This is a genomic window from Aquibacillus salsiterrae (genome assembly GCF_028416595.1).
Classification (GTDB): Bacteria; Bacillota; Bacilli; order Bacillales; family Amphibacillaceae; genus Aquibacillus_A; species Aquibacillus_A salsiterrae.
The window spans coordinates 1-57,671 of record NZ_JAMQKC010000001.1 but is presented as its reverse complement, the minus strand read 5'-3'; the positions used below and the strand labels follow the sequence as shown (position 1 = coordinate 57,671).

Annotated in this window: 56 protein-coding genes, 1 rRNA gene and 1 other RNA gene (1 of these 58 running past the window's edge); 47 read left to right on the top strand and 11 right to left on the bottom strand. The window is 38.1% G+C overall.

Annotated elements, in window-relative coordinates:
* The 10 genes from panC to nth all read left to right on the top strand — a co-directional run.
* Positions 1 to 833, top strand: partial view of a pantoate--beta-alanine ligase gene (gene panC / locus NC799_RS00290; protein ID WP_272444321.1) — the 3' portion only. It extends 40 nt beyond the left edge of the window; the window shows 833 of its 873 coding nt (coding positions 41-873); the start codon falls outside the window, past its left edge; it ends in the stop codon at positions 831 to 833.
* Positions 834 to 844: 11 nt separating this feature from the next.
* Entirely contained in the window at positions 845 to 1,228 is a 384-nt protein-coding gene (gene panD, locus NC799_RS00285) for an aspartate 1-decarboxylase (protein WP_272444320.1), read from the top strand.
* Between the two features lie 173 nt (positions 1,229 to 1,401).
* The gene (dinG, locus tag NC799_RS00280; protein WP_272444319.1) at positions 1,402 to 4,203 is read left to right on the top strand and encodes an ATP-dependent DNA helicase DinG; all 2,802 of its coding nucleotides are present in this window, start codon (positions 1,402 to 1,404) and stop codon (positions 4,201 to 4,203) included.
* 59 nt (positions 4,204 to 4,262) lie between these two features.
* Positions 4,263 to 5,072 (top strand): ComEC/Rec2 family competence protein, encoded by an 810-nt coding sequence (locus NC799_RS00275; protein WP_272444318.1) that lies wholly within the window; start codon positions 4,263 to 4,265, stop codon positions 5,070 to 5,072.
* Between the two features lie 263 nt (positions 5,073 to 5,335).
* Positions 5,336 to 5,506, top strand: a complete 171-nt coding sequence (locus NC799_RS00270) for a YpmA family protein (protein WP_272444317.1) — start codon at positions 5,336 to 5,338, stop codon at positions 5,504 to 5,506.
* Positions 5,472 to 6,008 (top strand): cell wall elongation regulator TseB-like domain-containing protein, encoded by a 537-nt coding sequence (locus NC799_RS00265; RefSeq protein ID WP_272444316.1) that lies wholly within the window; start codon positions 5,472 to 5,474, stop codon positions 6,006 to 6,008. The genes NC799_RS00270 and NC799_RS00265 overlap by 35 nt, the downstream gene beginning before the upstream one ends.
* 21 nt (positions 6,009 to 6,029) lie before the next feature.
* Positions 6,030 to 7,211 carry a pyridoxal phosphate-dependent aminotransferase gene (locus NC799_RS00260; protein ID WP_272444315.1) on the top strand — a complete coding sequence of 394 codons (1,182 nt, stop codon included), beginning with the start codon at positions 6,030 to 6,032 and terminating at the stop codon, positions 7,209 to 7,211.
* A 40-nt stretch (positions 7,212 to 7,251) separates the two neighbouring features.
* The gene (gene asnS / locus NC799_RS00255; protein WP_272444314.1) at positions 7,252 to 8,544 is read left to right on the top strand and encodes an asparagine--tRNA ligase; all 1,293 of its coding nucleotides are present in this window, start codon (positions 7,252 to 7,254) and stop codon (positions 8,542 to 8,544) included.
* A gap of 104 nt (positions 8,545 to 8,648) precedes the next feature.
* Positions 8,649 to 9,335: a DnaD domain-containing protein gene (locus tag NC799_RS00250; RefSeq protein WP_417006656.1), complete on the top strand. Its 687-nt coding sequence runs from the start codon at positions 8,649 to 8,651 to the stop codon at positions 9,333 to 9,335.
* A gap of 11 nt (positions 9,336 to 9,346) precedes the next feature.
* The gene (gene nth, locus NC799_RS00245) at positions 9,347 to 9,991 is read left to right on the top strand and encodes an endonuclease III (protein WP_272444311.1); all 645 of its coding nucleotides are present in this window, start codon (positions 9,347 to 9,349) and stop codon (positions 9,989 to 9,991) included.
* Between the two features lie 238 nt (positions 9,992 to 10,229).
* Here the strand turns inward: nth and NC799_RS00240 are convergent, their stop codons facing one another.
* On the bottom strand, positions 10,230 to 12,830 hold the full coding sequence (locus NC799_RS00240; RefSeq protein ID WP_272444310.1) for a PBP1A family penicillin-binding protein: 2,601 nt from the start codon (positions 12,828 to 12,830) through the stop codon (positions 10,230 to 10,232).
* An 18-nt stretch (positions 12,831 to 12,848) separates the two neighbouring features.
* The gene (gene recU / locus NC799_RS00235; RefSeq protein WP_272444309.1) at positions 12,849 to 13,439 is read right to left on the bottom strand and encodes a Holliday junction resolvase RecU; all 591 of its coding nucleotides are present in this window, start codon (positions 13,437 to 13,439) and stop codon (positions 12,849 to 12,851) included.
* Between the two features lie 127 nt (positions 13,440 to 13,566).
* Here recU and NC799_RS00230 point away from each other — a divergent pair, with 127 nt between their 5' ends.
* The 11 genes from NC799_RS00230 (at position 13,567) to NC799_RS00180 (ending at position 21,829) form a co-directional block, all read left to right on the top strand.
* The gene (locus NC799_RS00230; protein WP_272444308.1) at positions 13,567 to 14,523 is read left to right on the top strand and encodes a DUF2515 family protein; all 957 of its coding nucleotides are present in this window, start codon (positions 13,567 to 13,569) and stop codon (positions 14,521 to 14,523) included.
* Between the two features lie 586 nt (positions 14,524 to 15,109).
* Positions 15,110 to 15,433 carry a hypothetical protein gene (locus tag NC799_RS00225; protein WP_272444307.1) on the top strand — a complete coding sequence of 108 codons (324 nt, stop codon included), beginning with the start codon at positions 15,110 to 15,112 and terminating at the stop codon, positions 15,431 to 15,433.
* A gap of 32 nt (positions 15,434 to 15,465) precedes the next feature.
* The gene (locus NC799_RS00220) at positions 15,466 to 15,813 is read left to right on the top strand and encodes a DUF1798 family protein (protein WP_272444766.1); all 348 of its coding nucleotides are present in this window, start codon (positions 15,466 to 15,468) and stop codon (positions 15,811 to 15,813) included.
* 47 nt (positions 15,814 to 15,860) lie between these two features.
* Positions 15,861 to 16,262, top strand: a complete 402-nt coding sequence (gene cdd, locus NC799_RS00215; RefSeq protein WP_272444306.1) for a cytidine deaminase — start codon at positions 15,861 to 15,863, stop codon at positions 16,260 to 16,262.
* 89 nt (positions 16,263 to 16,351) lie between these two features.
* The gene (locus tag NC799_RS00210) at positions 16,352 to 16,720 is read left to right on the top strand and encodes a CotD family spore coat protein (protein WP_272444305.1); all 369 of its coding nucleotides are present in this window, start codon (positions 16,352 to 16,354) and stop codon (positions 16,718 to 16,720) included.
* A 185-nt stretch (positions 16,721 to 16,905) separates the two neighbouring features.
* Positions 16,906 to 17,472: an SLOG family protein gene (locus NC799_RS00205; RefSeq protein ID WP_272444304.1), complete on the top strand. Its 567-nt coding sequence runs from the start codon at positions 16,906 to 16,908 to the stop codon at positions 17,470 to 17,472.
* Between the two features lie 61 nt (positions 17,473 to 17,533).
* A complete protein-coding gene (gene gpsB / locus NC799_RS00200) occupies positions 17,534 to 17,833 on the top strand; it encodes a cell division regulator GpsB (protein ID WP_272444303.1) in 300 nt (99 codons plus the stop codon).
* A gap of 102 nt (positions 17,834 to 17,935) precedes the next feature.
* Positions 17,936 to 18,314, top strand: an RNA gene (rnpB, locus tag NC799_RS00195) — RNase P RNA component class B.
* A 146-nt stretch (positions 18,315 to 18,460) separates the two neighbouring features.
* Positions 18,461 to 19,585: a THUMP domain-containing class I SAM-dependent RNA methyltransferase gene (locus NC799_RS00190; protein WP_272444302.1), complete on the top strand. Its 1,125-nt coding sequence runs from the start codon at positions 18,461 to 18,463 to the stop codon at positions 19,583 to 19,585.
* A gap of 264 nt (positions 19,586 to 19,849) precedes the next feature.
* Positions 19,850 to 21,340, top strand: a complete 1,491-nt coding sequence (locus NC799_RS00185; RefSeq protein WP_272444300.1) for a carboxypeptidase M32 — start codon at positions 19,850 to 19,852, stop codon at positions 21,338 to 21,340.
* Between the two features lie 207 nt (positions 21,341 to 21,547).
* Positions 21,548 to 21,829, top strand: a complete 282-nt coding sequence (locus NC799_RS00180) for a DUF6123 family protein (protein ID WP_272444299.1) — start codon at positions 21,548 to 21,550, stop codon at positions 21,827 to 21,829.
* On the opposite strand, the gene NC799_RS00175 is transcribed toward NC799_RS00180, so the two are convergent.
* Both NC799_RS00175 and NC799_RS00170 read right to left on the bottom strand, forming a co-directional pair.
* Positions 21,826 to 22,206: a reverse transcriptase-like protein gene (locus tag NC799_RS00175; protein WP_272444298.1), complete on the bottom strand. Its 381-nt coding sequence runs from the start codon at positions 22,204 to 22,206 to the stop codon at positions 21,826 to 21,828. The two genes, NC799_RS00180 and NC799_RS00175, sit on opposite strands and share 4 nt — an antisense overlap.
* 209 nt (positions 22,207 to 22,415) lie before the next feature.
* Positions 22,416 to 22,616, bottom strand: coding sequence for a cold-shock protein (locus NC799_RS00170; protein ID WP_272444297.1), 201 nt, complete (start codon positions 22,614 to 22,616; stop codon positions 22,416 to 22,418).
* Between the two features lie 423 nt (positions 22,617 to 23,039).
* On the opposite strand from NC799_RS00170, the gene NC799_RS00165 reads away from it, so the two are divergent.
* Positions 23,040 to 23,639, top strand: a complete 600-nt coding sequence (locus tag NC799_RS00165; protein WP_272444296.1) for an HD domain-containing protein — start codon at positions 23,040 to 23,042, stop codon at positions 23,637 to 23,639.
* Between the two features lie 86 nt (positions 23,640 to 23,725).
* On the opposite strand, the gene NC799_RS00160 is transcribed toward NC799_RS00165, so the two are convergent.
* Entirely contained in the window at positions 23,726 to 24,757 is a 1,032-nt protein-coding gene (locus NC799_RS00160; RefSeq protein ID WP_272444295.1) for a C40 family peptidase, read from the bottom strand.
* A 166-nt stretch (positions 24,758 to 24,923) separates the two neighbouring features.
* Here NC799_RS00160 and NC799_RS00155 point away from each other — a divergent pair, with 166 nt between their 5' ends.
* The 7 genes from NC799_RS00155 to NC799_RS00125 all read left to right on the top strand — a co-directional run bounded on the left by NC799_RS00155 (position 24,924) and on the right by NC799_RS00125 (position 29,001).
* Positions 24,924 to 25,676, top strand: coding sequence for an anthrax toxin lethal factor-related metalloendopeptidase (locus NC799_RS00155; protein WP_272444294.1), 753 nt, complete (start codon positions 24,924 to 24,926; stop codon positions 25,674 to 25,676).
* A 19-nt stretch (positions 25,677 to 25,695) separates the two neighbouring features.
* A complete protein-coding gene (locus tag NC799_RS00150) occupies positions 25,696 to 26,655 on the top strand; it encodes a thymidylate synthase (protein ID WP_272444293.1) in 960 nt (319 codons plus the stop codon).
* Positions 26,656 to 26,687: 32 nt separating this feature from the next.
* Positions 26,688 to 27,179, top strand: coding sequence for a dihydrofolate reductase (locus tag NC799_RS00145; RefSeq protein ID WP_272444292.1), 492 nt, complete (start codon positions 26,688 to 26,690; stop codon positions 27,177 to 27,179).
* 154 nt (positions 27,180 to 27,333) lie between these two features.
* Positions 27,334 to 27,540 carry a twin-arginine translocase TatA/TatE family subunit gene (locus NC799_RS00140; protein WP_272444291.1) on the top strand — a complete coding sequence of 69 codons (207 nt, stop codon included), beginning with the start codon at positions 27,334 to 27,336 and terminating at the stop codon, positions 27,538 to 27,540.
* A 17-nt stretch (positions 27,541 to 27,557) separates the two neighbouring features.
* A complete protein-coding gene (locus tag NC799_RS00135; RefSeq protein WP_272444290.1) occupies positions 27,558 to 27,740 on the top strand; it encodes a twin-arginine translocase TatA/TatE family subunit in 183 nt (60 codons plus the stop codon).
* Between the two features lie 252 nt (positions 27,741 to 27,992).
* Positions 27,993 to 28,757, top strand: a complete 765-nt coding sequence (gene tatC, locus NC799_RS00130) for a twin-arginine translocase subunit TatC (protein WP_272444289.1) — start codon at positions 27,993 to 27,995, stop codon at positions 28,755 to 28,757.
* Between the two features lie 28 nt (positions 28,758 to 28,785).
* Positions 28,786 to 29,001 (top strand): YozE family protein, encoded by a 216-nt coding sequence (locus tag NC799_RS00125; RefSeq protein WP_272444288.1) that lies wholly within the window; start codon positions 28,786 to 28,788, stop codon positions 28,999 to 29,001.
* A 120-nt stretch (positions 29,002 to 29,121) separates the two neighbouring features.
* Here the strand turns inward: NC799_RS00125 and NC799_RS00120 are convergent, their stop codons facing one another.
* A complete protein-coding gene (locus NC799_RS00120) occupies positions 29,122 to 29,457 on the bottom strand; it encodes a YolD-like family protein (protein ID WP_272444287.1) in 336 nt (111 codons plus the stop codon).
* A gap of 185 nt (positions 29,458 to 29,642) precedes the next feature.
* On the opposite strand from NC799_RS00120, the gene NC799_RS00115 reads away from it, so the two are divergent.
* The 8 genes from NC799_RS00115 (at position 29,643) to NC799_RS00080 (ending at position 38,301) form a co-directional block, all read left to right on the top strand.
* A complete protein-coding gene (locus tag NC799_RS00115; RefSeq protein WP_272444286.1) occupies positions 29,643 to 30,797 on the top strand; it encodes an exonuclease SbcCD subunit D in 1,155 nt (384 codons plus the stop codon).
* A gap of 3 nt (positions 30,798 to 30,800) precedes the next feature.
* Positions 30,801 to 33,908: an AAA family ATPase gene (locus NC799_RS00110; RefSeq protein ID WP_272444285.1), complete on the top strand. Its 3,108-nt coding sequence runs from the start codon at positions 30,801 to 30,803 to the stop codon at positions 33,906 to 33,908.
* Between the two features lie 300 nt (positions 33,909 to 34,208).
* Positions 34,209 to 34,592: a DUF5365 family protein gene (locus tag NC799_RS00105; RefSeq protein WP_272444284.1), complete on the top strand. Its 384-nt coding sequence runs from the start codon at positions 34,209 to 34,211 to the stop codon at positions 34,590 to 34,592.
* 93 nt (positions 34,593 to 34,685) lie between these two features.
* Entirely contained in the window at positions 34,686 to 34,934 is a 249-nt protein-coding gene (locus NC799_RS00100) for a DUF2584 family protein (RefSeq protein WP_272444283.1), read from the top strand.
* Between the two features lie 349 nt (positions 34,935 to 35,283).
* Entirely contained in the window at positions 35,284 to 35,997 is a 714-nt protein-coding gene (gene vrrA, locus NC799_RS00095; protein WP_272444282.1) for a VrrA/YqfQ family protein, read from the top strand.
* A gap of 86 nt (positions 35,998 to 36,083) precedes the next feature.
* Complete coding sequence (msrB, locus tag NC799_RS00090) at positions 36,084 to 37,049, top strand: peptide-methionine (R)-S-oxide reductase MsrB (RefSeq protein ID WP_272444281.1); 966 nt, start codon at positions 36,084 to 36,086, stop codon at positions 37,047 to 37,049.
* 255 nt (positions 37,050 to 37,304) lie between these two features.
* Positions 37,305 to 37,508 (top strand): DUF6501 family protein, encoded by a 204-nt coding sequence (locus NC799_RS00085; RefSeq protein ID WP_272444280.1) that lies wholly within the window; start codon positions 37,305 to 37,307, stop codon positions 37,506 to 37,508.
* A gap of 226 nt (positions 37,509 to 37,734) precedes the next feature.
* Positions 37,735 to 38,301 (top strand): histidine phosphatase family protein, encoded by a 567-nt coding sequence (locus tag NC799_RS00080; protein ID WP_272444279.1) that lies wholly within the window; start codon positions 37,735 to 37,737, stop codon positions 38,299 to 38,301.
* Positions 38,302 to 38,355: 54 nt separating this feature from the next.
* On the opposite strand, the gene NC799_RS00075 is transcribed toward NC799_RS00080, so the two are convergent.
* Positions 38,356 to 39,546, bottom strand: coding sequence for a M14 family metallopeptidase (locus NC799_RS00075; protein WP_272444278.1), 1,191 nt, complete (start codon positions 39,544 to 39,546; stop codon positions 38,356 to 38,358).
* A gap of 220 nt (positions 39,547 to 39,766) precedes the next feature.
* Here NC799_RS00075 and NC799_RS00070 point away from each other — a divergent pair, with 220 nt between their 5' ends.
* The gene (locus tag NC799_RS00070) at positions 39,767 to 40,006 is read left to right on the top strand and encodes an indolepyruvate ferredoxin oxidoreductase subunit alpha (protein WP_272444276.1); all 240 of its coding nucleotides are present in this window, start codon (positions 39,767 to 39,769) and stop codon (positions 40,004 to 40,006) included.
* 180 nt (positions 40,007 to 40,186) lie between these two features.
* On the opposite strand, the gene NC799_RS00065 is transcribed toward NC799_RS00070, so the two are convergent.
* Positions 40,187 to 40,747: a GbsR/MarR family transcriptional regulator gene (locus tag NC799_RS00065; RefSeq protein WP_417006655.1), complete on the bottom strand. Its 561-nt coding sequence runs from the start codon at positions 40,745 to 40,747 to the stop codon at positions 40,187 to 40,189.
* A gap of 272 nt (positions 40,748 to 41,019) precedes the next feature.
* Between NC799_RS00065 and NC799_RS00060 the strand changes: the two genes are divergently transcribed.
* Complete coding sequence (locus tag NC799_RS00060) at positions 41,020 to 41,940, top strand: glycine betaine ABC transporter substrate-binding protein (protein ID WP_272444274.1); 921 nt, start codon at positions 41,020 to 41,022, stop codon at positions 41,938 to 41,940.
* Positions 41,941 to 42,044: 104 nt separating this feature from the next.
* Here the strand turns inward: NC799_RS00060 and NC799_RS00055 are convergent, their stop codons facing one another.
* Positions 42,045 to 42,218: a hypothetical protein gene (locus NC799_RS00055; RefSeq protein ID WP_272444273.1), complete on the bottom strand. Its 174-nt coding sequence runs from the start codon at positions 42,216 to 42,218 to the stop codon at positions 42,045 to 42,047.
* A gap of 185 nt (positions 42,219 to 42,403) precedes the next feature.
* On the opposite strand from NC799_RS00055, the gene NC799_RS00050 reads away from it, so the two are divergent.
* The 4 genes from NC799_RS00050 (at position 42,404) to NC799_RS00035 (ending at position 49,271) form a co-directional block, all read left to right on the top strand.
* Complete coding sequence (locus tag NC799_RS00050) at positions 42,404 to 43,945, top strand: FAD-dependent oxidoreductase (protein ID WP_272444272.1); 1,542 nt, start codon at positions 42,404 to 42,406, stop codon at positions 43,943 to 43,945.
* Positions 43,946 to 43,961: 16 nt separating this feature from the next.
* Positions 43,962 to 44,729 (top strand): alpha/beta fold hydrolase, encoded by a 768-nt coding sequence (locus tag NC799_RS00045; protein ID WP_272444271.1) that lies wholly within the window; start codon positions 43,962 to 43,964, stop codon positions 44,727 to 44,729.
* Positions 44,730 to 44,914: 185 nt separating this feature from the next.
* Positions 44,915 to 46,054 (top strand): glycosyltransferase family 4 protein, encoded by a 1,140-nt coding sequence (locus NC799_RS00040; protein ID WP_272444270.1) that lies wholly within the window; start codon positions 44,915 to 44,917, stop codon positions 46,052 to 46,054.
* A gap of 316 nt (positions 46,055 to 46,370) precedes the next feature.
* Positions 46,371 to 49,271, top strand: a complete 2,901-nt coding sequence (locus NC799_RS00035; RefSeq protein ID WP_272444269.1) for a glycosyl hydrolase 115 family protein — start codon at positions 46,371 to 46,373, stop codon at positions 49,269 to 49,271.
* 277 nt (positions 49,272 to 49,548) lie between these two features.
* On the opposite strand, the gene NC799_RS00030 is transcribed toward NC799_RS00035, so the two are convergent.
* Positions 49,549 to 51,543 carry a LysM peptidoglycan-binding domain-containing protein gene (locus tag NC799_RS00030; protein ID WP_272444268.1) on the bottom strand — a complete coding sequence of 665 codons (1,995 nt, stop codon included), beginning with the start codon at positions 51,541 to 51,543 and terminating at the stop codon, positions 49,549 to 49,551.
* A gap of 377 nt (positions 51,544 to 51,920) precedes the next feature.
* On the opposite strand from NC799_RS00030, the gene NC799_RS00025 reads away from it, so the two are divergent.
* From NC799_RS00025 to NC799_RS00015, 3 genes are all read left to right on the top strand, one after another.
* Positions 51,921 to 52,388, top strand: coding sequence for a hypothetical protein (locus NC799_RS00025; protein WP_272444267.1), 468 nt, complete (start codon positions 51,921 to 51,923; stop codon positions 52,386 to 52,388).
* An 816-nt stretch (positions 52,389 to 53,204) separates the two neighbouring features.
* Positions 53,205 to 55,388, top strand: a complete 2,184-nt coding sequence (katG, locus tag NC799_RS00020) for a catalase/peroxidase HPI (RefSeq protein ID WP_272444266.1) — start codon at positions 53,205 to 53,207, stop codon at positions 55,386 to 55,388.
* A 241-nt stretch (positions 55,389 to 55,629) separates the two neighbouring features.
* On the top strand, positions 55,630 to 56,337 hold the full coding sequence (locus tag NC799_RS00015) for a hypothetical protein (protein ID WP_272444265.1): 708 nt from the start codon (positions 55,630 to 55,632) through the stop codon (positions 56,335 to 56,337).
* A gap of 184 nt (positions 56,338 to 56,521) precedes the next feature.
* Here the strand turns inward: NC799_RS00015 and NC799_RS00010 are convergent, their stop codons facing one another.
* Entirely contained in the window at positions 56,522 to 56,668 is a 147-nt protein-coding gene (locus NC799_RS00010; RefSeq protein ID WP_272444264.1) for a DUF4021 domain-containing protein, read from the bottom strand.
* A 636-nt stretch (positions 56,669 to 57,304) separates the two neighbouring features.
* On the opposite strand from NC799_RS00010, the gene NC799_RS00005 reads away from it, so the two are divergent.
* Positions 57,305 to 57,671: ribosomal RNA gene (locus NC799_RS00005) — 16S ribosomal RNA — on the top strand; the annotation flags it as partial.

The window sequence follows — 57,671 nt, the reverse complement described above, 5'->3', positions numbered from 1 at the left end:
CAAAGCAATGCCAAAGGAGAGGACAATCGATTGGCTTTGTCCCGACAATGGGTTACTTACATGTTGGGCATGAACAGCTGATGAAACGTGCGAGAAGTGAAAACGATATTGTCGTAACTAGTATTTTTGTTAACCCACTTCAATTTGGACCGAATGAAGATTTTGATAGATATCCTAGAGATGAGCAGCGTGATATCGAGATTGCTAAGCGAAATAATGTTGATGTATTATTTCTTCCGCACCAAGCAGAAATGTATCCTGACGAACAAGGGATTACAATCGAAGTAAGAAATAGGACAGACGTACTCTGTGGCCAAAGACGTGAAGGCCATTTTAATGGAGTAGTCACAGTCTTAACAAAACTTTTTCATCTTACGTTACCAACCAATGCGTATTTTGGCTTGAAGGATGCACAACAACTTGCTGTCGTGGACTTGCTTGTTTCTACTTATAATTTTCCAATCAAGCTCGTACCAGTTCCGACTGTTAGAGAACCTGATGGACTTGCTATGAGTAGCCGGAATGTGTATTTGACGGAGAAGGAACGAATGGAAGCCCCTTTTCTTTACCAGGCGTTAAAGCATGGTCAAAAATTAATAATTGACGGAGAAAAAAATCCTGTTAATATTGTAAAGGAAGTCATCGACTTTATCGATTCAAACACACATGGTAAAATAGACTATGTAGAACTATTAAGCTATCCAGATTTATTACCCATAGACAAGCTAGAAGGTCAAATCATTCTAGCACTAGCAGTCCATTTTCAAGGTGCGCGATTGATTGATAATTTGATCCTTGACCAAGAAGGGAATATTTCTGAACAGTTAAAGTAGGGGGAAAGACTATGTTTCGTACCATGATGAAAGCTAAGATTCACCGTGCTCGTGTCACGGAAGCAAATCTAAATTACGTTGGTAGCATTACAATAGATGAAGATATAATAGATGAGGTAGGTATTTTACCTCATGAGAAAGTTCAAATTGTCAATAATAACAATGGTGCACGGTTGGAGACATATGTCATTCCAGGTGAAAGAGGGAGCAAAGTCATTTGTTTAAATGGTGCGGCGGCAAGGCTCGTGCAAAAAGGAGACGTAGTGATTATTGTCTCCTATGCAATCGTTTCTGAAGAAGAGTTGCAAACCTTTAAACCGAAAGTAGCATTAATGAACGAAGACAATGAGATAGTAGAGCTGATCAACGAGGAGCCACCGTTAACTGTAATGTAAACTTACTTTGTTTTCCATTTGTGTAGTGAAACTCTTATCAATAGTGGTTTGGTAAGAGTTTCATTTTTATTAGCTAATATTTATACTAGATAAGTGTAACTGCTAAAGTTAACCAAAAGTACTTATCTTTACATACTTATTTTTTTGATCTTGTTAATGGAGTGGGTAATAATTTGAGGAAATTTGTGATTGTTGACTTAGAGACAACCGGGCACACACCTTTTAAAGGGGAAAGAATTATTGAAATTGGCATTGTTGTCGTCAAGGACCGGCAAATTGTTAAAGAATTTTCTTCATTAGTTAATCCCGGAAAAGAGTTGTCTCCATTTATTTCTAACTTAACAGGTATTACTAATGAAGATCTAATAGATGCACCTACTTTTCCAGCAATTGCAGAGGAAATCTTTTCGATGATGACAGAGGGATATATAGTTGCGCATAACATTCCTTTTGATTTAGGTTTTCTAAATTATGAATTACAAAATTGCGGTTACAAAGCATTAAACCAGCCTGTTCTAGATACGGTTGAGTTAGCAAGAATATTTATGCCTTTGGCGCCAGGTTATAAGCTTGGTCAACTTGCCGAATGGTTAGCATTTGACCATGGCAATCCACATCGAGCGTTGTCTGATGCCTATGTTACGGCAAAACTGTTATTAACGTTGATGGATAAAATCGACAGCCTCCCGTATGAAACAATTTATACATTAAATGACTTACAAGGTCGATTAAAAAGTGATTTGCACCAGATTTTAGACAAGCGGATGGAATTATTAAGCTTCGAACCGTTACAAAGAAATGATTTAGAAATACACCGTGGTATAGCATTGAAGAAAAAGGAATGGAATGAGGCAGAAGACGATACCGTATTGACCTCTTTTGGGGAAATGATAGACAATATTTTTGAAGAAGGTGGAATGCTGCATCACTGTATGCCAAATTATGAAAAACGAGATGGCCAAAAAGAGATGTCAGAATTCATCTTTGACGCCTTTCAACAAAAGCGTCATGCATTAATCGAAGCCGAAACAGGTACGGGGAAATCATTGGCATATCTTATTCCAGCTATATACGATGCAGTAAGGAACAAGAGTCGTGTCGTAATAAGTACACATTTGACTCAATTACAGACACAGTTATACGAAAAGGAAATTCCACTATTGAAGCAAGTTCTATCTTTTCCATTCAAATCAATAGTAATGAAAGGCAAGTCCCATTACTTAAGTCTTAAACGATTTGAAAAGGAACTTCAAATGGATACGCAAGATAATTATGATATTACGCTTACAAAGGCAATTTTATTAATTTGGTTAACCGAGACAATGACTGGTGATGTCGATGAGATTCAATTACCATCTAGCGGGAAACATTTTTTTTATCGAATTTCGACCGATACAGAAGGGCCAACAGACCCGATGTCACCTTGGTTCTCACGTTCTTTTTATCAAAGGATTCGCTCAAGAGCTCAAAAAGCGCATATCATTATTACTAACCACTCACTACTATGTGCAGACATCGTTGCCGATTATCAATTGTTGCCAAGTTACCAGCGAGTAATTATCGACGAGGCACACCATCTAGAAAGTACAGCATCTAAACATTTTGGATTAAAATTAGACTATGTTAACATTCAATTTCTTTTAAACAATATTGGTACAAACCAAGAAGGGGAATGGTTATATAGAATTAGTGAAACTTATTTTGCTGATAAGCAATTGTTGTATCGAGAAAAATGGGCCAAGCTTTGGCAAGAGACAAAAGCTGATACAGATGAATTATTTCGCTATTTGTTTAGCTATGTTAGTGAACAACAAAAAAAAGACATAAATGTCAATGATATCGGTAGGTACCAATACCGATTTGATCCACCAAAAGAAGACGAACGTAAATGGTCTGTCATACAAGAGATGGTCACTAGGTTAACGTTTAATCTAAGAGATCTGATCCATTTATTATTTTTGCTAAAAGAGTCCGTAGCAAATGGGGATGATAAGCAAAGAGAAGACAAACTAGAAGAAATACAGGCTAACATTGACCAACTGCAACGGGTGATTGATGACCTTGAAATATTTTTCTTAGTAGAGAATCAAAATCAAGTAAAGTGGATTGAAATTGAAGCATTTGGAGCGAAAAACGCTGTTTATCTTTACTGTGAACCAATTGAAATTTCTTCTATTTTACGGGAACATCTGTTTTCGGTGAAGGATAGTGTTGTGTTGACAAGTGCAACGTTAACAATGAACCAATCGTTTGCCTTTATTAAACAACGCTTAGGGCTGACTGAGGATACCGCTTTGGAATCCAAGTTTCCATCACCCTACCTCTATGACCAACAGGTACAGTTAATGGTTCCGAATGATTTTCCAAAGCTAAGTTTCGGGAACCAACAGGATTACATTGACGCTACATGCGAGGCAATTATCTCCTTAGCAGAAGTGACAGAGGGGCGAATGTTGGTTTTATTTACCTCCTATGAGATGCTAAAGAAGTCGTATGAATTATTGCGCGAAATGATTACTCAAGATGAATTTATTGTAATTGGGCAAGGGGTTTCTAGTGGAAGCAGATCACGGTTAAAGAAAAATTTTCAAAGCTATGATCGTGCAATTTTATTAGGGACAAGTTCTTTTTGGGAAGGTGTAGATATTCCTGGCAGTGATTTGTCGTGTTTGGTCATTGTTCGATTACCTTTTCAACCTCCTGATCACCCTATTTATGAGGCAAAAGCAAACCATTTTAAGGATAAAGGATTAAATCCGTTTATGGAGCTATCCTTACCGAATGCTGTGATTCGCTTCAAACAAGGGTTTGGTCGACTAATCCGTTCGAGTTCTGACCGTGGTATCGTTTTGGTATGTGATGACAGAATGGTTAAAGCAAGATACGGGAAATACTTTACTCAATCTATCCCTAAAGTACCAATCACTTACAATAGTACCCAAAAATTAATTGAAAAGGTTAAAGAATGGCTATAGTAGGTTTTGTTTTTTTACATAGCCTAAAGCTAGTCGACAAAATTGGGTAGGTGATAAAAATGAAACACCAGTTCAAGTATGTATGGATCGTGCTTTTGATTTTTATCGCTTTTATTTTAATGGAAACTTTTCCATTAGTCATAGAAGCAGAACCTTTGCCTATGATAAAAAAGGACGAAGTTTATTTCACCTTCTTTCAATTGAAAGATGGTGAGTCCACCTATATACAAGGGACAGACGGAAAGAACATTTTAATAAATACTGGTTCCCCATTAAGTGAAGAGGATTTAATCTTCCAATTAGAAGAACTTGATGTAAAAAGTATCGATAAGTTAATTTTAACGAGGCAGACAAGTGATTATTGCGGAAATACCTCGAGGTTGATTGAACGCTACCGAATAAGTGAGGTTATTTATGCAGGCGGACTTAGTTTTTGTAACACACAGACCGAGGGGTTAACTAAAATTAAGTGGGCTCCTAATGATTCGCATGTGCTTATTGATCATTTAAACTTTAAGGTACTCGACGCGGAAGCAAATGGCGATATGTCTTTGGAAATTTCTTATGGAAAGACATCGCTTCTGTATTTAACTCATAGTGAACTTGATGCTGAAGATGACATTTTAAAACAATCAATCGATCCGCAAATTATAAAAATCGGGGATTATGCAAGGGGAAAATCACCAAGCTCCTACTTTTTATCAAAAATAGATCCACATATGAGTATTGTTTTTACATGTAAGAAATGTAAACCGAATGAAGGGCTTATAGAAAGACTTAATGAATCGTGGATTGATGTTTACCAACTTAATCGGGTAGGTACAACAATTATCCGAATGGATTTACAGGATTACGAAATCTTGTCATAATAGGAATAGGATAAGAGTATAATCAACTCTTATCTTTGACCTATTTATGGCCTGACTTTTTCCGACATAAAAAAACTGTGCGCCTGTTAGCGCACAGATAAAAATAAATGGGTTAGGGATTTTTGTTGAAAAAATACATCGACTGACTGTTATAATAAAACAGTATTTCTTCAACTGTATTAAGTAGTGTTAGTAAAAGGGCCAATTCTATGATTAACAATTATTGAAAGTTTGTCAATTATTTATGAACGGAGGCGGGAAGCATGAATAGTAAAATTGAGACATTGTCAACAGTTAAGCTGCAACATTCAGATGATTTGTATAAAATTGTAGATAGTTTAAATAGAACACTAAAAGAAGAAAACTTAATGTTTGGTTTAGCATTGGATGAGGAAGATAATGAAAAAGCTATCTTTACCATTTACCGTACCTAACTGGGTCATTTGGACATTTGTTGGATTTGCTCTCATTGTTATTGGAATATTGGCTTACAGTATCTTTTTATATAATGGAATTTTATCAGGAAAAGAAGAGGGCTATACGGAGGCAGAGGCGAGAGCAATAAATGAGACAGATATGACAACAGTAAACCAAGTATTGAGATATCATGGTGACACATTTTATTATGTGGTAGAGGGTATAACAAGTGATGATGAACAAGCAATTGCATTTGTGCCCGCACAAGCAAGTGATGATTCATCAGCTATTCGATTTTTCGTAGTTGAAGATATGGTTGATGAACAAGCAATTAAGTCCAATTGGCAATCTTCTTGTCAAAATTGTGAATTCATCAGTATAAACCCTGCAGTTGAACAATCGACATTACTTTGGGAGATAAAGTACATAGATGACAATGATCGATATGTATTCGCATATTATTCCTTTAAAGATGGTAGTGAATACGAGCAATTTAAATTAAGACAATCTTTATATTAATGAAAAAAGGTGATAATTATTATGGAACTTGCAAATCGAGTTAAGACATTAACGCCATCCACCACGTTAGCAATTACAGCAAAGGCGAAAGAACTTAAGAAAGCTGGCCATGACGTCATTGGGCTTGGTGCAGGGGAACCTGACTTTAATACACCAGAACACATTTTAAAGGCAGCAAGTAAAGCAATGTATGATGGGTTCACGAAATATACCCCTGCAGGTGGAACAGTAGAATTAAGACAAGCTGTCGTAGATAAAATGAAAAAGGATCAAGGGCTAACTTATCAAACAGATCAAGTTATTGTGACCAGCGGTGCAAAACACGCACTATACACCCTTTTTCAAGTATTACTAAATCCTTTGGATGAGGTTATCGTTCCTTCTCCTTATTGGGTCAGCTATCCTGAACAGGTTAAATTAGCTGAGGGAAAACCAGTCATAGTCGATGCGAAAGAAGAGAACGAATTTAAACTAACACCAGAACAACTAGAAGCAGCTATTACTAATAAAACGAAAGCAGTTATTATTAATTCTCCGAGCAATCCTACTGGTGTGATGTATTCTGAAGCCGAATTAAAAAAATTGGGAGATGTTTGTTTAAAGCATAACCTCGTTATTGTATCTGATGAAATTTATGAAAAGCTTATTTATACTAATAAACCGCACGTTTCGATTGCACAGCTGTCACCTGAACTACAGGAACAAACAGTCGTGATCAATGGTGTATCTAAATCCCACTCGATGACTGGATGGAGAATTGGTTATGCTGTTGGTAGTAAACAGATAATTAAAGCAATGACTAATTTAGCATCTCATTCTACTTCTAACCCGACGTCCATTGCACAAATTGCAGCTATTGAGGCATATCAAGCCTCACAGGAACAAGTGGAAGTAATGCGAGAAGCATTTAAAGCAAGACTAGAAAAGCTTTATGAATGGCTTATAGCAATTCCTGGTGTGACATGCGTCAAGCCTGAAGGAGCGTTTTATTTATTTCCGAATGTTAGTCAAGCGGTTAAAACGAACGGTTTCGATTCTGTTGATGCATGGGTTGAGGCGCTTTTAGAAGAGGAAAAGGTTGCCTTAGTACCAGGATCAGGGTTTGGCTCTCCTGAAAACGTTCGACTGTCTTATGCAATTTCTTTAGAGCAATTAGAAGAAGCTGCAAGTCGAATTAAGCGGTTCGTTGAAAATCATCAATAAAAGTCGTTTTAGAAAACCACTTTTGGCGGAGGTAATTTTCTTGAAAACAACAATAAATCAAGTATCAAATCATGTTGGGGAAGAAGTAGTTATTGGTGCATGGCTTGCTAATAAAAGGTCAAGTGGAAAAATTGCTTTTCTTCAGCTACGTGATGGAACAGGCTTTATCCAAGGTGTTGTCGTAAAAGCAGAGGTGTCTGAAGCAACGTTTAGTCAGGCTAAAAATCTTTCTCAAGAAACGTCGGTGTTTATTACAGGGACAGTTGTGGAAGACAGTCGCTCGCCGTTTGGGTATGAGTTACAGGTGGATGAGATTGAAATTATCCATGAAGCTGTAGACTTCCCTATTACACCAAAGGAACACGGAACAGAATTTTTGATGGACCATCGCCATTTATGGCTTCGTTCCAAAAAGCAGCATGCCATCATGAAAATAAGAAACGAAATAATTCGAGCAACCTATAACTTTTTTAATGAGGAAGGCTTTGTTAAGATAGATCCACCTATTTTGACTGGGTCTGCAGCAGAAGGAACAACAGAATTGTTCCATACCAAATACTTTGATGAAGAAGCTTACTTATCACAGAGTGGACAGCTATATATGGAAGCAGCAGCAATGGCTTTTGGCAAAGTATTTTCATTCGGACCAACATTTCGAGCGGAAAAGTCTAAAACGAGAAGGCACTTAATAGAGTTTTGGATGATTGAACCTGAGATGGCGTTTATGGACCATGAAGATAGTCTACGTGTCCAGGAAAATTATGTTTCCTACATTGTGAAATCGGTTTTAGATAACTGTAAGCTTGAGCTTCACACATTAGAGCGAGATATTGAAAAATTGGAAAAGATAACAGTTCCATTTCCACGAATCACTTATGATGAAGCAATCGACTTACTGAAGCAAAAGGGCTTTACCGATATCACTTGGGGGGAGGACTTTGGTGCACCTCATGAAACAGCAATAGCAGAAAGCTTTGATAAACCTGTATTTATCACACACTATCCAACAAAAATCAAAGCTTTTTATATGAAACCTGACCCTGATCGACCTGAAGTTGTCTTGTGTGCCGATTTAATTGCACCAGAAGGCTATGGTGAAATTATCGGTGGTTCCCAGCGAATTGATGACTTGAAGTTAATGGAGCAACGTTACGAAGAACATCAATTAACTGGTGATGCTTACCAGTGGTATTTAGAACTAAGAAAATACGGAAGTGTTCCACACGCAGGTTTTGGATTAGGATTAGAAAGAACAGTGGCATGGATCTCGGGCGCAGAGCATGTCAGAGAAACAATACCATTCCCGCGCTTGTTAAATAGACTATATCCATAAGTAATAAATCCCTTGTTTAATAAGCAAGGGATTTATTTTTTGAATGATGAGAAAAATCTGTTTGATCATGATGTGAAGTTTGTCGTGCTATAATGATAGTTGAGGTGAAAAAATTGACGAGTATTTCTTATCAACAAATGATGAAAGACCAAATAAATATCCCTGCGAAATTACTCCGCAATTACTTGCAATTAGGCTTGACTGAAACAGAAGTTATTGTGTTATTACAATTACACTGTTTTTATATCGAAGGAAATAGCTTTCCAACACCAAGTGAAATCGCTCATTTTACAACATTAACAGACCAGGAATGTTCTCAAATATTGCGGAAGTTAATTCAAAAAGATTTACTTACGATTGATCAAATAAAAGAGCAAAACGTTCTCGATGAATATTATACACTTGATAAGCTATGGTCAAAATTGTACGAACCTAAGCAAGTGAAGCAAGAAACAAGTGAAGAAACGCACAATATTTTTATTTTATTTGAACAAGAATTTGGTAGGCCTTTGTCACCTTTTGAAATTGAAACAATTAATATTTGGATTGATGAGGATGAACAACAACCTTCATTAATTAAAGCTGCCTTACGGGAAGCAGTTTTAATGGGGAAATTAAATTTCAAGTATATTGATCGGATCTTAAGAGAATGGAAGAAAAAAGGGATTCATTCGGTTGAGCAAGCAAGAACACATAGTAAAGCATTTCATTCCAACCAAAAACCGCGAGAGACTAGACAGGAAAGTAACCGGGACGTTTCACTCTATTATAATTGGTTGGATGAGGAATAGGGGGAAGAGTCATGCTTAATAAAAGCCAAATTCAACAATGTTTAGATGTAATGGAAGACATGTTTCCTGATGCTGAATGTGAATTGGTTCATAAAAACCCTTTTGAATTAGTAATTGCAGTTGTATTATCTGCTCAGTGTACCGATGCTTTAGTTAATAAAGTAACCAAAGATTTATTTAAGAAATATCAAACCCCGGAGGACTACCTTGCCGTTTCACTAGAAGAATTACAGCAAGACATACGTTCCATTGGTTTGTATCGCAACAAAGCAAAAAATATTCGTAAATTATGTGAAGTATTAATGGAGCAATATAACGGTGAAGTTCCGAGGTCGAAGGAAGAGTTAGAAAAGTTAGCAGGTGTTGGTCGGAAAACGGCAAATGTTGTAGTCTCTGTAGCGTTTAATATTCCAGCAATTGCTGTAGATACACATGTTGAACGGGTTTCGAAGCGTCTAGGTATCTGTAGATGGAAAGACTCGGTGTTAGAGGTTGAAAAAACGCTCATGCGCAAAATTCCTGAACACGAATGGAGTAATACACATCATCGAATGATCTTTTTTGGGAGATACCATTGCAAAGCAAAAAATCCAAACTGTGACACATGCCCATTGTTAGACATATGCCGAGAAGGAAAAAAACGAATGAAGACATAAGAAAAGCGTAGGCGCCTTGGTCAGCCCTGAAAAGCGTAAGCCAAGCCTTGTAATGGCGGACTTTGCCATGAAGAGGATTGACTTACGACTCGAAGGGCTAGGCGCCGAAGCTAGACATAAGAAAAGCGTAGGCGCCTTGGTCAGCCCTGAAAAGCGTAAGCGCCTCGAAGACACCGAAGCACTTACGTAAATAAAAATCGGCACTTGCTAATTTACCTTAGCAAGTGCCGATATGTTTTTAGACTGTCACTTTATTTCGGTTTGGCTTTATTGTGCTACCGATCCCATCTAGAATACTCCCCGGATCATTTTCTTCATTACCGTCTCCGGTGCTATCGTCTGTCCCTTCTTGATTTGGATCAGTAGGATTGTCTTCACTACCTTCTGTGTTGTCTTCCTGGTTTGGTTCAGGTTCGTCTGTCTGCTCATCAGTTTCAGTTCCGTCCGTTCCATCAGGTGGTTCTTCTCCGTTTTCCTTTTGATTATCTTCCTCGCTTTTATCTTTATCCTTATCAGTTTCTGTTTGTTTTGGAATTTCTATTTCGACAGTAGCTGGTTCACTTCTGTTTTCACTATTATCGTCATTAACAACAACAATTTCGATTTGATAAACGATGTCTTTGTCAACTTTACTTATTTCCAGTTTCTTATCTTTTATTGTTGCTAGTTTCGTTAAAGAGCCATTAGCACCAGCTGAAATTTCAAATGAAACGGGAGTATCATCGTCCGCTGGATAGTCCCATGATACTTCAATTATTTCTTTTTCTTCATTGTATGTTGCTGTTAAGTTTTCTACAGGAGCAATACGGTCATACCTACCTGATACCTCAGTCGGTACATTGTCTCTGACAAACAATTCAGTAATACGCTCGTTTTCAGGTGTATATTCACTAGGAAGCTTGGCTGGGTTTGTGCCTTTTTCAACTTCCACGGCTACCACAGAACTTGGCCTTGTGAAATCTGGAGTATCAATATTTTTTGAAATATATTCCATTGTATAACGGAATAATTGTTGAGCAATGCTTGTGTTTGGTATGACTTGTTTCTGATCGTCATAACCAGTCCAAACCCCAATCGTATAATTGGTTGTATAGCCGCTAAACCATGAATCAGGGCTACCCTCTTTATTTTCTAGATTGGTCGTACCAGTTTTACCTGCCATTGGAAGACCAGGAACCTTTGCTGTTTTACCGGTACCACTGTTTACGACTGTCTTTAGCATGTCTGTAATCATGTAAGCCGTGTAGTCGGACATAACTGCCTCTGGTTCTGATTTCAGTTCAACAGTTCGACCGTCATTATAGACAACCTTTGTGACAGCATATGGTTCATTATAAATACCTTCGTTAGCAAATGCTCGGTAGGCACCAGCTAGCTCAACTGGTGTTACACCCGTTGCAGTACCACCAATTGCGTCACGAATAGTCATCCGATCGTCTGCAAACTGGATGCCAAGTTTTTCGGCAAAGCTCTGCGCTTCACTATACCCAACTTCTTCTAGCGTTTTTACAGCCGGAACATTCAGCGACCATTGAAGCGCATTTCGAATGGACATCCATCCTTGGTATTTACGATTCCAGTTTTCAATTTTCGAATCACTACCAGCCACATCGAATGGCTTGTCATCGTTTATTTGATGGTAGGTCGACCATTGTTTTGTCTCAATTGCTGGACCGTATGCAGTAATTGGTTTCATTGTAGAACCAGGTTGTCTGCCATTCCCATGATAGGCATAGTTCCAACCGTTATTGTTCTCTCTATTCCTGCCACCACCAATAGCACGGATTGCTCCGCTTTTTGTATCTAAAACCGTCAGACCAACTTGAAGCTTCGAATCTGGATATTCAATTGGATTGTCTTCACTATTAGATAACAATAATTCGACTCTTTTTTGTGCATTTTGATCAATAGTGGTATAAACGTCAACACCTTCGTTATAAATGTTTATACCAAGTTTTTCTTCCACTTCATCGGCGACTTTTTGCAAAAATGCCTCATAAGGTGTTTCATCCTTTTTTTGTTGATTTAACAATGATTCGACATTAACTTTTTTTGCTTCTTCAGCCTCTTGCTTTGTTATTTTGTCATGTAACACCATCAAATCGAGAACAGTCTCCATTCGCTCTTGTGCTAAATCCGGATTAACAGTCGGGTCATAGGCAGATGGTCGCTGCGGAAGACCAGCTAATAGTGCTGCTTCAGGCAAAGTTAACGATTGTAAGTCCGTTTTACCAAAATATGTTTCGGCAGCTTTGGCTATCCCATAAGCACCTGAGCCATAATAGATTTTATTTAAATACATTTCTAATATAGTTTTTTTATCGTATTGGCGGTCTAACTTGAGGGCAAGCCACTGTTCTTGAACCTTTCGCTTTATTGTTTTATCCGGAGTTAAAAACGATCGTTTAACAACCTGTTGGGTAATCGTACTTGCTCCTTCAGACCCAAAACCGTTTGAAACGTTAGCTAAAATTGCGCCGCCAATTCGTTTGAAATCAATACCAATATGACTAAAGAACCTAGCGTCCTCTGTTGCTATTACGGCATCAATTAGTTGTTGGGGGAGATCATCATAGCTTATTTTTGTTCGTTTTTGGTCACCTAGGTCAGCGAAGACTTCTCCGTCCATGTCACGAACTTTTGTAGATGTTGGATCGATAAGTAATGCCTCATTGATACTTGGTGCCCCCATAATGTAATAGGTGAAAAGACCACCAACTCCAATGCCAGCAACTAACCCAATCACTAGTAGAAAAAGAAAAATCTTTTTCAAAATTGGTTTTTTTGACTTCTTTCGTTGTTGTCTTCTAGCTGTACGAGATTGGCTATTATTTGCCATAACTCATCTTCCTCCGTTCTAAAAGTAGAGCTGATCAATAATTGTTAAGTAATCCACTCTTGGTTGAAAATAAAGTGGAATTTCCATACTTGTTTTTTTAATATAGGAATAAGGGATAGATTTTCTTCCGCCATTCATTTGATTTTCCCAAAATAAAAAGAGATTCTTAGCAGGGAATAAATATGTTTCCTCAAGCTGCGAGAAACGAATAATCACAAAGCAAATGCCTCCATGACTAATGATAGATTTCATATGGTTAATTTGGTGATCATGAAAATTAGCTAATGGAAAAGAAGTTTTATTTTTCGTTTCCTTTGCTTCGAAATCGATATACTTTTCGCGATAGATACCATTATAATCTGTTGTTGAGGCCTGTTTAAAATAACCTTCTTTAATGACAGCGGCACTGCGTTTTGGATAATCCACCTTTACGATTTGTATTGGTGTAGGCTTCTTGTGTATGACCGCTTTGCCTTTTACAAGGTAATATTCGTTCGTTTCATTAATATCATCTTCTAATGTCATCCCCCTATTGCTAAAAGTAGTTTCGGATTTTTGGCTACTTTTCAGTGAATCACTTCCATTTTTTTTACCGTTTGGATAGTTCAATTAAATCCCTCCCGTGCCTGTACAGTATCATACCAGAAATTGGACGGAAATGAGAACATTTTATATTTGATAAGGTGTTCATAACTGACTATTTTTTGCACAAACTACAAAAAGGAGGGGAACACTGTTGTTTAGTGATTTAGAAAAAGAATATCTCGCCTATATAAAAGATAAAACAATAGCATTAAATAAGGATAATATAACTAGAACGAAAGCATACCAGGACTTTTATCAACTATTCCCAGAAATTCAATGGTCTCTATTAGCAAGTGTTGTTTCTCGTAATGCTGGATGGAACATGACTGATTTAATGACTCCATCGTTCGAAATGTTACTTTCTGAATCAACGAGATGGAAATTGTTTTCAACCTATGAAAGAGCAAATTGGTTAATTTTTTCAGATGCGTACCCTCAGTTATTAGTATTTCAGCTATCCGAAACATTAAACCGGCCGATGTTTCATTTGCTAACTTATTTTAAAGTTTCACAATTTATGAGAAACGAATGGGAGCACTACTGGATGTGCCGTAATACATTACGAATACGAACCGCGTTAATCATCAACGAGCAAAATATTATTCAATCACCGGTTACGAACCATCCATTTTATAAAAAACGCGTCTTCTTCCGGTTTCCGTATCTGTTGCAGGATTTTCTTCATATGAGTGCCATTATTTTGCCGTCAAGAACGGGGAACATGTTTGCGCTTGATGTCCATAGGTTTTCACAAGTAAAATCAAGAATTAATTTAGGGAAACGAATTGCACGGGTATTGTTTGATAAAAATAACTTTTCTGACATCTTGGATTTTTGCACAACTGTTGTCCATACTGGTTCCCGGCACGACTACGAACAATTTTTAGCTAATCGGTCGATGCCTACCTCTCCAAAACTTAGAGACGTTTACCCTGTCGTTGATCATCAGGATAAAATTCGGAAAGATTGGTATCTTCTTGGGGGTTGTCAACGAAAGTGGTGGAAGGAAGAAAAGACAAAAAGCAAAAATTCATGGCATTCCTTCCGTTTAAAACAAACCCTACTACACCACATATCCAACATCAAAAGAAAATATAAGAAAGCGTAAGCGCCTTGTTCACCCCCGACAAGCGTAAGTCAATCCGCGTAATGGCGTTCTATGCCATGGAGAGGAATGACTTACGACCTCGAGGGGGTAGGCGGTGGAGCTAGACTAAAGAAAGCGTAAGCGCCTTGTTCACCCCCGACAAGCGTAAGTCAATCCGCGTAATGGCGTTCTATGCCATGGAGAGGAATGACTTACGACCTCGAGGGGGGTAGGCGGTGGAGCTAGACAGATCTTGGATCTTTTTATACTTTCTTATCTTTTAAAAAAACCCTTTGTATCAACATACAAAGGGTTTCTTAGTGCGTGCGTTAGACAGACGGACGATCTGGTCCTTCTAACTTTTTATCGCCATAACCTGTTTTCTTTTCCTCTTCTTTTTTAACATTGTTTTTTTTGTCATTAAATTTCGCTTTTTTGTTCACTTCATATCCCTCCTTCCATCTTATTGTGAAGCAATTACCGTTAAAAAATACAGCGTATTTCCACTAAAAATGTATGATTTCTTCTAGTTTTGTCGGCAAGGAAGGGGAAGCGCAGAACATCGCGAATACTAAAGTTAAGCAGGTTATAAGGAGGTTCTATGTGAATGTTAACATCTAAACATGAACAGAATACTAATCATACAGTTTCAAAAAAAGAATTTGAAAGAGCATATGTAGAATTAGCGGATCGGATCCGATTGATTGATCAACGACTATCAACGAAGGCTGATGAAGTTGTTTTGACAATGGCTTTAGCACATCGACAAGAAATTGAAGCGTTACAAGATGAGATTGTCGAACTGCATCAAGAATTAAAAAAAGTTAAAATACAAACATCTAGAAATGAAAAAACACAAGTAACATCATTTGTCCAATCGAACAATCCATTACTTAATTGGTTCAAAAAAATGCAATTCGCCCGAAAATGAGTTAGATTAGTAAAGAAGGGTGGGAATTGGATATGGATTTTTTGGCACTTACAAATGAGTTAGAAAGAACGTTTGCCCAATTAAAAGATAAGTATTTAACCAGTGAAAAACCTTTAGATAAAAGAGATCAGGCGTTTTTCAACTATGTAAAAGAAGAAACAACGCCACTATATAAGATGATCCAACAGTGGGAAACGCTTGCCGAAACATTCGTTAAGAGGAGAGAAGTAGGTGTACATCCTCAACAAGTAGTGTCGACTAAAGAAAATTTAGAGTTGTTGTTATTGCATAGCTATTATATCGATGTGAAACGGAAAAGATATATGGAATTATACCAATCTATTCAATATGTCTTCGATTTATTACGCAAGAGCAGTTGAAGGACTATCCAACTGATTCCGGCTGCCAAGAGGAAGGGAGGAATAATATGGTGAACATAGAGTTAATTGAAAAAGCAAAAGAAGTACGAGAACGTGCATATACACCATACTCAAACTTCAAAGTAGGTGCAGCTCTGAAGACCAAATCTGGTAAGGTGTATGTAGGTTGTAATATTGAGAACGCTGCCTACCCAGTTAGTTTATGTGCGGAAAGAGTCGCTATATTCAAGGCGATCTCTGAAGGGGAAACAGAATTTGATGAACTAGCGGTTATTGCCGATACAAGCCGTCCAGTACCACCTTGTGGGTCTTGTCGCCAGGTGATGAGTGAATTTTTCGCTAAAGATACAAATGTCTATACAAGTAATCTACAAGGTGAAGTGAAAAAGATGACAGTCGAAGAATTACTTCCATTTTCATTTGAACCAAGAGATCTAGAAAAACATTAAAAAAATCATCAAAATAGGTGGTTGTCTCTGACAAGGCTCCTTTCTCTTACATAGGTTATTAGAGAATAAAGAAAGAAAGGAGATTTATCATGAGTCACAAACCCTATGGATTTCATCATGGTTGCCATCACCCGGTAGAGGAGGTGGTGTATCCAACAAAATATAACGAGGTTCACACATGTAGTGAGAACACAGTAGAACATGTACACCCATCGCATACTACAGTTGTAAATCACCATCTAATTAAAAACGCACATGTTTATCCACATTCCACTTCTTATGCTAATGAAGTTGATAGTGTAGACTTTTATGCTGGTTCTTATCACGTTCCAACACCTCCAAGACCAAATGTACCAGTAAACCCATACCCAGGAGTTCCTGCACCACCAGCACCTGGTGCAGTTCCAGGATTCAATCCTAATGCGATTGGACCTAGAAGTATTCGAGGACGCAGATAATAGTTGACGAAAAGGCTAGGATACCCTAGCCTTTTTTATAAAGACAAGAAAGTAAAAAAAATCCAAGAGCTGTCTAGCTCCGGGCACCTACCTCCTCGAGGTCTTAAGCAAAAAAGCTTGTCGGGGGTGACCAAGGCGCCCTGTGCTTTTCTTAGTAAAATTAGTGAGTAAGGGTGTTTGCTGTTGTGAGAATTGTTACGGTAACTGGTTATAAACCAATCGAGATGAATATATATAATCCAAACGATAAAAAAATTGCTTTTATCAAAGCAGCAATTAGGAAAAAAATAATCTCCTTGATCGATGATGGGCTAGAATGGGTGTTAGTTTCCGGACAAATGGGGGTAGAGCTTTGGACTGTGGAAGTCATTTTAGACTTAAAAGACGAATACGATATAAAGGTAGGGGTTGTTCCACCCTTTGAAGGTCAAGAGACTCGGTGGCCAGAACATTATCAAAACGTTTTTCAGGAAATTAGTTTAGTCGTAGATTTTTTTCAATGTTTGTACAGTGGAGAATATAAAGGACCGTTCCAGTTTAAAGCGAGGGATAAATGGCTCATCAACAAAAGCGATGGTTGTTTACTGTTAATCGACGAGGAAAATCCCGGAAGCATTCGCTTTTTCTTAGAGGAAGCACAAGCTGAGAGTAGTCGAAGTGAGTACCCAATTCTTACCATAACGCCGTTTGATTTAGAAGAGATCGTACAGGAATTTATCGACCAAAACATCACTAATTATGAAGATGATTGACATTTGGCCATTAATTTGAAAAAATAATAAATAAGTTGTGCGAAATATGAGGTGAAAATGAATGTCATTAGATAGAATTCAATTAAACACAAAAGATATATTAGAAAAAAACTTTAAGACGTCAATGCGTGGCTACAATCAAGAAGAAGTAGATGAATTTTTAGATGTTGTGATTCAAGATTATGAAAGTTTCCAACATGAAATGGAAAAATTAAAACAAGAAATGGATCGACTGCGGAAACAAACTGATCTTTCTAGAACTAGACCTACTACGTCAAACCACCAAGTTAATTATGATATTTTGAAGAGATTGTCTAATTTAGAGAAGGCTGTTTTCGGAAAAAAATTTGCAGACGATTAATTTAGCTACATAAAGTTACCAATGCAACTATCCTTGTCCTTATGCTATAATCCAATGGTTGACTTAATTAACTAAACCAAATACAATAGTAAAACAAAATGAATGTTTGAGTAATCGCTGCACATCTGATGTGTAGAGGAAAGTCCATGCTCACACAGGCTGAGACGCTTGTAGTGTTCGTGCTTGACGAAGTCATAAGTCAAGGTAGCCATTGGTTAACGGCAGGGAGACCACCTAAGTCTTTGGATATGGTGCAAGTACCCTTGAAAGTGCCACAGTGACGTAGTCGTTTTGGAAACAAAACGAGTGGAACGAGGTAAACCCCACGAGTGAGCAACCCAAATATTGGTAGGGGCATCCTTGATTAGGGAATGGAACCGAAAAAGGGACAAGCTCTTTGCTTGTAGATAGATGATTACTGCTTAATGTACGAGGCTGACCACCGTTTGTAGTACTAAAGTACAGAACATGGCTTACAAAACATTCATTTGGTCTTGATATAATATTAGACAAATACCCTTTCTAACTGATATGTTAGAAAGGGTATTTTTTACACAAAAAAACAAACACTGTGTTTGAAAGAGAATCTTTTTAACGTCTTGTTATGTTCGGAAGAAGGGAAGCATTATGACTAAAGATTTTACAATAATTGCAACAGCAGCAATGGGGCTAGAGTCAATTGTTGCACAGGAAGTAAAAAATCTAGGGTACGAACCAGTTGTCCAAAATGGTCGAATAACATTTGAAGCTGATGCACTTGCAATTCCAAGATGTAATTTGTGGCTTCGTACAGCAGATAGAGTAAAAGTATTAGTAGGTGAATTTGAAGCAAAAACGTTCGATGAATTATTTGAAAAAACAAAGGCACTTAACTGGGAGCAGTATATCCCAGAGGATGGGCAGTTTCCAGTTATCGGTAAGTCAGTCAAATCAACGTTACATAGTGTGCCAGATGCACAAGCCATTGTTAAAAAAGCTATTGCAGAACGCCTGAAAACAAAATACGGTGTCGCCTCATGGATGGAGGAAACGGGAGCACTCTATCGGACTGAAATCGCTCTTCATAAAGATATAGCGACTCTGACAATCGACACTTCTGGGACAGGCTTACATCGAAGAGGGTATCGAGTTGGACAAGGGGAAGCACCATTAAAAGAAACATTAGCAGCTGCTCTTGTTCTTTTAACAAATTGGAAGCCTACCAATCCATTTGTCGATCCTTTTTGTGGTTCAGGTACGATTCCAATTGAAGCTGCATTAATTGGTCAAAATATTGCACCTGGCTTTAATCGTTCCTTTGCCTCGGAAGATTGGGATATCACCCCGCCAATGCTATGGGAGAAAGCTCTAGAAGAAGCGGAGGACCTTGCTAATTATGATCAACAGTTGGATATCACTGGTTCTGACATTGATCATCAGATGGTTGATATAGCAAGAGAAAATGCGATTGAAGCTGGTTTAGGTGATTTAGTTCGTTGGAAGCAAATGCAAGCAAAGGATTTCAACCCCAAAACAGACACTGGCTATATAGTTGCAAACCCACCATATGGTGAGCGGATTGGTGACCGGTTAGAAGTAGAAAAAATGTACAAGGAACTGGGCCAAGTGTTAAATAAGTATCCAACATGGAGCATCTATATCCTAACATCAAATGAAAAATTCGAATCATTATTCGGCCGAGAAGCTACCAAAAAACGAAAACTATTTAACGGATTTATACGAACAGACTATTACCAATACTTTGGTAAATAGAAACTTATGCCCGAAGTGCTAGGCGCTGGAGCTAGACAACAAGAAAAGCGGAAGCGCCTGGTCAGCACAGACAGGCATAAGCCAAGCCCTGACGTGGCAGTCTGTGCCACAAAAGGGATTGACTTATGCCCGAAGTGCTAGGCGCTGGAGCTAGACAATAGAAAAGCGGAGGGCGCCTGGATTAGTTCTGACATTTATTTTCTTATCTCTTAACAACACGTACCCTGATTAATAGTGCGAAGTCGGTAGAAATGGGGAGAAAACATGAAGGAAATGGAACACGAATTTTTAGAGTTTTTAAAGGAACAAAAAGCGTATGAAGAAGCATTAGCTTTGATTCAATGGGATTTACGAACGAAAGCACCAAAAAAGGGGTTAGAACAACGCTCCGAAGTTATAGGGATGTTATCACAAAAACTACATCAGCTTTCTACTTCAGATCAAATGAAATATTACATTGATTCTTTAAAAGGACAAACAGAAGATGAAATAATTGCAAAGTCAATCGAAGTTTGCCAGGAGGATTACGAGCGAAATAGTAAAATTCCAGAACAAGAATATAAAGAATTTATTACCGTTCGATCTAAATCAGAAACAGTCTGGCAAGAGGCAAGGGAAAAAAATGACTTTAGCTTATTACAGCCTTACTTGGAACAGTTAGTTGAATTTAATAAGAAATTCGCTAATTACTGGGGATATGAAAAAAATATTTATGATGCCTTACTTGATTTATATGAGCCAGGGATGACGACTGAAACATTAGATACTGTCTTTCCACCATTAAGAAAGGCGCTGACAGACCTTGTAAGTAAAGTAACCGATGCAACTGTGAAACCTGACTCAGCTCTTTTAAAACATCATTTTCCGAAAGAAAGCCAGGAGAAATTCAGCCTAGAAATTTTAAAACGAATGGGTTACGATTTTGACGCAGGTAGATTAGACGAAACCATTCATCCTTTTGCGATTGCATTAAACCCTAGTGATGTCCGAGTTACAACCCGATACGATGAAAATGATTTTAGAATGGCGATTTTTGGAACAATTCATGAAGGTGGTCACGCGCTTTATGAACAAAATATCGCTGAAAATCTAGCAAAAACACCATTAGCAACAGGTACGTCAATGGGAATTCATGAATCACAATCCTTGTTTTGGGAGAATTTTGTCGCAAGAAATGAAGGTTTTTGGGATAACCATTATGACGTGTTTAAGCAAATTGCCCCCTCACCGTTTCAGTCAATCTCGTTTAACGATTTTTATGGTGCAATAAATGAAGTGAAACCCTCATTTATCCGGATTGAAGCAGATGAAATGACCTATTCGTTACATATTATGATTCGTTATGAGTTAGAAAAGGCATTAATCAACGGTGACATCAAGGTGAAAGACCTCCCACATTTATGGAACGAAAAGATGGCAGAATATCTTGGGATTACGCCACCATCTGATAAAGAAGGAATTTTACAGGACATTCACTGGTCTGCTGGTGATTTTGGTTATTTCCCATCCTATGCGCTAGGCTATATGTATGCTGCTCAATTTCATCACGCAATGGAAAAAGATTTGCAGGTTGACAGCCTAATCCAAAGTGGTCATTTTACTGACATAAAAGCATGGTTGGCTAGGCATATCCACCAATACGGTAAAATGAAAAAACCTTTGGAACTGTTGACGGAAGTAACAGGTGAACAGTTAAATGCACAGTACTTAATCAATTATTTAACAGATAAATATACCAAAATTTATCAGCTATAGATCATTTAACGTAATAAACAGGAAAAGCACACAACCTATGTTGTGTGCTTAAATTTTAGCGAATTAATGAATCAAATCAATCCAAGTGACCGAGGAGGTAAGTTTGGAATTATATCATCACGACAAACGGATCATCCCGCTAAAACATAGTGGACAAACGGATGTTCGCCTATTATACTTGTATTAGGAATAAACGAGGGGTTGCTTATGGGGAAAATTGACTTATTAGCTAATTATATAGAGGATTTGTGGGCAAAAGGTTTCAAACTTGCTGATGAGGAAGTACAGTTTATCTACTTTGGTAGAAAATATACCAATGCAGCAGATTGGAAAGTTATTTTGTCTATCCGAGTTACCTTGCAATTCCAGCAGACTTTTGATGGTAGTTTTTATTTAAGCCTACTGGAACTATTCACTCAAGAACCGAATTATACGTATAGCGACGTAAACCAAATTCTTAAAGAAAAAGGTCTATTAGCTATTTCTTAGTGATGAATTGCTTTTCGTGCTAGAACATCCGCCGTTTTATTTTGTTTTTCGGGTATCCATTTAATGAAAAAAAACGGAAAAGCTTTTGACAGCGTTAAAATGTTATCAAGTAGCGGAAGGAACTTTTGGTTTTTGGTAAATTCCTTTTCGATTAAATCGACAGCTAGTTTAGAATCAGACCTAAAAGATAGTATTTCATCTGGATAGTTTTCTGTACATATTTCTAACGCTTTAATGATTGCCCACAATTCCGCCTCGTGATTGGACATGCTACCTAATCGAATGGAGTATTCTTCCTGTTTACTCTTAATATATATGCCAGCACCACTAGGACCAGGGTCACCACTAGAGGCACCATCTGTATATACTTCTAGCATAAAATAACTCCTTTCTTTGCTATTGGCAACCTGCAGCTGACTTAACATGTTATCTACATCAAGCGGATTATAATTTCCTAGCTTAAGAAAAGCGCAAGACCTCAGGCGGGGTAGGCGCCCGGAGCTAGACAGCTCTTGGATCTTTTTATACTTTCTTATCTTTTGAAAAAAAGCGGCAATCCTATCAGATTACCGCTGTATCGATTCATTTATTTTTTTGAAACATTGGCTGCCTGTGGTCCACGATCCCCTTCAACAACTTCAAAGGTTACTTCTTGGCCTTCTTCTAATGTTTTAAAGCCTTCCTCTTGAATAGCGGAGTAATGTACGAATACATCATTTCCCTCTTCTAATTGGATAAATCCGTAACCCTTTTCTGCATTAAACCATTTTACAACTCCGTTTTGCATGTGTACTCCTCCCATTTCTTGCACGTCAACCGTGTGAAAAATACAAACAAGATGAAAGGTTTCTAATTAAAAAGGTAGCTTCCTAGAAGTGAAGGATCAAAATTCAACCTACTTCTATAGAAGCTACCCGTAAATAATGAATCCATACATCTTCTTTGCTTGATTCAAATATAGCTTATTTTGGAAATTCAGTCAACAATCGGGAACACGTTCATCAATTTAAATACGAGTCAAAAATAGGAGAGGTTCCTATTAAAATGACAAATAATTAACTTGGTAGATTGAACTGGCTTGGGTGATTATGATGTGTTATATTCAGATAACATAATGATGAATTACAGTGTCATCACAGTACAAGGGAAAATTAAGCCGATAATCGCTTCGGTAACCGATAAATAGTTCCAATTAATTAGGAGAGTAGCTATGCAGACTAAATTAGATCTTATTGAGCAATACGTATATAGAAAATTCAGCCAAGATTTCACAGGACATGACTATTACCACATGAGAAGGGTCGCAAAAATGGCAAAACACATAGCAGAGATTGAAGGAGGGGACTTGTTTATTTCAGAAGCTGCAGGGTGGTTGCATGATATCGGGGATAAGAAATTGTTTGAGCACCCAGACAGTGAAAGGAAAGAATTACAACATTTCCTAACTAACATCGGCCTATCTCATTCGGTAACAGAGGCGATTTTTCAAGCAATAACAGATGTATCCTACAGCAAGGGTCACATACCAAAGTCGCTCGAGGGGAAAATTGTCCAAGATGCGGACCGAATAGATGCTATTGGTGCGATTGGTATTGCAAGGACATTTGCCTTCGGTGGTGCAAAAGACAGATTAATCCATGCGGATGAGGGGGAAGAGAAAAGACTTGCCTCTATCCAACATTTTCATGATAAACTTCTTCGCCTTTACCAATTGATGAACACGGACCGTGGACGGGCTATTGCCAAAGATAGACACGAATTTATGGAAGGGTTTCTCGATCAATTCTACGAAGAATGGGGTGGGCGCTGAAGCCAAGGCGCGACTTGCGCTTTTTCTATGAAAAAAAGACGACTATTCTAACTGAGTCGTCTTTTGGATGGATTTAAACGAATTTTTTATTTTTGGATTAACAGTCGCTTTGGACCGAGATATCTTTGTTGCCAATACGGATTATTCATACTACTTATCTCCACACCGTTTGATTCTCCGGCGTGAATGAACTTACCGTCGCCGAGGTAAATTCCCATATGGGACGGGCCTGGTCGGTACGTTTCGTAAAAAACAAAATCACCAACAGAAAGTTGCTTGACTGGTTTTGTTATATTCCACATTTCACTTACCGTTCTTGGGACTTGAATTGATAATTGATTAAAGACGTACTGGATATAACCACTACAATCGAAGCCTTCCGGTGTGGTTCCTCCCCATACGTAAGGGGTACCAATGTATCGCTTCGCTTCTGCAATAACATCTGAAACAGGATAACTTTGTTGTTCAATAGTCTTATCAATTTTTTTTGAACTAGTTTGTTTGCTTGGTTTTGATTTAGCTTTTGGTGGTTTATCCTCTTTGATTGGTTTTGTGGAATAAATCTGTTTAGCCGTTTTTTGATTTATTTCATTTTCCACCTCAATGCCTTGGTCTTTTTGAAATGCTTTTAATGCCTTATCTGTCATAGGACCATAAATTCCGTCTACCTTTGATTTGTAATAGCCAAAATATTGTAGCGCCTTTTGGATTTTTTTAATATCATCGCTTTTTTGACCGGGGTAGTAGGTTGTTGATATCTCTTTTAATGGCTCTAAATAGTGTTCTCTTTCTGCACGCATCATTTCTCTTAACGTCTTTTGGTCCGCTTTACCATTAATCGTTAAACCATGTTCAAATTGGAATTTCTTTAAGGCATATTCCGTTAACACGCCATATTCTCCGTCTATTTTTTTATCATAGTAAGATAGTTTATTTAATTTATGTTGAATAATGGTTACTGCTTTACTATGTTCACCAAATACAGCTACATCCACATTCTCTAAAACTTCATTCTGTAACATAGGGTAGGCATCCACATAATAAGAGAATGGCTGACTAATGACAAAACTATAGGCCATCGAATGCTTCATCACCTGTTGGACATTTCCATTTACCATGGAAACAACCCCTTTCAGATTAATCTCTCTCCTAACAAGATTTATGTTGCTTATAAATAAATATGCTTGAATTAGTTAACCGAAATATTTTTGTAATATGTTACAATAAGACTACCTATGTTAATTACAGATAAAGTAAGACATATCATTCTTCAGGGAAAAATAAATGAAGAAGCTAATAAAACATCTAAAAGTAATCATCGTTGTTCTTATTTTTTCGTTTCTCCCTTTTATGGATATTACTAAACCATTTAATGGGGTACTCCTTCAAAAGGCTCACGGAATTGAAGATTCGTTCCCAATGGAAAATTTGACGAATGCTGACTTCCTGAACCAATTAGTAATTGTTCCTAACGAAATAAGTGATCAACTATCTTTATTCGTCATGTTAGAGAGAATTAATCGGATTGATCGACCTGTATTGCAGCTATTAGTCGTTCAAGGTGTAAAAATCCGACTGTTTGAAGGAAGTTTAACCGATGAGCCATTATTAGCTTATTTGAAATCCGAACGCCCACGTGGTTATAAAGGTGATGTAACGTGGGATGATGTACCTGGCTCTGGCGGGAGTTGGTTAATTTCTGCAAAAATTGGGTCAAGCATGCCTGGTAATGGACATAGCTCTATCAATCTTGAATTGCACGAAATAGGTCATACGGTGTACAATCTTCTTTTAACAGACCGGTCATTTGCAACATCGCTTGAGGACGCGTGGAAACTTGAAGTTAAAACAGTGTTTGGTAAAAAAGAGTATTTCAACAATTATGAGTCGGAATACTTTTCTGAAATGTTTGCTAGCTATTACTACAGTGACAGTTCTAATTATGATATAAAAAAAAATGCACCGGAAACATATAGGGTGTTAAGTAACCTCGAGTCACTAAAGAGTAGTACGATTCAACCGAATTATTATAAATAGATGAAGGAGAGTTTGTTGTATGGTAACTGGTGAAAAAGCCTATTTGAATCTTTGTGAAAAGGTGCTTGAGCATGGTAGTAGAAAAGATGACCGAACGAACACGGGTACATTGTCTATCTTTGGCCATCAAATGCGCTTTAATTTAAGCGAAGGCTTTCCTTTAATAACAACAAAGCGGGTCCCTTTCCGCTTAATCGCAAGTGAACTTTTATGGTTTATTAAAGGTGATACTAATATTAAATATTTGCTTGAGCAAAATAATAACATTTGGAACGAATGGGCCTTTAAAAAATGGGTGGAAAGTGAAGCGTATCATGGACCTGACATGACTGATTTTGGCAACCGTAGTCAAACAGATACACCATTTAAAAAAGTCTATGAGGAGCAAATGGAGAAATTTAAAAGTAATATTTTATCAGATGATACATTCGCTATGGAATTTGGTGACTTAGGATCTGTGTATGGCTCACAGTGGCGTGCATGGAAAACCTCAAAGGGTCAAACAATTGATCAATTACAAGACGTCATTGATGCAATTAAAAGAAATCCGGATTCAAGAAGGCATATTGTGACTGCATGGAATCCGGAAGATGTTCCGACCAATATGGCATTACCGCCTTGTCATACGATGTTTCAATTCTATGTTGCTGATGGCAAATTATCTTGTCAACTATACCAACGCAGTGGTGATATTTTTCTTGGTATTCCTTTTAATATTGCAAGCTATGCGTTACTCACTCATTTAGTTGCACAAGTTTGTCAATTGGAAGTAGGCGAGTTTATTCACACGTTAGGGGATGCTCATATATATACGAATCACCTCGAGCAAGTCAAAACTCAATTGTCTCGTCAACCTAAACAATTACCAACACTTAAATTAAATCCTGCTAAAACGTCTATTTTTGATTTTGAAATGGAAGATTTAGAATTAGTGAACTATGAACCTCATCCACCGATTAAAGGTCCGGTTGCAGTATAAAATGAACATGAAAAAACTAGGGGGAATGAGCTTTGATTTCACTACTTTTCGCAATGGATAAACAACGGGTGATTGGTTACAACAATGATCTACCTTGGCGCTTGCCGAATGATTTGAAATTTTTCAAACAGTTAACAACAAATAATATTGTTATCATGGGGAGAAAGACGTATGATTCGATGAAGGGACCGCTTCCGAACCGAAGAAATATTATTTTAACTAGAGACCGTGCGTTTCAGCAAGAAGGCATAGAGGTAATTCATTCGATTGATACGGTTTTGGAGTGGAATAAAAAAGACCCGACAGTGGAGTACTTTGTTATTGGTGGGGCGGAAATATTTGAACAAATTCTCCCGTTTGCTGACCGGATGTATATGACGCGGATTGATGATACGTTTTTGGGTGATACATTTTTTCCAGCGTTTCAGGAAGAAAATTGGGTCCAAACAAAGGTGGAAAAGGGTATCAAAGACGAAAAAAATCCTTATGATTACTATTTTATCCAATATGATTGGAATGGCTAGTGGCAGGTCAGAAGAGTTCATAGATTTGTCGTTAGGATAAAATCTATCCATGTGCTAACATGTTAAGTATAGACATGGTATCTTTTTATCTTTATAATATGAATGAATTCGTGATGTTAGTAGTCTAAAAACTGAAACGTTATGAGGTGAGGACGTGTTTTCTACAATCGGTATTCCTGGTTTGATTTTAATAGTAATCATTGCACTGGTCGTTTTTGGACCGAAGAAATTGCCTGAGATTGGAAAAGCAACAGGTGATACTTTGCGTGAATTCAAGAAGTCAGCACGTGAACTCACTGATGAAGATGATGAACAACAATCAAAAACTCAATTGTTAAATGACGATTCAAAATCTAATTGATACTCGGAGTGATGGAAATGTTTAGTAATATTGGTTTTCCAGGGTTAATACTTATTCTCATTATTGCACTAATCGTGTTTGGACCTTCCAAGCTTCCAGAGATTGGTAAAGCAGTCGGTAGTTCGTTAAAAGAATTCAAAAAAGCTACAAGAGACATTGTTTCTGATGAAGAACCCAATAAAAAAATAGACGACAAATAAGACGAACCGTTGATTGAAGGTGTAAGGGATAACTGACCTTACATCTTCTTTTCGCGAAAGACCAGAAAAATTGCGCTTATGTGGGGGCTAATCAAGGCGCTTACGCTTTTCTTATTTGTCTAGCTTCAGCGCCTAGCCCGCCTGAGGTCATAAGTCAATCCCTTTTGTGGCAAAGATCGCCACGTCAGGTCTTGTCTTATGCCTGTGGGGGCTAATCAAGGCGCTTACGCTTTTCTTGAAAGGGGGGGGAGTATGTCTGATGAGGAGCGGGGTCAAGATGCTAATGAGAAGGAAATGAATTATTTAGATCATTTTGCTGAGTTAAGAAAACGGCTGATTTATACTGCGATTATATTTGTACTCTTTTTAATTGTTGGCTTTGTTTATGTGAAAGACATCAAATCCTTCTTTTTAAAAGATATTGATATTACGCTTACATTAATTGGGCCAGGGGAAATTATTTGGATTTATTTTACGATGGCGATGGTTGTTGCGTTAGTCGGGACAATTCCTTTTTTAAGCTTGCAAATTTGGCTATTTGTTAAACCAGGACTAACAGCTAAGGAACGAAAGGTGTCGCTCGCGTATATACCTGCAATTTTCTTGTTGTTTTTAGCTGGACTAGCTTTTGGATACTATATATTTGTCTACTTAATTCTTCCGTTTTTACTTTCTTTAAATGATGGTGTGTTTAACGCAATGTTTACTGTAGAAAATTATTTCCGATTTTTATTTCGAGTAACGATGCCATTTGCGGTTATGTTTGAAATACCAATTATTACGATGTTTTTAACTAGCTTAGGAATACTAACACCAGATTTTTTAAAGAAAACAAGAAAATATGCGTATTTCGTTTTAGTTGTGATTGGTACGATGATTTCGCCACCAGACTTCATCCTACAGTTAGTTGTAGCTGTTCCATTAATTGTGCTATACGAAATAAGTATTGTTCTATCTCGAATGGTCTATCGTAAAAAGGAACAAAAACATCAAGAATTTATGAGCGAACAGGAGTAAAAGATATTGGCTTTATTGAGGTGAAATTGTGCAGTCTTTTTATCATTATATGATGCGTTATCGCGGTGCTAAAGTAGCAACAGATGAAAGTCGATTAGCAGAATGGATATTTCATGATCATGACTTTCCAAAGCATTCTACTTCATATGATGAAGTGAGTCGCTATTTAGAATGGAATATTCCGTTTACTGAGGCTATCGGAGTGTTCGACCGGCTATGGGATGATTACATTGCTAACCGGTAAGAAAAAGCGCAAGTCGCGCCTTGCTAGACAGCTCTTAGATTTTTTTCATCTTTCTAATCTTTTAATAAAAAAGTGCTTGATTTCATGTGGAAATCAAGCACTTTTTTGTGTAGTTCATCATTAATCAATCGATTCGAGTTGAATGATTTGTGATAATTCAATTGTTATAAGTGAATGAGGGTAACTTGTCTTTATTTTTAATTGATTTTGAGTTAAATCAATGGCGGAAATGATACCTTCATAGGTATCAAAATCATAATTACGATACACGGTTAGTAAAACGGCTGCTTGCGTAACGAGTGCTTCTTGTAGCTTCGTGTTCAGTATTTCTAAATATTGTTCATCTAAGATTGGTTTTTGTTTCTTTCGGTCTTCCTGCCATAGCTGTCTTAGCATTTCCACATGTTCTGGCAGCATCAGAGAAGACCATTTCATCGTGCCTCTGTCATTAACCATTGCGTTCACCTCTATGGAAAATTATAAACGAACATTCGTTCCTTTTCAATAGATTAAGAACGCTCGTTCGTTTATAATAAATAGTAAAGGTTGAACAAATCTTTTAGCGTAAGAAGTTGGTTAATTTAAACATAACTAATAAAAATAAATCGTGGTAAAATGGTTGGATAAGGAGAGGATGTTTAATGAAAATTTTACATACTGCGGATTGGCATTTAGGGAAGATTGTCAATAGTGTTCACATGACTGAGGACCAGGCATACATTCTTGCCAAGTTCATCCAGATTATCATAGATGAAAAACCGGATGTCGTGGTCATTGCGGGCGACTTATATGACAGAGCTATTCCACCGAAAGAAGCGGTTGATTTACTGAACCAAACATTGACAACGATTGTAAGTGACTTAGAAGTACCTGTACTTGCAATAGCTGGGAATCATGATAGCCCAGACCGCTTAGAATTTGGTAATCAACTGTTTCGAAAGCAACAACTATACTTGGAAACGAAATTAAAAGGGGAGCTTTCACCCGTCACACTTTATGATGACCATGGACCGGTTCACTTTCATTTAATTCCCTATATAGAGCCAGCGGATGCGAGGCAGTTTTTTGGGGATGAAGGTATCCAGTCGCATCAAACTGCAATGGAGGCAGTTGTGAAGCATATTGAACAACACCATGACATGAAGGAACGACATGTATTTGTTGGGCATATGTTTATGGCTGGAGGAATGGAATCAGAGTCAGAAGAAAGGTTATCGATGATTGGTGGCACGCCGTACGTTGATGTAAATCTTTTTGAAAAGTTTACGTATGTCGCGCTTGGTCATTTACACCAGCCTCAACGGATTATCAAAGATACGATACGATATAGTGGATCTATTTTAAAGTATTCCTTTTCTGAGGCTAACCATAAAAAATCAGTCACAATAGTGGAATTAGATGAACAAGGTAATTGTCAAATTTCCCAAGTAATGCTCATGCCAAGACGGGATATGAGAATCGTTGAATCCTATTTTAATGAACTATTAGATGGGTCTACTAGTGAAAAATCGGATGATTATTTACATGTTAGTTTATTAGATGATGGACAATTACTGGATCCGATGGGCAAATTAAGAAAGAAATTCCCAAACATATTAAGACTCGAACGGAAAGTTTTAACTTCAACCATGCAGTTGAATGATTTAAATAGAATACGAGAAAAACAAAAGATGACTCATACAGAACTATTTGAATCATTTTATAAAGAAATGAAGGGTGATGACATTCCAGAAGAGCGAATCGGACATATGTCAAAAATTGTCCAAGCACTGATGGAACAAGAAAGGGGGAAGTAATCCATGCGTGCAATATCATTAACAATGACAGCATTTGGTCCGTATTGTGAGAAACAGACCATTAGATTTAGTGATTTAGGTGAAGAATCTATTTTTCTAATAACTGGTCCAACAGGTGCTGGAAAAACAACTATTTTCGATGCTATTTGTTATGCCTTATATGGTCGAGCTAGTGGAAGTGATCGAGATCAAGATTCTTTAAGAAGTCACTTTGCAACAATCGATCAACCGACCGAGGTTACGTTCGTCTTTGGGTTGAAAGAAAAAATCTATCAGGTGACTAGATATCCAAAGCAACAGAAGCGAAAAGAACGAGGGGATGGATATACCGATGATCCAGCCCGCGCGGAATTATATGAAGTAGACGATGATAAACTGCAACTTATCTCATCAAAGATAAAAGATGTCAATGAATTTCTTGAAGACCAACTAGGCCTCGATTATGAACAGTTTAGAAAAATGATCATGATTCCGCAAGGTGAATTCCGTAAGTTAATTTCAGAGAATAGTAAAGAAAGAGAAGAAATCCTTCAAAAGATATTTCGAACTCATTTTTATCAACGGATTACAGAAGAGCTGAAGAAGCAAGCGAAAGAATTAAAACAATGGATTGAAAATATAGAATGGAAAATGGAACAAGAAATAGCGAAAATTGATTGGGTGCACTACGAAAGGTCTGAAGAAGACCAAACAGGAGAATTGCTAGTAAAATTGGCGAAAGAAATAGACTGTGATCAGGTAGAAAAGAAAGAATGGCAAAACAAACTGAAACAGGAAAAAGAGTTACTAAAAGCCGCCCAAAATGACTTGTATGCAGGTAAGCAGCTCGTTACCTTGTTTGACCAACAGGAGCAGCTAAACAAACAACAAACAAAACTGGACGAACAAACAAAGCAAATGGAAGTGAAGCAATCACAAGTAAGCCTAGCGAAACAAGCCCAGTTAATTGTACCGTTTGAGATACAAGTAGAGGACCGTAAAAAAGAATGGCACGACCAACAACAGAAAGTTACCAACCAGTCAAAAATAATCGAGAAATTAACAGTCAAAGCTGAGCAAGTCCAACAAGCGTATGAACAGGAGAAAGAAAACGAAAGTAAGCGCGAAAAGCTTAAAGAAGAAATTGCAAACAAAAAGCAGCAATTAGACAAGCTAAAGCAATTGAAAGAACTCGAAACGGACGTTGCAAAGACAAGAAAAGAAAGTGAAGTAATTAATCAAACAATTGAGCGCATTCAAAAACAATCCAACACAATTGCAAGTAAGCTTGATTTCATCGAAAAAGAATTAGCTAATCAGAATCAATCGACAAAAGATTACTATCAGTTAGAGGCATCTGCCAAAGTGTTGCAGGATACGTACACAAAGTTAGAAAAGTTACGAAAAGAAACGAGACAACTAGTTAAGTTAAGAGAAGAATTTAGTCAAGTCAGTCAGCAGTTCAAAGCGGCTGAAGCTAAACTTGCCAATCAAAAAGATGAGTTAAATATATTGGAAGAAAAGCAAAAACAGCATCATGCTTTCTTTTTAGCCAAACAGCTTGAACAGGGGCATGCCTGTCCTGTCTGTGGCTCTAAGGAGCACCCAAACCCGATGAAAGAACACAATCCGTCTGTTTCTGAAGAGCAAATAAAGAAAGTGCAATATCGAATAAAAGAACAGGAGCAGGAACTAAAACGTTGGCAGGACGTCTATATACAAGTGAAATCAGATGGGCAGGCGCTTCGGAAGACGGTCGAAGAGCTTCACTTAGAATTTAGTAATAATCTTCCAGAATTAGATGAGCCAAGAATTAATGAGCAACTAACGAAAATAAAGACCGAAATAGACCAAGTAAGTAATAAAAAAAATGAGCTAAGCCGTGAGCTAAAGAAGTTAGATGATTATATAAAGGAACGAAAGACGCTACAAACAAATCGAAAAGAACAAGAAGAACAGCTGGAGCATTATCAACAACTAAAGGAAAACATCGCCAAAACCGAATACCGTATCCAAGCACAAGTAGACCAAATTCTCGAATCGTTACGAGATCCATCTCTTTCTTTAGCAGAGCTAGAACAAGAAATACGTAACAACATACTAGCGTATGACAAGCAAATAAAAGAGTGGGAGAAGATTCAAGAACTATATAGCCGGATTTCAGGTGAATTACAAGAAGCTAAAACAGTACAAGTGCAATTGAAATCGTTTTTAGCTAGCTTTCAAACAAAATATGAAGACCAAACACATGTATACAAGACTAAAATTATCGAAACAGGCTTTCATTCAGAGGAAGAGTACCAAGCATCTAAGCTATCAAATGAACAACAGAAAGCATTGGAGCAGGAGCTAGAAACATACCAGAAGGAAAAAGAATTTGTCTCCTCTCAGTTGAAAGCTTTAGCAACTAGTTTAAAGGATAAGCAGAAACCAGATCTATCAGGGCTAGAACAGCGAGTTAACGAGCTAGAAACGATGGTGGAGAAAACTAGTGAGGCGATCCAAACAGTTACCATTCGCATTACGAGCCATGAACGATCAAAACAAAAACTCGAAGAACTTCAAAAAGACTACCAGCTCTATGTAAAGCAATTCTATGATATTGGTGAACTAGCAGATTTAGCAAGAGGTGAAAATCATTTAAAGCTATCGTTTGAGCGTTATGTATTGTCTTCTTTCTTAGACGAAATATTATTGCAAGCAAATATCCGATTAGACCAATTAACCGAGCACCGGTACCAGTTAATCCGTAGTGATCAAGTGGCTAAAAGAGGAGCACAAAGTGGTTTGGATTTAGAAGTTTTGGACCATCATACAGGACAACAACGTTCGGTTAAAACGCTATCAGGTGGTGAGGGGTTTAAGGCTGCACTAAGCTTAGCGCTAGGAATGGCTGATGTTGTTCAAGCGCATGCCGGTGGTGTTCAATTAGAGACGTTATTTATTGATGAAGGATTTGGTACCTTAGATGAGCTATCACTTGAGCAGGCGATTAATTGTCTAAAAGGATTACAACAAAGTAACCGGGTATTAGGGATTATTTCTCACGTACCACAGTTGAAAGAAGAAATTCATGCAAAATTACAGATTACACCGTCACCTAAAGGTTCGAGTGCGAAGTTTGTATGTTAGTATTTTTGCCAATAATTTCACCTAAAAAACTTTCCCTGTACGTGTTATAGTAAAGTAAGGTAATAGTTGGTCCCCTCGTCTTTGGTGAGGGGGACCTCTTGTTTTTTCTAGCAAGGCGCTTACGCTTTTCTTTGTCTAGCTCCAGCGCCTAGCCCCTCAGGGTCATAAGTCAATCCCTTCTGTGGCAAAGACCGCCACGTCAGGGCTTGTCTTATGCCTGCCTTAGTCTAGCAAGGCGCTTACGCTTTTCTTGTGAAATCAAGTTTTAACAGCCGTCCATATTTTAAAAGGAGTGCTATTATGAAAGTAGTAACAGCATCAACCCCTGAACAGCAATTGTACGTGAAAGAATTAATTAACAAGTTATATGAAACCATTTTTCCGGCGTTTTTTTCTGAAGAATACATAACGAAGCTAAAGGAATTTAATTTAATGGACGTACCTAATCTAAAAGAATTAAATTTAATCGAAATTATGGAAGTAACTGCTGCGATCCAAACTATTTCAACGATCCTAGAAGAATTATCAAAGTCAGAGGAAGAAATGGATGGGTATGCGGGGGCGTTTCATAAAAATGCTTCGATTCTATCAAAATACCAGATTGATTTCCCTTTTCAGTTGGTCGATTTTAAAACAGATGTAAATACAGAAGAATTTGCAAATCAAAACACACTGTACATGTAATACGTAACAATCTCTGTAAAAATTTATATTACTAAAGCAAAATGTATTTGCGTAGGATATAATAAAAGAAAAAGACTATTTGGAGGGTTGTTTATGTCTATGCCTCTTTCAATTGAGTGGAGACTTGTAACCCAGGGAAAAGAAAAGCGTCTGGAGAATACGAACAATATGTTTGAATTAAGTTTTGAAGGGTACACTTTTTTTCCAATTAATCAGCTGATCGAAATAACAAGGCACCCTAGTTCAGACCAAATAGGAAGCGGCAAGATTGTGGAGTTAACATGGAAAGATAATAAGACTATTTGCAAATATCAACTACTTTCTTTGTTTAATGTCAATTAACGACAAAATTAGCGCAAGCAACATCGAATAATGTAAGGTTATGCGCTTGCCCGGGAAATATTTATTTTCATGAAATCGCCATAAGTGATTCGGTAGTTTTGGCAAGAAAAAGCTTATAATGGAAGCTAAGATTCAGTCTCGTAACGAAAGAAGGGTTTCTTGCTTGCGGCAGTAATATGTTGAATTATTGTTAGTGGAACAATTGGATTGATTATAATAGCTGAATAAAAAATTCAAAACTTCAGCAATCTAGTTCCAGTTCTCTTGCCTGTTGGTACAATCGCCTACACACTTATTCCGTGAAGCGGCGTACACTATAGTACCGACTAAAAGAGAAAAGAGGGATTTTATGTTTTCACCACCTCGAAATCAACCAGGTTACCGTCAGCCACCAGTTCCAAGGAATAATTTTAGGCAGCCTCCATCATTTAACGGTAGAAATTTCCCTGCCCGAAAGGCGGGTGGTCCCAGACAAATGGGGCAACCAATCGGACAAAAAACTAGTGGTGGAGGTTTAAAAGGAATATTTCAACGTTTCTTTAAATCATCATCGAATGCAGCACCACACCCTGGTGGGAATTTTCCGAGTGCAGTAGCAAGTGCTCAAACTAGTGGTGGGGGATTTGTCGATAAATTAGCTAACTTTCAACACGTGCTAAACATGGCGCAGCAAGCGACTCCAATGATTCGCGAGTACGGACCGATGATTAAAAATATCCCTACCATGGTCTCTATGCTAACAGCATTTGCAGAAGCTGAAGATGAGGATGAGGAGAGTAACAACCATGACGAAAGTGGCGATTTGACGGATGATTTAGATATAGAAGAAAGCGAAAATGAAGAGACAGTAAATGATGAGTTAGACGATTGGTCCGAGGATGAATTTGTTACGGCCATCGCGGATGAGGGAGAACAACCAAAACAAAAAGGACTACAAAAAAAGAAGCATAAACAAAGTAATGAAGACCTTTTTAAAATGGAAACAGACCTAAAGCAAAACTACAAACCTAAAAAAAAGAAAGCAAAAAAATCAGGTGTCTCCACACCGAAAATATTTGTCTAACTATGCATACTATTTGTATTTTTCCCTCTGTTGACGTTAAATATAAGACAATGACTCAATTATTTTATTAGGAGGAATCATTGTTCGTGGATGTAAACTATGAAAAAGCAACGTTTGCCGGGGGATGCTTTTGGTGTATGGTTGAACCCTTTGACGAAAAGCCAGGGATTAAACAGATAAAATCTGGATACACAGGCGGATTCAAAGAAAATCCAACATATGAAGAGGTTTGCTCTAATACGACTGGTCACTTAGAAGCAGTTGAAATCGTTTATGACCCTACTATTTTTCCTTATCAGAAACTGTTAGAGCTATTTTGGATGCAAATCGACCCAACAGACCAAGGTGGTCAGTTTAATGATAGAGGTGAATCCTATCAAACGGCAATTTTTTATCATACAAAAGAACAAAAGGATTTAGCTGAAGAATCGAAACAACAACTAGAAGCTAGTGGCAAATTTGATAAACCAATTTTTACAAAAATTGTGCCAGTATCAACGTTTTATCCTGCAGAGGAAAAGCACCAAGGTTACTACAAAAAGCAACCATTTCATTATCGATTATATAAAAAAGGGTCTGGGAGGGAAGCTTTTATTAAGCAAAATTGGATGAAACAGTATGACAAAGAAGAATTAAAACAAAAGCTAACTCCGATTCAGTATCATGTAACCCAGGAAAATGGAACGGAACGACCATTTCAAAATGATTATTGGGATTTAGCTGAAGAGGGGATTTATGTGGATGTGATTAGCGGCGAACCTCTGTTCTCTTCTATTGATAAGTATGATGCTGGTTGTGGTTGGCCAAGCTTCACTAAGCCAATTGAGCGTAATCATTTAACAGAGAAGTTAGATACATCTCATGGAATGAGAAGAATCGAAATAAGAAGTTATGAGGCAGATTCCCATCTAGGTCACGTGTTTGAAGATGGACCTAAAGACAAGGGTGGACTCAGATACTGCATGAATTCAAGTGCGATGCGTTTTGTACCAAAAAGTAAAATGGAAGAAGAAGGGTATGGTCGGTTTCTATATATGTTTGATAATATATGAAACGATCGGATTGCAGTTGACACCAGTGTTTTATATGGAAGCTGTTATCTAAGTCGATAGTCTGGAGTTTTAACTCTAGTTAAAGTCTTACCAATCGGTAAGGCTTTTTGTTTTGATTGGTTTTGACGTCCGACGAGGGAGATAAATGCAACAATTTTTACGGAAACAGTCTTGAAAAAAATTTATTTTGTGAACCGTCCATGTTAAAATAGAGTAGATAATAAGATTTGAATATAAAGAATAGGGGTTGTTTTCATGATTCATAAAAACTGGGAAACAAATAAAACAATCAAACAAATTGAATGTGTTCATGCAAATGCGAAAAAATTTGTTGTCGATACAGTTCTAACACCTGGACAAGTTTACGATGTGAAAAATGAAACAGAGGAATTTTATTTTATTATAGATAATTCTAAGAGAATTGGTGGATTTAAAAAAGATTATTTTAAAGAATTATAATTTGTGCATACGCTAAATAGACTTAAGAATTACAGAAATTAGGTTTAATTTTCCAAAAAGTAGGAATGGATTGCCTAAATTAAGGGAAAAATAACTTGTGTTTGTCTTTATATAAGGTAAGAAAGTATAAAAAATGCAAGAGCTGTCTAGCTACAGCGCCTAGACCCTGGTCTGAGCAAGGCGCTTTCGCTTTTCTTATATACCCGGTTTATTAGGAGATGATGAAGTGAAAAGACTGCTTTTAATTCGTCATTGTAATGCAGAAGGTCAACATAGTGACTCCCCATTAACAAGAGAAGGGATAAAACAGGCTAGAGTGTTAGCGGATTTCCTTGAGCAAGTTAATTATCCGGTAGACCGAATTATTTCTAGCCCTTATTTACGTGCCATTGAAAGTATAAAGCCCTATGCTGATAACCATCATGTATCGGTTGAAACTGATGAACGTCTGAAAGAAAGGTTATTAAGCGAGGAACCTATTGATGATTGGTTAGATGTTTTACAACAATCGTTTCAAGACCCTGATTTTCGCTTGCGAGGTGGGGAATCTAGCAATGACGCGTTAGCAAGGTCTTTTTCTATTGTACAAGATACATTGGAAAGTAACCAACACGATAATGTTGTGTTAGTGACGCATGGGAATTTATTGGCTATTCTCTTAAATGAATTTGAAAAATCTTATGGTTTTGACGAGTGGAAACAGTTTTCAAATCCTGATGTGTTTATGGTGGAAATAACACCGGATGGCTACCTTGTCCAACGATTGTGGGAGGAAAAGAGCGCAAACAGCTAAAGCGCCCTCTTCTTGCAGGACAGAATCCAGGGTGCCAAGCTAAGCACCTGTGCCCTACATATATAAACTTGCTAATATGATGCCTCGTGCCGCACGAGCTATTTCATTAAATTGGGAGAGGGGAAGTGGGTTTAAACCTCGACCAAACTCAACGGTATAACCGGGTCTTCTCCATTCTTGGATAAACCAATCCTTGTAACCAGCATAGCTATCCACCGTTTTGACCGGCTGGTACCCTGTAACATTAGCATATTCATTAGCGATTACTTCAGCAATAGGTGGTTCTTGGTCATTAAATCCGTAATAGATTACTTGACCTTGGGTATGGAATGCGTTTACTCTTTTGAAATCTCTTGTCCTGGTAAGATTCGCCATTGCTTGTGCTTCTGGTTCGGATAATGGATAGGTACCAGGGAAGTCTCTTGGGCCTGGAGTATTGGGCTTCCTTGCTTTTTCAATTTCCCATCCGGCCGGGAACTGGTTATTTAAGTCAACTCCACGAATATTTGCCTTCCATTTGGAAAAATCCCGACTCCCGTTGTTCCATGCAAGTACCTCACTCCGGTACGGTTCTTGTTCAGGTAGACCATTTAATACCAAATTGACTCCATCTGGATTAACCATTGGAACTAAGGATAACATGGTTGTTTGGTATAGAGATTCGAGATTAACCGAGTTAAGTGTACCTTGGTTGGTAATGCTTAACAGATAATCGTTAAGAAAGCTCATGATAGCAGGCGTTGTTATCCATTCGTTTGCATGAAAAGAACCGTTTACGTGAACCCTTTTACTCCCTTTACCTACTCTTAGCTCCGTTATATTTTTTCCCATTACGGATGTTCCAATTGTTTCAGCTAGAAGGAAGGGATAAATTTTCAGAAGTTCACGAACATCTTCCTGGAATTTCGTATAGTCATATTTTTCCTTCCCATTTACCACTCTCCATGTCACCCGAACTGGTAGGTTGATGGTCTGACCAATGCTTAACATAGTAGGATTTACCGTTGGGTTTACTAATTTCAATGCATCTATCGCTAAGTTTCTTTTTTGGGCAATCGACCAGAAAGTGTCACCACTTTGTATTTTATATGTCGTTGTGACAAATCCGGGAATGACAATCGTTTGCCCAATACTTAATTGATTGGGATTAATGGACTGATTTGAATCAATAATTAAATTTGCCGGGATATCAAATAATTGACTGTAGTGCCATATCGAATCCCCTTGTCGAACGCTAATTTCCATACAAGCCCTCCTTTTAAGCTTCTCTCAAGTACTATATGTACCATTCGTCCAATTAGTTAATAGGGATGAGATGATTTTTTATCGTTTATACTAAGAAAAAGCTTTTGAAGAAAAAAGGAAAAATACTTTCAATCATTTGAAAAAATAAGCTATAATGTTAATTGATGAACAATCAAGACAAGCTTTGCTGTCTCGTTTAGACTAAAAGGAGGAATTTTTCTTGGCTTTTGTAATAACATCACCATGTAAAGAAGAAAAAGCAGGCGAATGCGTTGAGGTTTGCCCTGTCGATTGTATAGAAGAGGGAAAAGATATGTTTTATATTGACCCGGACATTTGTATTGACTGTGGGGCATGTGAAGCAGTCTGTCCAGTTGAAGCGATTTATATGGAAGATGAAGTTCCAGATAATGAGCATGAATATGTTGCTCTAAATAAAAAGTTCTTCGAAGAAAAATAAATCGTTACAAGAAAAGCGCAGGGGGTAGGCGCTAAGGAGCTAGACAGCTCTTGGATCATTTTATACTTTTGTATCTTAAATAAAAAGCCGCTAATGATAACCTATTAGCGGCTTTTTATTGTAGCTATGCTAGTTATAACGCGTATTGTTTAAATCATTAGCAGATAGGCCTAAAGTGGTTCACTCGTCCGTGTTCATCCTCTTTTCAATTGGAAAAAACTGAAGAATCTCCTTTGTTTGAAAACTGTTGATCAGTCTACTAAGCCAATCGTAATATTCAAGCCAATTTTGAAGATTTTTAATGTCAACTTGAGCATTTTTACGTACTTCGCTCGAAGTATCAGAATCAGCAAGTAACTCTTCTAACTCATTAATTGTTTTTTCAATAGCTTTTGTATTGGTATGGATGGCCGGTTGCCATTTCGTAATAAACAAATCAAAAAAGCGCTGATACGGATCATCCTTGACTACATATAGATCTTTCCTTACACCCTTTACCCAAGCCTTTTCCACCATATTTAAATCAAGTAAATTTCTAACCGCAAGACTCATACTTGCTTTACTCATCCCAAGCTCATCCTTCATTTCGTCCAGTGTAAGAGGCCTGTCTGAGAAGAAAAGCAGACAGTATAGCCGTCCAATGGAGGGGGTGACTCCGTACAGGGTCATATTTTGTGAAATTGCTTCAATCACTCTTGCTCTCGATTGTTCTAATGCATCGATATCTTTCAACTGTCTCACATCCTTAAACGTGCTTTTCCGTAAGTTTAGACTACCTGTTCATCAAAAAAAAGTAAAGCTCAGCTATTTGTATTAAATGAGAGGATTTTTACAAAAATGGAACATTTATTACATTTAATACATATTAAATGTTTAATATAAACTGTTAACATTATGTTTGCGGTTTGTGGCAAGATAAAGACGCAAGATATAATGAATAAGTCCAAAGGCTAAATGCCTAGTTGAGCAGTAGGATTTATAATCAATATAAAAATAAAAAGGAGTGTTTTTACATGGTTGATTTTTTCAATTGGAAAAAAGTAGGGTTTTTAATTGTGCTATCTTTATCTCTTATAGTAGTTGGATGTGGTCAAGAAAGTAAAGAGAATGCAGAAGGTGGCGGAGAAGACAAGCTTAATATTGGTGAAGAAATAGATTACACCATTACAGGTATTGAGCCTGGTGCAGGCATTGCTCAAGCAACTGATAACGCTTTAACTGAATATGATAACCTTGCAGGCTGGGAACATGAAAAATCATCAACAGCTGGAATGTTAACTTCACTTGAAAATGCTATTGAAAATGAGGAACCAATTGTTGTTACAGGGTGGTCACCTCATTATATGTTTGCTAAATGGGATTTAAAGTATTTAGAAGACCCTGAAGGTGTTTTTGGTGGTGTAGAGCATATTGCAACCATTGTCAGAAAGGGTTTAAAAGAAGATATGCCTGAGGCTTATACGATTCTTGATCGATTTAAATGGGAACCAGAAGACATGGAATCAGTAATGCTTGCTGCTCAAGAAATGGAATTTGAAGATGCTGCAAAACAGTGGGTCGAAGAAAACCAGGAGACCGTTAGTAAGTGGACAGAAGGTGTAGAGCCTGTTGATGCTACGCCAATCGAATTAGTATTAACTCCTTGGGATACAGAACGTTCTTCAGCCAATGTTGCAAAAGTAGTATTGGAACAACAAGGATATGAAGTCAAGCTAACTCCAGTCGACCCATCGATAATGTTCCAAGCAATTGCAACAGGAGACGGTGATGCTTCGCTTGCTCCGTGGATGCCTCAGACACATGCTTCCTTTTATGAAGAGTATGAGGGTGAATTTGAAGACCTCGGTGAAAACTTAGTAGGTGCTAAGATTGGATTAGTAGTACCATCCTACATGGAGATTGATTCTATTGAGGACTTAGAACCTGCAGAATAAAAAACGATTTTTGGATAGTTAAAAACAATCCTCCCTTACAATAGGGAGGATTGTTTTGGTGTTTGGAAATAACTACTGATGTATCAACTTGTTCGCTCAGAAAGCTATAGATTATCGGTGTTGATTCGCGGAAACTCTTGCTCTCGAGCTGCTGTCGCACGAGCATTGTCAGTATGGCGCTTGTCGTTTTCTATCGCGACTGCTTTATTCGTAATAGCATAGAAAGGAGTGCTCGATTCGTTTCTAGCTTCATCGTCAAAGAATTGTTTTTCATTCATTTTCTTTTCGCACCTCCTGCTAATAATTTAACCTAAAATAGCCAAAAGATAATTAACAGATTTCTTTTCCCACCTCCAAGTAGCCACCAACATTCTTCTTTATTATCCAAATAATTTTTCCGTTACATGAAAACAGCCATCCTGCCAATAATAAGGGTACTTACATGACTATTGGAGGCAAAAAAATGGCAAACGACGCTAAAAATGATGACAGACCTACATACCCTGAATCGCTTTGGAGAGAGTCTGTGAGCTTACCGAGATTTCCTAAACTAAACAAAACTATTCAAGTCGATGTTGGAATAGTGGGCGGTGGAATTACTGGATTAACAGCTGCTTATTTATTAACAAAAAAAGGACTAAAAGTAGCTGTACTCGAATCATCTAAGCTGTTAAACGGAACGACAGGTCATACGACCGCCAAAGTTACTGCACAACATGGCTTGATTTATGATGAACTCATTCAACATTTTGGTGAAGAAAAAGCTAAGCTGTATTATCAAGCATGTTCGGATGCAATGCAATTTATCAAGGACCGAATTACTGAACATAACATCGACTGTGATTTTTCAAGGGAGGATGCTTATGTTTATACGAATTCCGATCAATATGTATCCAAAATTGAAAAGGAGCTAAAAGCATACAGCCGTCTAGGAATCGATGGAGAAATTGTTGAACAAATTCCGTTTAACATCCCGATTAAAAATGCGATTGTGATGAAAAATCAAGCACAATTCCACCCGTTAAACTATTTAAAAACGTTTATTGATTATATAAAGGAACATGGTGGCTTAATTTTTGAGGATACGACAGCTACTGATGTTGACAACGGAACACAGCCTGCTATTGTTACGAGTGACGGATACCGAGTTAAATGTGATCGTGTCATAGCTGCCTCCCATTTCCCTTTTTATGGCGGGGAAGGGTATTATTTTGCTCGCATGTACCCACACCGCTCCTACGTCATTGCATTGAAAGCAAATGAAAAATTCCCAGGCGGAATGTACATTAATGCAGAAGATCCACCACGATCACTTCGGTCAACGCTAATCAATGGCGAAGAATTATGGTTAGTGATTGGGGAGAATCATAAAACAGGTCAAGGAAAACCAACCATGGAGCATTATCAGGCATTAGAAAGTTTTGCGGAGCAACTCGTCGGAATAGAAGAATATCGATATCGTTGGTCTGCACAAGATTTAACAACAATCGATAAAGTACCATACATTGGCTATGTTGCTAAAGACCAACCTGAGGTGTTAATCGCAACAGGATTTAACAAATGGGGAATGACAAGTGGCACGATAGCGGGGATGATTTTAACGGATGTAATAATAGGGGAAGACAACCCTTACCTAGAACTTTATACACCGTCAAGGTTTCATGCAGATCCGGATTTACGGAAATTTGCCAGTATCAATGCGGACGTCACTAAACAGCTTATATCAGGTAAGTTACAATTTACTACAAACAAAATAGAAGATGTTCAAAACGATGATGCAAAGGTCGTTCGTATCAAGGGAAAACGAGCAGGGGTATACCGAGACAAAGAGGGAAAAGCCCATATTGTCGATACAACTTGCACCCACATGGGCTGTGAGGTGAATTGGAATTCGGGTGAGAGAACGTGGGATTGCCCGTGCCATGGGTCCCGTTTTTCGATTGACGGGGAAGTGATCGAGGGGCCAGCACAACAACCACTTCAAACGTATGAAACAAACGAATGAAAGGAGGGAGGGTAGCATGAGTTACATCGATATTAATGGCGGGAAAGTTTTTTATGAGTTGCTTGGTAACGGGACACCTATTCTTTTTATTCATCCGCCGGGGATGGGCAGAAAAGTGTTTGACTATCAAAAACGTCTTAGTGATCGCTTTCAAATCATCCTTCCAGACTTTAGTGGACATGGAGACTCTAGTCCATTTACAGGAGACGCGGGGATCATTAACCAATACGTAGATGAAATTAACATGATTCTGAATAAAGAACAGATATATAAAGCAATTATTTGCGGGTACTCTGCTGGTGGAATGGTTGCCCAGCATTTTGCTTTAACGTATCCTGACCGAACAAAAGCAGTGATATTGTCTGGTGGTTACCCAGAGGTTTTAACAAGAACACTGCAATTGGAATATATCCTAGGAATGAACGTATTAAAGTCATCAAATGAGGCGTTAGCCAAGGTTCTTGCAATAAGCCATGCAAAATCGAAAGTATATCGTGAAAATCTTTATCAGCATATTTTGAAAAGTAACATTAGAAATTGGTTACAGTTTTACCAAGAAACGTATCATTACAGTTGTTTAAATGCTCTAAAAGATATTAAGGTACCATTATTAAATGTGTATGGACAATATTCACCATGGATAAACGCCCATAAGAAATATTATGATGTTTGCCCGCAGGCTGATATTGCTATCGTCAAAAATACTTCCCATCAAGTACCTACGAAAAAGTGGCAAGCCTTTAACCATGTGGTTCGAAATTTCATTGAAGGTCACCCGAGATAATTCGGGAATCCTGCTTTAGTAGGTGTATTGTTAGCTTTTGTTTTCCAATTCGTTTAAGATAATTTATAATGATTGGTAGAGGTTAACGATGCACAAAGTCAACCTTCCGCAAAAGAAGCAGTACCTATTAGGGTTTAAAGACAAATAGTCCCATTTCCTGGAAATAGGCAAAGGAGTATAATGTTTTGAAGATAGTAATGATTACAGAGACTTTTTTACCATCTACAGATGGAGTAGTAACAAGGCTTACCGAAGCAATTAAATACCTACGCAAACAAAATCATGAAGTGGTAGTAATTGCACCAGACTTAGGGGTATATGAGTTTGAAGGTGCTATCGTGGAAGGGGTAAAGGCGACGACCTTACCTTTTTATAGCTATCGTCCGTTCGCACTTCCACAAAAGACCGTTAAGAAACTCTTACAGAAGCACAATCCAGATATTGTCCATGTAGTTAATCCGGCGTTTATCGGGGCAAGTGGTGTATATTATGCTGAAAAGCTTGGATTTCCATTGCTCGCCTCCTATCATACCCACGTACCGAAATATTTTGATTATTATCGATTAAATCTACTTAAACCTTTATGTTGGGGGTATTTTCGTAAACTTCATAATAAAGCAGATATCAACTTATGTACGTCAGAGGCTGTACATCAGGAGCTTGTTGAGAAGGACTTTTTTAATGTTCACGTGTGGGGGCGAGGGGTAGATATCAAGAAATATCATCCAAACCAGTACAAGAAAGACATGCGGGAACGTTTATCGAAAGGGCAAATGGATAAAAAATTATTGTTATTTGTTGGGAGACTTGCCCATGAGAAAGAAATTCACAAGCTGAAGCCACTCCTACAACAAAGAGATGATGTGTGTCTGGCAATTGTTGGAGATGGTCCAGCCCGGGAAGAATTAGAACAGACGTTTCTTGGTACTAATACAAACTTTACTGGCTTCTTACATGGTCGAGAATTAGCACAAGCGTTTGCTTCTAGTGATGCGTTAGTTTTTCCTTCTGTAACAGAAACGCTGGGATTAGTAATATTGGAAGCAATGGCATCTGGTCTACCCGTTATCGCTGCCAAAAGTGGTCCGACAATCGAACAAGTGCAAGACGGTGTGACTGGAATTTTGTTTGAAAATGAAAATACGGAAAGCATCGTTGCTGCGGTCGATAAACTTGCAGATGAAGTTTCCTGTCATCAATTAAAAATAAATGCTCGAAAGGAAGCGGAAAAACATAGCTGGCAAAAACCGTCCGAGCAATTGCTGCAATTTTATGAAAAAACCTTGGAGTATAACAATATTCAATTATTAGTCGAACAAGGATAACCATTCATTAGTCTCAATATCCTAGAATCATCCTTTTTGGTGATCGGGTATTGAGATTTATTTTGAAAAGAATAGCGGAAGCGCCTTGCCCCTGAACAAGAAAACCACTTGTTTCTGCGATGTCAATGCTTAGAAGTGTTCCTTAAAGTCCATAACTAAAAGTAGACATTTGACAAAAGGGGAAGCAGAATATGTTATTATTTGTAATAGAGTTAAAGTAACGCTAGCTTAGTTGGAATCATTCTTAAGCGCTTCCTTCAGATCTTTTCTATAGATTTGTTACTTTAACTGAACATGAGTGAGAAGGGAATTGTTTATGGACTTTATCATTAATCAAGAAATGTTGAACGATGCATCCAGTTCTTTATTTTATCAGGAAAAAGAGGCTTTCAGTGGTGTAAATAAAATTGCCCAAAAGGTGATGCATGACCTAGAACTTGTTTTCGGATATGCCCCAAAAGCAACTGCGGACCGCCAATCGTTAGGAAAATGTGCTGTTTTATATGGAACTGTTGCGCACAGTCCGGTTCTTCAAGAATTAGCAGAGAAGCGGTTGATTGATTTGGCTTGGATCACAGGAAAAAGAGAGGTCTATTTATTTCAGGTGATTGATCATCCGTTTGCAGGGGTAGAAAAAGCACTAGTAATCGCAGGAAGTGATAAACGTGGAACCATTTACGGACTTTTCCATCTATCTGAATTGCTTGGTGTTTCACCACTTGTCGATTGGTCTGGTGTAAAACCAGAGCGTAAAGAACTATTTTCTTTAAGCGGAGATTTGAAATACATATCGAAAGAGCCATCTGTTCGTTTTCGTGGTTTCTTTATCAATGATGAGTGGCCAGCGTTTGGTAACTGGACAATGAAAAACTTTGGTGGTTTTAATGCAAAGATGTACGAGCATGTATTTGAACTGCTATTACGCTTAAAAGGGAATTACCTTTGGCCAGCGATGTGGTCGGCGCGATTTAGTGACGAAGGGCCTGGTTTGCAGAATGCGGAGCTCGCCGACGAGTATGGAGTAGTCATGGGTGCATCCCATCATGAACCTTGCTTGCGTTATGGTGAGGAATATAAATATCTACGTGGTAAAGATTCCATCTATGGAGACGCTTGGAACTTTCAAACGAATAGAGAAGGGATTACAACGTTCTGGGAAGACGGCTTAAAACGTAGTGGTAAATTTGAAAACGTCATCACCGTTGGTATGCGCGGAGAACAAGACACCTCAATTATGGGAAAAGATGCTACACTTGCTGATAATATAGCCTATTTAAAAGATGTTATCCAGACACAAAATCAGCTAATCCAAGACCATGTTAATCCTAATCTATCAGAAGCACCAAGAATGTTGGCGCTATATAAAGAGGTGGAGCCATTCTTTTATGGGGATGAGGATACACCTGGATTAATGGGGGCAGAGGAGCTCAGGGATGTTATTCTAATGCTTTGTGATGATAATCATGGAAACTTACGGACATTGCCAACCGAAGAAATGCGTGATCATAAAGGCGGCTATGGTATGTATTATCATTTTGATTATCATGGCGGGCCAATATCTTATGAATGGATAAACAGTTCTTACCTACCGAAAGTTTGGGAACAGATGACTTTGGCGTACGACTTTGGCGTTCGTGATCTTTGGATTGTCAATGTGGGGGATATTGCTACCCAAGAATTCCCGTTATCTTATTTTTTAGATTTGGCTTATGATTTTGAAAAATGGGGAACAAATGCTGTCAATAAGACGGACATGTATACGCGCGAGTGGATTAATCGACAGTTTGGCGGAATTTTCTCTGACGCAGATAAGGAAAAAATCTTTGAGTTACTCACTGGGTACACGAAGATTGCCCATAATCGCAGGCCTGAACATATGAATGTCAATGTCTATCATCCAGTCAACTACAAGGAAACAGATCAGACATTACAGCGTATCGATTACCTCTTGAATAGTGCAGAAGAGCTATACAAGAAGGTGAATAAAGCAGATTTTTCTACTTATTTTTCATTGGTTTATTATCCGGCAGTTGGAACTTTGAATGTACAAAAAATGTGGTTGCTTACAGGGAAAAATAATTATGATGCTAGACTAGGGAAAATGGAAGCGAACAAACTGGCTGAACAAATTAAGGCGTGTTTGAGACGAGATCAAGAATTGGTCGAGCAGTATCATACCATTGATAATGGCAAATGGTACGGAATGGGACTTTCTGAGCATATTGGGTTTGTTAACTGGAATGAAGAGGGAAACAAGAATCCGGTAGTAATGAATGTATGGCCTGCAAATAAACCAAGATTGGTCGTGTCGGTCGATGGCACCAAACAGCACACCGAGGGTCCTGCATGGCATAACAATACGATCTACTTAAATGATTTCATGCGACCAGATATCAAAGAAGCGTCATTTACGATTGCTAGTCTGAGCGATAAAAAGGCAGAATATAACATTACGAGCAACAATACGTGGTTAACATGTTCAAAGACGAGCGGTAGCTTAGATGGCGTTGAAAAAACAAAAGAAGTTATTCATGTAAACATCGATCGTGGTGCGATGAACGGCGAGACAGAAGGTAGTATTGTCGTCGAGATGTCGGTCGGCACGTGTACGCTTATTGTCAAAGTAACACAGGCTGAGGCTGAATGGAGCGCTTATCCTAATAAGACGTTTATCGATACGAATGGATACATTTCGATAGAAGCAGAACATTATGCGTTTAATAAGGAAGCGAAGAATAAGGACGGCAATACAAATTGGTTTGAAGTCCTTGAGCAATACGGCAAGACACTATCCGGAGTAAAGGCTTTCCCGACTACTGACTATTTCACTCCTGGTGAGGACGCACCGTATCTTGAATACCATGTCGTCGTACCGGATGCTTTCGATTATGAGGTGGAATTGTATATGCAGCCGTCTAATCCAGTTAGAAACGATGGAACGTTATTCTGCGGTGTACAGGTAAACGAAGATAAAATAAGCAAGATAAATGTACTTCCAGACGGATATCGGGTCGATGATGAAAATTGGGCAAACGGAGTACTTGATAACATCCATAAACATCGTACACGTATACAGTGTAAAGCTGGCTTAAATACGCTAAGAATTTATCCGATCAGTCCAGGCTTTGTTTTGGAAAAGCTAGTCATCTACAAAGAAGGAAAGCAACCCGCAACTAGTTATCTCGGACCACCCGAGACTTATTATGTAGGGGAATAAACAAGAAAAAGACCTCGAGGGTCTAGGCGCCCGGAGCTAGACAGCAAGAAAAGCACAAGGCGCCTTGCTCAGACCCGACAAGCTTAAGCAAAAAATCTATGTGGAGCTCTTTGCCACAAAGACTTTTTGCTTAAGACCTCGAGGGTCTAGGCGCCCGGAGCTAGACAGCTCTTGGACTTTGTTATTGTTTCCTATTTTTATAAAAAAGTAAACAAAAAGCGAAAAAGGTCAGGTACCGAAAATGGACACATGTCCATTTTCGGTACCTGACCTATTGTTAGTTTACCCTAAGTGTTTGGCCAATATCAATAGGCTTTGCTAGATCTAATTGGTTCCAGTCAACTAATTGCTGAACGGTTACTTTGTGTGCATTTGCAATCTTCCAAAGTGTATCACCTGCTACAACGGTATAAGTTGAATAGGGTTGTTCCATTTTAGTTGGAATGGTTAACGATTGACCAACAGATAAATAACTTGTTGCGTTTAAATTATTTTCACTTTGAAGTTCCGTTACAGTCACGCCATATTTTAGCGCAATTTTCCAAAGTGTGTCTCCTGGTTGGACGACATAGATCGTTTGGTTTGGTTCAGGAACTGTTGACACTTGAGTTGGAATAACTAATTTCTGTCCGATAGATAAATAATCAGAGCTAGTCAGTCTGTTTACTTCAAGTAGATTATTTACAGTGACGTTGTATTTCTGAGCAATTTTCCACAAGGTATCTCCTGGTTGGACGACATAAGTCACTTGTTCAGGTGTAGGCTCGTTGTCCACTAGCTTTGGCACCTGCAATACTTGGCCAATATTTAGTGGAATTGTAACATCAAGATTATTTGTGTTTACAAGGGTATTAATTGTTGTTGCATTCTTGGAAGCAATTTTCCAAAGTGTATCACCACTGACAACGGTATAGTTAGTTGTTGTAGGTGCTTCAACTGGAACGCTTGGTGTAGCTTCGGTATTAATCATTTCCACGTCCGCTACCTTCACTTTTGCAGGAACTCCTTTTAGGAGAACACTATAATAGCCATCTGTAGGTTCTAAAGCAACTAAAGACAGAACATCACCTTGATAGACTTCTGCTCCTTGGCTGTTAGGATATGCTTGTAACCCCGTTTTTGCAGCAGTTACTCTAACTTGTTTTTCTGGTTGCAGCGGAACAATAGTCTTTCCGCCAGTCACAGTCACTGGGTTACCTACTGTAATATAACCGCTCGAGCCAGTACTGTCGGCAACACTTACCTTGATAAAATACTTGCCGTTAAGCGCTTTAGACCCCATCATATCCTTGCCATCCCAGCTAAAAGTATGTGTGCCAGGCTGTAGTTCTGTTGTCGGTGCATACACAATATTCATATGTGTACCGAGTTCCGTTGCTATATAGACGCGGATATTAGCAACCTCTTTTGTTGTAATACTAGCAGAAATACTAGTTCCACTTTCAAGCGTTTCCGTTTCAAAAGTAGCATTGCTCACGATTTCCTCTAGTTTACTCATTGGAATAGAAGTATCTCCATTATTAATTGTGATGTTGCCTAGTTTTTGAATCGTTTGTGAAGTGGATGGATAATTATAAGCAGTTTCTATTGTTTTAAAAACAACGTCATATTCCCCGTCTGAAAGTAGGGCTCCCTTTGTGCTTTTTCCATTCCATTCAAACGACTGAATGCCAGCGTCTTGTTTCGTTTTCGTTGTTTGATAGACAGTCTCATTGTTACGTTTTATTGCTATTTGAACCTCTGTCGGACGACTTAATTCATACGTCACTTTTGTCAAAGCTTCATTTACACCATATTTTGGTGAAATGGTTGTAGTTGATATCGAGTTAACTGTAACTAAAGATTTAGGATTTGTTTCATTGACAATAACTAATTGACCAACAGGAAATCCTTGCGCTGAATTGTAGGCAGCATCATTTAAATATGTTTTTAATCGGTACGTACCAGCGGGAAGTGGGGCTTTTTTTTCATCGTCCCACGGTACCCAATTAACTGAATGGGTCGTCTTAAAATCTGTCGTACTAAGATTTATTTTAGCTTGGACGCCATCATCGCGTACTGCGAGTATATAACCACGCGTTGGTTCGTTCGTTTCAAGGGATATATTTACAAATCCGGGAACTGAATTTCCTTGATAGGCTATTTTAGTTGAAGATAGTGTCATATTTAAAACTTCTGGTGGCTCATTATCAGTAGCCGCAGAAACAGTAGAACTAATGACAAGACTTGATAAGAATAAAACTGTTATAATCGCATGTTTGATTGTTTTCAACTATTAACACCTGCTTTACATTGATTTTATAAACCTTACTAAGCATAAGCAAAAATATGTATAATAACAATCTGAAATTAATGGGAAAATGGGAATGATTAGACAATACAAGGTACTGATACGTGAGGATTTAGTACCTTTGCTGTTTACATGGATAAATTGCTTGTAAAAGGCCAAACATAGTGTAATAAAGAGTCATATTAAGCGGTAATGTCAACTTAATTGGTTATTCACGAGAAGTGTGGAGAGGAATCTTGAATCTAAAAATATGTAAATATATGTATTTCACTTCTGTGGCAAGGCAGTCACGTCAGGTCTTGTCTTATACCTGCCTTAGTCTAGCAAGGCGCCTGCGCTTTTCTTAGAAAGGAGTGTATATGTTAACTTTTTACTTAGTAATCAAACTAGTTTTGTCTGTGTTGCTTATCTTGACTGTGAAGATGTTATGGAAAAAGATTAAGAAAATAGAGGCAGTAGTCTATTATTTAACGATTGCCTCGATCATGCAAATTTCCAATAATATCGTTGCACTTAACTTGGAATTAATTACATTTAAAGAAGCGGGGATCGTGATTCCGATTTTACAGTTAGATCGGTTAATTATTCTTCCAATCATAACTCTGTGGCTCATTTACTTTTATAGGAGTACAACGCGTTTACTTTCGTTTTATCTAACTATAATTTGGGCATCGCTTTTCATTGCTACTACGTACGCAAATAACTTTGCCGGCGTACTTTCGATTGAAAAATGGAATGCTTTTATTGGCTTTACTGAAATGTTTGTTATTTATGTACTATTTATTGGTTTCAATAATTTTTTTAAAGTGATTGAGGAAAGGGTATAAGGCGCATGTTATTACTCCCGGAACACTTTGATGCTAATGAAATTTATGTTTTGTGCGTTGGATTTTTAATGGTTTCTGTTTTTCTCTCTCTACCAAGAAAATTTTCTAGTGTAGAGACCTATTTGATTCTGCTTTTCAACTTTTTCTTATCTTCTGTTTTTGATCAAATATTGGCGGGGGATATTTTAGATTGTTATGACATAATGGATGATCCAAAATTTGAAATAATGGATATGTTTATTTATTTTTTTATTTATCCAATTTCAGGTTTCTTATTTATGTACATTCATACTTTCGTCCCACGTCAACTGAAGGTGCTATACCTAATATTGGCTGTAGTGATTACTATGGGATTGGAATGGATTTCCGATTTATTCGATGTATATCAATATAAAAGATGGAATTTACTATTGTCCGGCATTTCTTACTTCTTTTTATATGCATTAAACATATATTTTCTAAAGTACGTAAGAAAATTTGTTTTAAGGTCTCGCGAAACACTTCATTGAATAGAATATTATCTACTGCGTGAAATTATTCCGAGCATAGGTAACCGGTAAGAAAAGCGAAAGCGCCTTGCTAGACCCCGAGGGGCTAGGCGCTGTAGCCACTCATCAAGGGTTGGCCAACGACAGCGCTTCTGTGCCTTGCTAATAAATGACTGCTATTTATTTGAACTTATTGTGAATTATTAGATATAATTCTTTTCAAATAATTAATAGTTTACTATAATAATTATAACTATTTACAACCAGTTTGTAAGTCTAGCAGCAAGAAGCATAGTTAATTTTCTTAAACTGGAAGGGAGAAGATTATATGGATGTTAATGACACTGCAAACACTGGAAAATGCCCGGTTACACACGGTGGTGTTACAAGTAATCGTGCTAGTATTTCGTCAAATCGAGACTGGTGGCCAAACCAGTTGAACTTGAATATTCTGCGTCAACACGACCGAAAATCAAATCCAATGGGTGAAAACTTCAACTATAAGGAAGAATTTAAAAAACTAGATTACGATGCGCTTAAGCAAGATCTTCGTGAATTAATGACAAACAGTCAAGAATGGTGGCCTGCTGACTACGGGCATTATGGACCGCTTTTCATTCGGATGTCATGGCACGCAGCAGGTACATACCGTACAGGAGACGGAAGGGGTGGTGGTGGAACGGGTGCCCAGCGTTTTGCTCCACTGAATAGTTGGCCTGACAACGGTAACTTGGATAAAGCTCGTCGTCTACTTTGGCCAATTAAACAAAAGTATGGTAATAAAATCTCTTGGGCTGATTTGCTTGTATTAACGGGCAATGTTGCCATTGAAGCCATGGGTGGTAAAACAATTGGCTTTGGAGCAGGACGTGAAGACATTTGGCATCCAGAAGAGGATATCTATTGGGGATCTGAGAAAGAATGGTTAGATGACAAACGATACTCCGGTGATCGTGAACTTGAAAATCCACTTGCTGCTGTACAAATGGGGCTTATTTATGTAAATCCTGAAGGTCCAAACGGTAAACCAGATCCGATTGCTGCTGCTCGTGACATTCGCGAGACCTTTGGGCGGATGGGGATGAATGATGAAGAAACGGTTGCTTTAATTGCAGGCGGTCATACGTTTGGTAAGGCTCACGGTGCTGGAGATGCTGCTCATGTAGGACCAGAACCAGAAGCTGCTCCGGTTGAAGCACAAGGTTTAGGTTGGCAAAGTTCATACGGTAGCGGTAACGGTCGTGATACGATCACTAGTGGTTTAGAAGGGTCTTGGACCGCTAACCCGACCCAATGGGATAATGGATACTTTGATTTATTGTTTGGTTACGAGTGGTGGCTGACAAAGAGTCCTGCTGGTGCATGGCAATGGCTAGCTGTTGACCCTGCTTTGGAACATCTCGCGCCGGATGCTGCAGATTCCTCTGTTAAAGTTCAGACAATGATGTTTACGACAGATTTAGCGCTCCGTCATGATCCGGAATATGAAAAAATTTGTCGTCGTTTCCATAAGGATCCAGAAGCATTTTCAGACGCCTTTGCTCGTGCATGGTTTAAATTATTGCACCGTGATATGGGGCCAAAAGCAAGATATTTAGGTCCGGAAGTCCCAGCGGAGGATTTTGTTTGGCAAGATCCTGTCCCTACCGTTGATTACGAGTTAAGTGATGAAGAAATTGAAAAAATAAAAGTGATGATTTTAGACTCGGGTCTTACCATTAGCGAGTTAGTTACAACTGCTTGGGCTTCAGCAAATACGTTTCGCGGTTCAGATTATCGCGGTGGTGCAAATGGTGCTCGTATCCGGTTAGAACCACAGAAGAACTGGGAAGTGAATCAACCGGAACATCTTGAAAAAGTGCTTGACGTATTGGAAGAAATTCAAAGTCACTTAGATAAGAAGGTTAGCATCGCTGACTTGATTGTACTAGGCGGAAGTGCTGCAGTCGAAAAAGCCGCCCAAGACGCCGGCTTTGATGTAACGGTACCTTTTACACCTGGTCGAGGCGATGCGACACAAGAGCAAACGGATGTGGAAGGATTTTCCGTACTAGAACCTGTTGCAGATGGTTTCCGAAATTATCAAAAGAAGGAGTATCGCGTTAGTCCTGAAGAACTCTTAGTTGATAAGGCACAACTACTAGGCTTAACTGCTCCTGAAATGACTGTCCTTATTGGTGGTATGCGTGTTTTAGGTGCAAACCACGGAGGTACTCGACACGGTGTATTCACAGAAAATGTAGGCACACTTACAAACGATTTCTTTGTTAACTTGCTAGATATGGGTGTTGAGTGGAAGCCAATTGAAGGTGGTATATATGAAGGACGTGACCGGAAAACTGGTGAAGTAGTGCGTACAGCAACTAGAGTTGATTTAGTCTTTGGATCAAATTCAGTTCTACGTGCGCTTGCTGAAGTGTATGCACAAGATGATAACAATGAGAAGTTTGTGCGTGACTTTGTAGACGCTTGGGTCAAAGTAATGAATGCAGACCGTTTTGATCTTAATTAATTGTTGTTTGCCAAGGTACTTTTTACGGACATTTGTCTGTGGAAAGTACCTTATTTTAATGTGAGATGGTTTTCGGATAGTCTGTTGCTTTTCCGTTATTTTTACCTTGATAGATATTTTGACAGGAATAGCGAAAGTCTGGTGAATCGATCCCAATAATGATAAATGATCCTATTAATATTTTTTACAACTTCGGTTAAATTATAAGGAAAAGGAAGGTAGTGAATAAGGAGGGTAACTGATGGAACAACATCACCAAAATAGTCACCACATGGATCATGGCAATCACGACATGATGGACATGCCAAACGAAGTAAATGTTGAAGTAACATATGATCGAAACAAACTAACTGTTTATATAGAAGATATGGAGAAAAAACCAGTTAAATTAAAAGAAAATCATGAAAAAATGATTCATCTCATCGTCGTTAGTGATGATTTAGAACAATTCTATCACCTGCACCCGGATCAAACAGATGAGCACCGATTTGAAACAGAAATAAAACTGGCGAGCACAACAGCATATAAAGCATTTGTTGATATATCAGTAGAAGGGAAAAATTATAAGATAAAGCCTATACCAATCAATAGCGCTAATCATAATGACCAACATTTACGCACAGATGATCAACGAGTCAAAGTGATTGAGGGGCAGAAAATCGAGTTAACTACAACCCCCTTTGTTGTAAAAGAACCAGTAACCATTAGTTTTGATATTGATGGTGTAACTCCTGATCCTTATCTCGGAGCATTAGGTCATGTCGTTATTGTAGATGAAAAATTACTGCAATTTATTCATGTGCATCCGAAGTTCCCAACGGAAACAGTTTTCGAAGCGCATTTTAATAAAAGTGGTACTTACAAGCTTTGGGCAGAATTTAAAATAAACCAAAAAGTAATCGCCTTTCCGTATGTTTTCCAAGTTAGTGAACAATCAACTATTCAGTAAATATGAAGAAATAACTTACCAAGTCAATGATGGTCATGCACTGCTACCGTTGCTAGTGCATGACTTTTTGATTTCCCTAAGAAATTGTGAAATTCCCTCATAAATAAGCAGCTAACCATCCACTAGTACTGTTCATAGATTTTCTACTTAAGCTTGCCTTAGGCTGGGCAAGGAAGGCGCGGCTTTAGCTTTTCTTATTTGCACGATCTTCCTCTTTTGTTTCTACCATCCCATAAGCACCATTCATCGCTTGTTCATCGGGATCTAACCCAAGCCTCTCTTCAGCTTTAGCTAGTTGACTTTTGCTGGTACTATTTTTTCGTTTTGTCATGGTTTATCACCTCTTCATTAATATTCCGTTAGAGTGGCTTGAATATACGGTGTAGGTTTATGACTATTAGTTGAACAGTAAACATCTGCCCATGGAACACTTTCTACTATATGAAAGAAAGTTATTGATTAATTAGTTCTGCGAAAAAAGGTCTGTATTCTTTTTTCTATTTATTTCTTTTATAAACGTGTTGACGGAAATAATTAAATCATGGTATATTGGTTCAGCTGCTTCACGAGGTAAGTGGCAAGCGTCAGAGATACCAAATTGTTTTAAAAAGTTATTGACTTATGAATAGTGAAATGATATATTGATTAAGTCGCTTTTTGAAGCAGTAAAGAATGAAAAAAGAAAGTAATTGACTTCTGCGAATTATCGTGGTATGATAATAAATGTCGCTGAGAGATGAAGCGAAAAGAAACACAATTGATCTTTGAAAACTGAACAAAACAACCAGTATGTTTAAAGAAAAAGTGTAGGCGACTGTTTAATAGCGTACGGATAGATAAGACAGCATGTAGCACTTTGAACTTCAAGTGCGAAATGATGGATTAACTATACGCTAGCTATTGGGAGCCGAAGCTAGATTAGAAATACAATTGCTAGTCAAGTTTATGAGTAAATCAACTCATTCATTTATTGGAGAGTTTGATCTTGGCTCAGGACGAACGCTGGCGGCGTGCCTAATACATGCAAGTCGAGCGCGTGAAACTAGTTGATCCCTTCGGGGTGACGCTAGTGGACCGAGCGGCGGACGGGTGAGTAACACGTGGGCAACCTGCCTGTAAGACTGGGATAACTCCGGGAAACCGGGGCTAATACCGGATAATACTTATATCCTCATGGATGTGAGTTGAAAGATGGCTTTTCGGAGCAATCACTTACAGATGGGCCCGCGGCGCATTAGCTAGTTGGTGAGGTAACGGCTCACCAAGGCAACGATGCGTAGCCGACCTGAGAGGGTGATCGGCCACACTGGGACTGAGACACGGCCCAGACTCCT

What these genes read in the sequence shown, in the direction of transcription:
- panD (WP_272444320.1), top strand. Translation starts at nt 845, where the DNA reads ATGTTTCGTACCATGATGAAAGCTAAGATTCACCGTGCTCGTGTCACG.
- NC799_RS00275 (WP_272444318.1), top strand. Translation starts at nt 4,263, where the DNA reads ATGAAACACCAGTTCAAGTATGTATGGATCGTGCTTTTGATTTTTATC.
- NC799_RS00270 (WP_272444317.1), top strand. Translation starts at nt 5,336, where the DNA reads ATGAATAGTAAAATTGAGACATTGTCAACAGTTAAGCTGCAACATTCA.
- NC799_RS00265 (WP_272444316.1), top strand. Translation starts at nt 5,472, where the DNA reads ATGAAAAAGCTATCTTTACCATTTACCGTACCTAACTGGGTCATTTGG.
- NC799_RS00260 (WP_272444315.1), top strand. Translation starts at nt 6,030, where the DNA reads ATGGAACTTGCAAATCGAGTTAAGACATTAACGCCATCCACCACGTTA.
- nth (WP_272444311.1), top strand. Translation starts at nt 9,347, where the DNA reads ATGCTTAATAAAAGCCAAATTCAACAATGTTTAGATGTAATGGAAGAC.
- NC799_RS00240 (WP_272444310.1), bottom strand. Translation starts at nt 12,830, where the DNA reads ATGGCAAATAATAGCCAATCTCGTACAGCTAGAAGACAACAACGAAAG.
- NC799_RS00225 (WP_272444307.1), top strand. Translation starts at nt 15,110, where the DNA reads ATGTTAACATCTAAACATGAACAGAATACTAATCATACAGTTTCAAAA.
- NC799_RS00220 (WP_272444766.1), top strand. Translation starts at nt 15,466, where the DNA reads ATGGATTTTTTGGCACTTACAAATGAGTTAGAAAGAACGTTTGCCCAA.
- cdd (WP_272444306.1), top strand. Translation starts at nt 15,861, where the DNA reads ATGGTGAACATAGAGTTAATTGAAAAAGCAAAAGAAGTACGAGAACGT.
- NC799_RS00210 (WP_272444305.1), top strand. Translation starts at nt 16,352, where the DNA reads ATGAGTCACAAACCCTATGGATTTCATCATGGTTGCCATCACCCGGTA.
- gpsB (WP_272444303.1), top strand. Translation starts at nt 17,534, where the DNA reads ATGTCATTAGATAGAATTCAATTAAACACAAAAGATATATTAGAAAAA.
- NC799_RS00190 (WP_272444302.1), top strand. Translation starts at nt 18,461, where the DNA reads ATGACTAAAGATTTTACAATAATTGCAACAGCAGCAATGGGGCTAGAG.
- NC799_RS00185 (WP_272444300.1), top strand. Translation starts at nt 19,850, where the DNA reads ATGAAGGAAATGGAACACGAATTTTTAGAGTTTTTAAAGGAACAAAAA.
- NC799_RS00180 (WP_272444299.1), top strand. Translation starts at nt 21,548, where the DNA reads ATGGGGAAAATTGACTTATTAGCTAATTATATAGAGGATTTGTGGGCA.
- NC799_RS00175 (WP_272444298.1), bottom strand. Translation starts at nt 22,206, where the DNA reads ATGCTAGAAGTATATACAGATGGTGCCTCTAGTGGTGACCCTGGTCCT.
- NC799_RS00170 (WP_272444297.1), bottom strand. Translation starts at nt 22,616, where the DNA reads ATGCAAAACGGAGTTGTAAAATGGTTTAATGCAGAAAAGGGTTACGGA.
- NC799_RS00165 (WP_272444296.1), top strand. Translation starts at nt 23,040, where the DNA reads ATGCAGACTAAATTAGATCTTATTGAGCAATACGTATATAGAAAATTC.
- NC799_RS00160 (WP_272444295.1), bottom strand. Translation starts at nt 24,757, where the DNA reads ATGGTAAATGGAAATGTCCAACAGGTGATGAAGCATTCGATGGCCTAT.
- NC799_RS00155 (WP_272444294.1), top strand. Translation starts at nt 24,924, where the DNA reads ATGAAGAAGCTAATAAAACATCTAAAAGTAATCATCGTTGTTCTTATT.
- NC799_RS00150 (WP_272444293.1), top strand. Translation starts at nt 25,696, where the DNA reads ATGGTAACTGGTGAAAAAGCCTATTTGAATCTTTGTGAAAAGGTGCTT.
- NC799_RS00135 (WP_272444290.1), top strand. Translation starts at nt 27,558, where the DNA reads ATGTTTAGTAATATTGGTTTTCCAGGGTTAATACTTATTCTCATTATT.
- tatC (WP_272444289.1), top strand. Translation starts at nt 27,993, where the DNA reads ATGTCTGATGAGGAGCGGGGTCAAGATGCTAATGAGAAGGAAATGAAT.
- NC799_RS00120 (WP_272444287.1), bottom strand. Translation starts at nt 29,457, where the DNA reads ATGGTTAATGACAGAGGCACGATGAAATGGTCTTCTCTGATGCTGCCA.
- NC799_RS00115 (WP_272444286.1), top strand. Translation starts at nt 29,643, where the DNA reads ATGAAAATTTTACATACTGCGGATTGGCATTTAGGGAAGATTGTCAAT.
- NC799_RS00110 (WP_272444285.1), top strand. Translation starts at nt 30,801, where the DNA reads ATGCGTGCAATATCATTAACAATGACAGCATTTGGTCCGTATTGTGAG.
- NC799_RS00105 (WP_272444284.1), top strand. Translation starts at nt 34,209, where the DNA reads ATGAAAGTAGTAACAGCATCAACCCCTGAACAGCAATTGTACGTGAAA.
- NC799_RS00100 (WP_272444283.1), top strand. Translation starts at nt 34,686, where the DNA reads ATGTCTATGCCTCTTTCAATTGAGTGGAGACTTGTAACCCAGGGAAAA.
- vrrA (WP_272444282.1), top strand. Translation starts at nt 35,284, where the DNA reads ATGTTTTCACCACCTCGAAATCAACCAGGTTACCGTCAGCCACCAGTT.
- NC799_RS00085 (WP_272444280.1), top strand. Translation starts at nt 37,305, where the DNA reads ATGATTCATAAAAACTGGGAAACAAATAAAACAATCAAACAAATTGAA.
- NC799_RS00075 (WP_272444278.1), bottom strand. Translation starts at nt 39,546, where the DNA reads ATGGAAATTAGCGTTCGACAAGGGGATTCGATATGGCACTACAGTCAA.
- NC799_RS00060 (WP_272444274.1), top strand. Translation starts at nt 41,020, where the DNA reads ATGGTTGATTTTTTCAATTGGAAAAAAGTAGGGTTTTTAATTGTGCTA.
- NC799_RS00055 (WP_272444273.1), bottom strand. Translation starts at nt 42,218, where the DNA reads ATGAATGAAAAACAATTCTTTGACGATGAAGCTAGAAACGAATCGAGC.
- NC799_RS00050 (WP_272444272.1), top strand. Translation starts at nt 42,404, where the DNA reads ATGGCAAACGACGCTAAAAATGATGACAGACCTACATACCCTGAATCG.
- NC799_RS00045 (WP_272444271.1), top strand. Translation starts at nt 43,962, where the DNA reads ATGAGTTACATCGATATTAATGGCGGGAAAGTTTTTTATGAGTTGCTT.
- NC799_RS00035 (WP_272444269.1), top strand. Translation starts at nt 46,371, where the DNA reads ATGGACTTTATCATTAATCAAGAAATGTTGAACGATGCATCCAGTTCT.
- NC799_RS00025 (WP_272444267.1), top strand. Translation starts at nt 51,921, where the DNA reads ATGTTAACTTTTTACTTAGTAATCAAACTAGTTTTGTCTGTGTTGCTT.
- katG (WP_272444266.1), top strand. Translation starts at nt 53,205, where the DNA reads ATGGATGTTAATGACACTGCAAACACTGGAAAATGCCCGGTTACACAC.
- NC799_RS00015 (WP_272444265.1), top strand. Translation starts at nt 55,630, where the DNA reads ATGGAACAACATCACCAAAATAGTCACCACATGGATCATGGCAATCAC.
- NC799_RS00010 (WP_272444264.1), bottom strand. Translation starts at nt 56,668, where the DNA reads ATGACAAAACGAAAAAATAGTACCAGCAAAAGTCAACTAGCTAAAGCT.